Below are 56,469 nucleotides of genomic sequence, written 5' to 3'. Positions count from 1 at the left end.
TCTGCAACTCGGACTTCTCACCGACCGCAATTGGGCAAGTCAGATCAATAAGATCCGGGGAGCCTCGGAGGCCCTCAGAAACGAACAGGGGAGATCGCAACAACAGCAGGTGGCCAATGCACCCGTCAATAGAAGAACGGGAACCACCCGAGTCATTCAGGGAATCGACCATTCGCAGCCTCAGGCCCGAGGCGTCGCCGCCGATGTCAGAGTCCTGCGCGACACCCTGAACCAGCTCATCACCATCCTTGCCTAAGGAGCCCCATGACCCTCGCCTCAGCCGCAGGGCGTGCCTCCGGCTCCCTGCGCAATCTCAAAACCCAGGCCGACACAGCCGCCACCTCCACCCAGAGCGTCGGCCGCGCCGCCACCACCGGAAAGACCGGGCTCGACAAGCTCCGCTCCTCCGCGCAGTCCTCCGCCCGGGAACTCAAAACGCTTCAGCAGAACGCCGACCGTGCCGAGAAGTCCGTCGCCAGGGCCGGCCGGGCCGGGCAGACCGGTGGCACCCAGATCGGGAAGTTCAAGGGCGGCGCCGACAACGCCGCCAAGGGGATGAACGGCCTCAACACCTCCATGAAGGGCAATATCATCGCCCGGCTCCTGGAGCTGTTCGCCCCGCTCATCGAAAAGGTCGTCAGCATGGCGACCCAGTCGAAAACCATGCAGAAGGTGCTTAAAACCGCCTTCGACGCTGTCAAGAAGGTCATCGAGACCGTCATCAAGGCCATCGGCCCGATCATGAAGGGCATCGGCACGCTCTTCAAGAACGTCTGGAACGGCATCAAGAAGGCGGTCTCCACCGTCGTCGACGCCGTCTCCAAGGTCGTCTCGAAGACCTTCAACGGCATCAAGAAGGTCATCTCCGGCGTCATGGACACCGTCAAGTCCGTGATCTCCAAGGTGTGGGGCGGGATCAAGAAGATCATCAACCCGGTCATCGACTGGGTCCGCAAGGACATCCCCAAGGCGTTCACCCACGTCAAGGAGAAGCTCTCCTCCATCTGGAGCGGCCTCAAGACCATCGCATCCAAGGCGTTCGACGCCGTCAAGGGCGCGGTCAGGACCCCGATCAACGGCGTCATCGACCTGATCAACTCCGCGATCGGCAAACTCAACGGCATCAAGGTGAAGATCCCCGGCTGGGTCCCGGGCGTCGGCGGGAAGACCTTCGGGGTCAGCCTCCCCCGGATTCCCCGGCTCGCCGAGGGCGGCGTCGTCACCCCCCGTACCGGCGGTGTCCCGGCGATCATCGCGGAGGCCGGCGAGGCCGAGGCCGTGCTCCCGCTCTCCAAGCTGGACCGGCTGCTGCGGCACACCGCCGCCCGAACCCGGGCTCGGACCGTCGCCACCGGTACCGCCGGATTCCATATCGAGCACTACTACGCCGCCCCCTCCACCGATGTGAAGGACACGGCGAAGGCCCTGATGTTCCTCGCGAAGGCTCGCGGATGAGCGCCCTCGCCCTGCGCCCAGTCGACCCGGTGCGGGATCTGCTCGCCGGGATGGTCCGGCCGCTGAACCAGCTCCGCGACCAGGTGAAACAGGCGACCCAGGGCGCCCGGTCGGCGGTGAACGGCATCCGTACGGCCTCCGGGAGCGTGGAGCGGATCAAGAGCGCGGGCGACTCCGCCCGGGGCGCGGTCAGCGGGCTGCGGGCCGGGGCCACCGCCTCCGTACGCCCGGTCGGTGCCGTCGGCACCAGCGCCACCAGGGCCGCGCCCGGGCTCCGTACCCAGGAGCGCTCGGCCAGGTCGTCCAGCGGCGCGGCGGCGGCGCTGGCCGGCGGGCTGGGCGGTCTCGTCTCCATCACCGAACTGCTCGGCGCGGCGGGCGTCACCACAGGCCCGCTGATGACCGTGCTCGGCGGCGGCCTGATGGTCGGGGCCGTCGCCGTCACCAGCATCAACGTCACCATGCGGGCCAACCCGATCGGCTTTGTCGTCGGGCTGCTGGTGCCGATCACCGCCTATCTCATCGAGTTGGCCGTCAACTCCGAGACCGGGCAGCGGATCATCAAGCAGGTCTTCGACCACGCACTGAGGATCGTCAAGCAGATCGCCTCCCACCTCCTCCCGGTGGTCAGGATCTACGGGACTCTCGTCGCCACGGCGTTCGGCGTCGTCCGCAGCGTTCTGACCGGCGATGTGAGCGGCATCGGCCGGAACATCGGCAAGGCATTCCCCGCCGTCCGCGACGGTGTCCGGAAGGCGACCGACGCGGTGAGCGGGATCATGCGGCGCGCCTGGGACGGGCTGAAGGGCGCGGTCAGGCCGGTGGTCGACTGGATCACCAAGGACATCCCGTCCGCCTTCACTCGGGTGAAGAAGGCCACCACCGACACCCTCGGCGGCATCGGCCAGTTCGTCACGACCGGACTCCAGGCCATCGTCTCGGTGCTCAAGGGCCCGATCGAGGGGCTGGTCTCCTTCGCCAACTGGGTCATCGACGGGCTCAACAGCCTCAGCTTCAACATCCTCGGCAAGAAGTTCGGCATCCACTTCGACAAGATCCCGATGCTCGCCGAGGGCGGTGTGGTGATGCCGCCCAGCGGCTCACGGCCCGGCTCTGTCACCCCGCTGGGCGCCGTCGACGCACTGCGCGCCGCCGAGCGCGGCAGCAGGGTGCCGGAGCCGCGCCGGGTGCGGCTCGAAACCTTCCGGGAGCCGGCCGGAAGCAGCGCGTACGCGGTCGCCGAGGATCTTCTCTTCCTCGCCCGCGCCGCCTGAGCCCGCGCTCCGTGTGCCGTGTGCTCCGCGTGCCGCGTGCCGCGTGCTCCGTGTGCCCGCTCGTGCCCCGCGCCCCGTACACGCGCCGCGCCGTGAGCCCGCGCCCCACGGCTCGTACCGCCCCCGCCCGAGAAAGGCGACCCCATGACCGACACCACCTCACCACCCGGCTCACTGATCGGCCTCGACGGCCAGATCCAGTGGGCCGGACTGCTGCTCGGCCCCGGCACCCCCTTCCAGATCGACCGGGACGGCCTCACCGGCTGGGCCGACCTCCCCTCCCTCGACAGTTCCGACGCCGACCGGCCCACCGCCCACGGCGCCTGGCCCGGCGCCCGCTGGGCCAGGCCCCGGTCCGTCTCCGCCGGAATCTGGCTGCTTCCGGAGGCCGGCGCCGGCGCCGCGCCCGGCGCCCCGGCGGACTTGCTCGACACCTTCATCCGCGCCTTCGGCACCGGCTCCGCCGACGCTGAACAGTGGCTGGCCGTACGGCTGCACGGCCGCACCACCGCCGTCCGCGCCCGGGTCACCCAGCGCACCGTCCCCACCGACCGGCGTTTCGCGACCGGCGGTGCCACCAGGGTCTCCGTCCAGTGGACCGCGACCGACCCGCGCCGCTACGAGCCCGAGGCCCGGACGGTCTCGCTGGGGCTCCCCCGCCGGGGCAACGGCACGACCTATCCGTTCACCTACCCGGTGGACTACGGAACCCCCGGCTCCGGCGGCTCGGGCTCCGCCGTCAACAGCGGGACGACCGAGACCTGCCCGGTCGTCGAGTTCACCGGCCCGGTGCGGCGGCCCCATCTGCTCAACCACACCACCGGGCGCTCCCTGGAGTACGACATCGTCCTCGGCCCCGGTGAACGGCTGACCGTCGACACGCGCGAGGGCACGGTGCTGATCGGGCCGCGCGCCTCCCGGCTCCACACGGCCACGGCCGTCAGCAGCCCGGAGCAGTCCTTCGTCCTCCCGCCCGGTGAGAACCGGCTCGACTTCCGCGCCCTGGACGGCGACCCCACCACATCCGCCCAGCTCACCTGGCGCGCGGCCCACCTCTGACAGCTCTGAGGAGAAGAAGACCATGACCGTACGTGTAGGACGACTCACCAGCGGAATGACCCCCGAGGACCACCGGCTGGCCGCCTCCACCGCCATGGCACCGGCGGGCGCCCTCGCCACCACAGGCGGCTGCCTGCCGGGCGGCCTCGACCTGGCCCCGGTCCCCGGCTCGGCCCTCCAGGCGACGCTGTCGGCGGGCCGGCTGTGGGTGCAGGGCACGAACGGAGCGGCGCAGGGCGGATACTCCGTCACCATCGACGCCCCGGTGTCGCTGACCTTCGGCGCGGGGCACGCGACCTACAGCAGGATCGACTCCGTGGTCGTCAGGGTCGCCGACCCGTCCCACGACAGCACGGTGACCGTCTTCGGCGGCGAGGTCCTCGTCGTCCAGGGCTCCCCGGCCGGCACCCCCACGGCCCCCACTGTCCCTCCCAACAGCCAGAAGCTGTATGACGTCGTGGTGGGGAAGGAGAGCGTCGGACTGGACTGGGTCACGGGGGTCCTGGACCGGCGCCGCTACACCGCCGCGCTCGGCGGCATCGTGCCGCCCGGCTCGGGTGTCGCCTTCAGCGGCAGCCACAACGGGCAGTACCGGGACAACGACGGCGTACTGGAGCGGTGGAACGGCACCGTCTGGGAGCCGATCCTGCGGCTCGGCACCAGTGGGCAGCTCCAGCTCGGGGATGTCCGCGTCTACCGGGACGGCGGGACGGCCGCCGCGACCAACGCCATCGTGCGCGCCTACCGGTCGGCGAACGAGGATGCCATCTCGGTACGGAGCGCGGTGGGCGACACGGCTTCCCGGCTTCTGGTCAAGGGGGACGGCGCCATCCAGTGGGGTGCGGGAGGCTCGACGCCCACCGATGTCCAGCTGTCCCGCACCGCACCCGGCGCCCTGAGGGTCAATGGTGACCTGGTGGTCCGCACCCACAAGGCGCACTACGGCGAGAGCGGAACCGCCTACTTCAACTTCACCGGCGTCCGCGCGCATACGATGGCCATCACCTTCGGCACTCCCTTCCCCACCGCTCCGAGGGTCTACACCAACATCAATTCGGGGCACGCGGCGGCCGAGATGTGGAGCAGCCGCGCCCACAGCGTCACGGCCACCGGCTTCCAGCTCTACGTCTACAACCCGAGCGGGACATGGTCGTGGTCGAACATGCCGATCTACTGGTCGGCCTTCGCCGCATGACCGCGACCGGCCCCTACCGCGCGCTCTTCTGCGATCTGCGCACCGACCGCCCCATCGACATCCTCCCCCTGCGGGATGTGACGATCGACGACTACATCGGCCGCCCCGGCTCCCTCTCCGGAACCCTGCCCGTGCCCAACCCCGAACTCGCCGACCGGGTACGGCAGATCGAGGAGGGCAGGACCGCCGTCTATCTGGAGCGCGACGGCGACCTGTGGTGGGGCGGCATCGTGTGGACCACCACCCTCAGCGCCGACGAGAAGGGCGGGCTCTCGCTCGCCGTCCAGGCCGCGACCTTCGACTCCTACGCCGCCCGGCGCCGTATCCGGGCCGATCTCACCTATGTCCAGCAGGACCAGCTGGAGATCGCCCGGAGGCTCTGGCAGCACATCCAGTCCCGCCAGGGCGGGAACATCGGTGTCAGCTTCGGCACCGAACTGTCGGGTGTGCCGCGCGACATGACATGGCGGGACGGCGACGAGACCCCGCTGGACGAGGCGGTCAAGCAGCTCGCCGAGGCGGAGAACGGCTTCGAGCACCACATCTCCGTCCACCGCGACCCGGTCACCGGCGGCCGGGTGAAGCTGCTGCGGCTCGGCCACCCCAAGGTGCGCAACGGCTCCACCGATCTCGTGCTGGACCGGCCGGGGGCGGTGCTGCGCTACGCCTTCCCCCGGGACGCGACCCGGGGCGGCAGCACCGCCCGGGCTCGGGGCGCCGCCGCCAACAGCGACCAGAGCCAGGAGAGCCGGCCCGCGCTGTCCCGGGAGCACGTCGCCCAGGACCTGATCGACAACGGGTACCCGCGCGTGGACCTCTCGTCGGACCACTCGTCCGTCACCTCCGTGAAGGCGCTGGACTCCCTGGCCACGGCACAGCTCGCCGAGGCCAGGGGGGCCGTGGTCATCCCCGAGGTGACCGTCCGGCTCGACGACCGCGACCTGGTGCCCCCGATGCTCCTGGGCCGCACCGTGCGGCTGCGGATCACCGACGAATGGCACCCGGACGGGCTCGACGCCCGCTTCCGGATCATCGGGATCAAGGTCGCCCCACCGCAGCGCGGACGCCCGGAGACCGCCGAACTGTTTCTGGAGGCCGGCTGATGACCGCTCTGCCCGAGGACCTCATCGATCTGATCCGGGAGCTCCAGCGCAAGGTGCAGCGGCTCTCCACCGCCGTCGCCGCCCGCCCCGCGCTCAACGAGATCACCAACGGGGACGTCACCATCAGCGGCGGCGGCAGTCTGCTGGTGACCAAGCCCGACAAAAGCGTCCTGCTGCACATCGGCGCCATCGGGGCCGCCGGGGAGAACCCCAGGGAACAGGGCGTACGCGTCCTCCGCACGGACGGCTCGGAGGCTCTGACCGTCTCGGGGAAACCCACCCAGGCCGTGAACATCCGGGACCGCTTCAACAGGATCGTCCTCGCCGACGACACCCAGTCGGGCGGCCTCGCCCGTCCCTACATCCCCATCCCCCTCTACCCGTCCCCGATCAGGATCACCTCGACCACCTGGACCCGGGTGCTCCAGGGGGGCATGTACCTCCAGCACCCGAGGATCGCGGTCGGTGTGTGGATCCAGGCCGACGCGAACACCACTGTCGAGGCGAGAGTCCGCTACCTCACCGCGAACGACACGGCCGTGGAGATCGGCGACAGCGTTGGGGTGAGCGGGGGCAGCCACGCACAGGAGGTCTCCGCCCCGCACGGCCAGGCCCCCTACACCTGGAGCAACCTCCAGATCGAGGGCCGGGTGGTGACCGGGACCGGCGGGGGCGCGGTGGGCGTGCTGTACGCCGAGGGCCGCCAGTCCTGACCTCCCGTACCCGAGAAGGAGCCCCCGCGTGTCCAACGATGTGATCGTCTCCCCCGGCGGCGAGCTGCTGCTCCCGCCGGCCCCCGAACCGAACATCCCCCCTCCGGGCCCGCCTTCCGAACCCTCGGCCCAGCCTCCCAACGAGCCCCATGCCGCCCCGCCCCCGCCCGTCTGACGGAAGGACGACCTCCATGGCCACCCCCCTCACCCCCGCCCGGCTGCTCGCCGCGCTCCGGGCCGAGGGTGTGACCGTCGTCGAGCACGGCGGCTGGCGCACCCACCACCGCAACCACGCCGGCGCCTGGGGTCCCGTGAACGGGGTGATGATCCACCACACCGTCACCCGGGGCACCGGCTCCTCCGTACGGCTCTGCTACGACGGGTACGCCGCGCTGCCCGGGCCGCTCTGCCACGGGGTGATCGCCAAGGACGGCACCGTCCATCTCGTCGGCGCCGGACGCGCCAACCACGCCGGCGGGGGCGACCCCGCTGTCCTCGCGGCGGTGATCGCCGAGGAGTACGGCGACCGGCCGCCCGCCCCGGCGGAACACCAGGGCAGCGCGGGAGCCGTCGACGGCAACGCCCGCTTCTACGGCTTCGAGTGCGTCAACCTGGGCGACGGCGCCGACCCCTGGCCCGACGCCCAGCTCGACGCCGTCGAGCGGGCGTCGGCCGCGCTCTGCCGGGCCCACGGCTGGGGCGCCAGGAGCGTCATCGGACACCGGGAGTGGTCCGACCAGAAGGTCGACCCGCGCGGATTCACCATGCCGGAGCTGCGCCGGCGGATAGCCGGGCGGCTCGGCGGGCCGCCCGCGCAGGAGAAGCCCCCCACTCAGGAGAGACCTCCCGCGCAGGAGAGCCCGGAGCCAGGCGTACCGAAGCCGGGCGCACCGGAGCCGGGCGCACCGGAGCCGGGGAAACCAGGGAAGCCCCGTCTCCAGCCCTTCCCCGGGGCGGGCTTCTTCACCGCCCGGACCAGCTCCCCCGTGATCACCGCGATGGGGCGGCGGCTGGTCGCCGAGGGGTGCTCCGCCTACACCTCGGGCCCCGGCCCGCGCTGGAGCGAGGCCGACCGGCGCTCCTACGCGAAATGGCAGCGGAAGCTGGGCTTCCGGGGCGCCGACGCGGACGGGCTGCCGGGCCATGCCTCCTGGACCGCCCTGAGGGTCCCGTACACCGGGAAGCGCTGAGGGACCACCGGAAGGCGCCGGGAACACCCGGGAGCCCCCCGGGACCACTGACGCCACCGGCACCACCACCAAAACCCACCGAAACTCATAGAAACCCGCCAATCCCCGCCGACCAGAGGAGACCGGAGAAGTGTCCGAAGCCGCCAAGCGCACGGCGCGCACCGTCCTCCAGAGCGCCATCGGCATCGCCGTCGCGCTCCCCGCGATCGTGGACGCCTCAGGGCTGCCGGCCGCCCTGCCCTGGGTAGCCGGAGCCCTGGCCGTCGCCGCCGCTGTGACCAGGGTGATGGCCCTGCACGCCGTACAGCGGCTGCTGCCGTCCTGGCTCCGCAGCGAACCGTCCACAGGAGCCGCCGATGGCCGAGTCTGAGCCGAAGAGCGCCCCCTTCACCGTCGCCGTGGAGCTGGAACGGCTGCACGGCACGCTGGAGGCCGGGTTCGCCCGGGTCGACGGCTCGCTCGCGCTGCTGGTGCAGCGGAGCGACCAGACCGACAAACACCTCGCGGACATGGAGTCCCGCATCGACGCGCTGGAGCGCGCCCGCTGGCCGCTGGCCAGTATCGCCGCGCTCACCGCCAGTGTCGGACTGATGCTCGCCGTCTGGGAGCTGGCCGGGCGCTGACTCCCCCGACCCCCGTCCGATACGCCGAAAGGGCGGTCACCCCGATACGGGGTGACCGCCCTTTCGCTGTTCTCGCTACCGCTTACTGGTTGTACGGACCGTAGTCGTAGTCCTCCAGCGGAACGGCCTGGCCGGAGCCGGAGCCGAACGGCGAGTAGTCGATGTCGTCGTAGCCGACGGCCGAGTACATCGCGGCCTTGGCCTCCTCGGTGGGCTCCACCCGGATGTTGCGGTAACGGGCGAGGCCCGTACCGGCCGGGATGAGCTTACCGATGATGACGTTCTCCTTGAGGCCGATCAGGGAGTCCGACTTGGCGTTGATCGCCGCGTCGGTCAGAACCCTGGTCGTCTCCTGGAAGGACGCCGCGGACAGCCACGACTCGGTGGCGAGCGAAGCCTTGGTGATACCCATCAGCTGCGGACGGCCGGAGGCGGGGTGACCGCCCTCGGTGACCACACGACGGTTCTCCGTCTCGAACTTCGAACGCTCGACCAGCTCGCCGGGCAGCAGCTCGGCGTCGCCGGACTCGATGATCGTCACTCGGCGCAGCATCTGCCGGATGATGATCTCGATGTGCTTGTCGTGGATCGACACGCCCTGCGAGTTGTAGACCTTCTGCACTTCGCCGACCAGGTGGACCTGAACGGCCCGCTGACCGAGGATGCGCAGCACGTCGTGCGGGTTGGTGGCACCGAAGGTCAGTGCCTGGCCCACCTCGACGTGGTCGCCCTCGCGCACCAGGACCTTGGCACGCTTCGAGATCGGGAACGCCGTCTCGTCGCTGCCGTCGTCCGGGGTGACGACGATCTTCTTGGTCTTCTCGGTCTCCTCGATGCGGATGCGGCCGGCCGCCTCCGAGATCGGGGCGACACCCTTGGGCGTACGGGCTTCGAAGAGCTCGACGACACGGGGCAGACCCTGGGTGATGTCGTCACCGGCCACACCACCGGTGTGGAAGGTACGCATCGTCAGCTGGGTACCGGGCTCACCGATGGACTGGGCGGCGATGATGCCGACCGCCTCACCGATGTCGACCAGCTTGCCGGTGGCGAGCGAACGGCCGTAGCAGTACGCACATGTGCCGACCGCGGACTCACAGGTCAGGACCGAGCGGGTCTTGACCTCCTCGACGCCAGCGGCGACGAGGGCGTCGATCAGGACATCACCGAGGTCGACGTTGGCAGGCGCGATGACCTTGCCGTCGACGACGACGTCCTCGGCGAGCATCCGCGCGTACACCGACGTCTCGACGTCGTCGGTCTTGCGCAGACGGCCCTCGGTGTCCTTGGTGGCGATCCGCAGCTTGAGGCCGCGGTCGGTGCCGCAGTCCTCCTCGCGGATGATGACGTCCTGCGAGACGTCCACCAGACGACGGGTGAGGTAACCCGAGTCGGCGGTACGCAGGGCGGTGTCGGCCAGACCCTTACGGGCACCGTGGGTGGAGATGAAGTACTCCAGCACGGACAGGCCCTCACGGAAGGACGCCTTGATGGGACGGGGAATCGTCTCGTTCTTGGCGTTCGACACCAGACCACGCATACCGGCGATCTGACGCATCTGCATCATGTTTCCACGAGCACCCGAGTTCACCATCATGAAGATGGGGTTGGTCTTCGGGAAGTTCGCGTTCATGGCCTCGGCAACCTCGTTGGTCGCCAGGGTCCAGATCTTGATGAGCTCGTTGGTGCGCTCTTCCTTGGTGATCAGACCGCGCTCGTACTGCTTCTGGACCTTCTCGTCCTGAGCCTCGTACGACGCGACGATCGCCTTCTTCGCCTCGGGCACGACGACATCGGAGATGGCGACGGTGACACCGGAGCGGGTCGCCCAGAAGAAGCCGGCTGCCTTCAGGTTGTCGAGCGTCGCCGCCACGATGACCTTGGGGTAGCGCTCGGCGAGGTCGTTGACGATCTCGGAGAGCTGCTTCTTGCCGACCGAGTAGTCGACGAAGGGGTAGTCCTCGGGCAGCAGCTCGTTGAACAGCGCACGACCCAGGGTCGTCCGCAGCCGGAAGCTGTCTCCCTGCTGCCAGTCGGGCTCGCCCTCTTCACGGGCCGGCGGGGTCCAGCCGCGCGGCGGGATGGTGCCCACCGGGAAGCGGATGTCGACCTTCGCCTGCAGGGACAGCTCACGGGCGTCGAACGCCATGATCGCCTCTGCGGTGGAGCCGAAGAACCGGCCCTCGCCCTTGACCTCGCGCTCCTCTTCGTCCGTGGTGAGGAAGAAGAGGCCGAGCACCATGTCCTGGGTGGGCATGGTGACCGGACGGCCGTCGGCCGGCTTGAGGATGTTGTTGGAGGACAGCATCAGGATGCGGGCCTCGGCCTGCGCCTCCGCGGAGAGCGGCAGGTGCACGGCCATCTGGTCACCGTCGAAGTCCGCGTTGAACGCGGTGCAGACGAGCGGGTGGATCTGGATGGCCTTGCCCTCGACCAGCTGCGGCTCGAATGCCTGGATGCCGAGGCGGTGCAGCGTGGGCGCACGGTTCAGCAGCACCGGGTGCTCGGCGATGACCTCTTCGAGGACGTCGTACACCACGGTGCGACCGCGCTCGACCATGCGCTTGGCCGACTTGATGTTCTGCGCGTGGTTCAGGTCCACCAGGCGCTTCATCACGAACGGCTTGAAGAGCTCCAGCGCCATGGCCTTGGGCAGACCGCACTGGTGCAGCTTCAGCTGCGGGCCGACGACGATGACGGAACGCGCCGAGTAGTCGACTCGCTTGCCGAGCAGGTTCTGACGGAAACGACCCTGCTTGCCCTTGAGCATGTCGCTCAGGGACTTCAGCGGGCGGTTGCCGGGACCGGTGACCGGGCGACCACGACGACCGTTGTCGAACAGCGCGTCAACGGCCTCCTGGAGCATCCGCTTCTCGTTGTTCACGATGATCTCGGGGGCACCGAGGTCGAGCAGACGCTTCAGACGGTTGTTCCGGTTGATCACCCGGCGGTACAGGTCGTTCAGGTCGGAGGTCGCGAAGCGGCCACCGTCCAGCTGCACCATCGGACGCAGGTCCGGCGGGATGACCGGGACGCAGTCCAGCACCATGCCCTTGGGGCTGTTGCTGGTCTGGAGGAACGCGGAGACGACCTTGAGGCGCTTGAGCGCACGGGTCTTCTTCTGGCCCTTGCCGGTGCGGATGATCTCGCGGAGGCGCTCGGCCTCCTCGTCGAGGTCGAAGGACTCCAGGCGCTTCTGCAGCGCGGCGGCGCCCATCGAACCGTCGAAGTAGGTCCCGAAGCGGTCGCGCAGCTCGCGGTAGAGCAGCTCGTCGCCCTCCAGGTCCTGGACCTTGAGGTTCTTGAAGCGGTTCCACACCTCGTCGAGGCGGTCGATCTCGCGCTGGGCGCGGTCGCGGAGCTGCTTCATCTCACGCTCGGCGCCTTCGCGCACCTTGCGGCGCACGTCGGCCTTGGCGCCCTCGGCCTCAAGCTCGGCCAGGTCGGTCTCAAGCTTCTTGGCGCGGGCTTCGAGGTCGGCGTCGCGACGGTTCTCGACCTGCTGGCGCTCGACGGAGACGTGGGCCTCCAACGAGGGCAGGTCGCGGGTACGACGCTCCTCGTCCACGAACGTGATCATGTACGCGGCGAAGTAGATGACCTTTTCCAGGTCCTTCGGCGCGAGGTCCAGCAGGTAGCCCAGGCGTGAGGGAACGCCCTTGAAGTACCAGATGTGGGTTACGGGGGCGGCAAGCTCAATGTGGCCCATCCGCTCGCGGCGCACCTTGGCGCGTGTGACTTCGACGCCACAGCGCTCACAGATGATGCCCTTGAAGCGGACGCGCTTGTACTTACCGCAGTAGCACTCCCAGTCCCGGGTCGGACCGAAGATCTTCTCGCAGAAGAGTCCGTCCTTCTCGGGCTTGAGCGTGCGGTAGTTGATCGTCTCGGGCTTCTTGACCTCGCCGTGCGACCACTGGCGGATGTCGTCAGCGGTGGCCAGGCCGATCCGAAGCTCGTCGAAGAAGTTGACGTCGAGCACTATGCGTCAATCCCTCTCAGGGTTGTGTCTCAAGGTGGTCTGTACGGGTCCGTGGGAATTCCCCCCACGGCAGAGTCCTAGGGGGAGGCGGCCGGGACCTCTCTCACGAGTGGTCCCGGCCGGACCCGTCAGACCTCTTCGACGCTGCTGGGCTCGCGCCGTGACAGGTCGATGCCGAGCTCTTCCGCAGCGCGGAAGACGTCCTCGTCGGTGTCGCGCATCTCGATGGACATGCCGTCCGATGACAGCACCTCCACGTTGAGGCACAGGGACTGCATCTCCTTGATGAGCACCTTGAAGGACTCAGGGATGCCGGGCTCGGGGATGTTCTCGCCCTTGACGATGGCCTCGTAGACCTTCACGCGACCGGTGACGTCGTCGGACTTGATGGTCAGCAGCTCCTGGAGGGCGTACGCGGCGCCATAAGCCTCCAGCGCCCACACCTCCATCTCTCCGAACCGCTGGCCACCGAACTGGGCCTTACCGCCCAGCGGCTGCTGGGTGATCATGGAGTACGGGCCGGTCGACCGGGCGTGAAGCTTGTCGTCGACCAGGTGGTGGAGCTTGAGGATGTACATGTACCCGATGGAGATCGGGTCCGGGAACGGCTCGCCGGAGCGGCCGTCGAACATCCTCGCCTTGCCGGACGGCAGGACCATGCGGTCGCCGTCGCGGTTGGGGATCGTGGACTCGAAGAGACCGGAGATCTCGTCTTCCCGGGCACCGTCGAAGACCGGAGTCGCGACGTTGGTGCCGGCAGCGACGTCGTCGGCGCCGATCGCCTTGAGCCGCTCCATCCACTCCTCGTTGCCCTCGACCTTCCAGCCCTGACTGGCGAGCCAGCCGAGGTGGATTTCGAGGACCTGTCCCGGGTTCATTCGGGACGGCACGCCGAGGGGGTTGAGGATGATGTCGACCGGGGTGCCGTCCTCCAGGAACGGCATGTCCTCGATCGGCAGGATCTTGGAGATGACGCCCTTGTTGCCGTGACGGCCGGCGAGCTTGTCACCATCGGTGATCTTGCGCTTCTGGGCGACATAGACGCGGACCAGCTGGTTCACGCCCGGAGGAAGCTCGTCGCCCTCCTCGCGGTCGAAGACGCGTACGCCGATGACCTTGCCGATTTCGCCGTGCGGCACCTTCAGCGAGGTGTCACGGACCTCACGGGCCTTCTCACCGAAGATCGCGCGCAGCAGGCGCTCCTCCGGGGTCAGCTCGGTCTCGCCCTTGGGCGTGACCTTGCCGACCAGGATGTCTCCCGCGACGACCTCGGCACCGATGCGGATGATGCCGCGCTCGTCGAGGTCGGCGAGGACCTCTTCGGAGACGTTCGGGATGTCCCGGGTGATCTCCTCGGGGCCCAGCTTGGTGTCACGGGCGTCGACCTCGTGCTCCTCGATGTGGATCGAGGAGAGGACGTCGTCCTGGACGAGGCGCTGCGACAGGATGATCGCGTCCTCGTAGTTGTGGCCTTCCCACGGCATGAACGCCACGAGGAGGTTCTTGCCGAGGGCCATCTCGCCCTGCTCGGTGGCCGGGCCGTCAGCGAGGACCTGGGCCTCGATGACCCGGTCGCCCTCGGAGACGATGACCTTCTGGTTGACCGAGGTTCCCTGGTTGGAGCGGGAGAACTTGGCCACCCGGTAGGTGGTGTAGGTGCCGTCGTCGTTGGCGACGGTGATGTAGTCCGCGGAGACCTCCTGGACCACACCGTCCTTCTCCGCCTTGATGACGTCACCGGCGTCGACCGCACAGCGGTACTCCATGCCGGTTCCGACCAGCGGCGCCTCGGCCGTGATCAGCGGAACGGCCTGACGCATCATGTTCGCGCCCATGAGGGCACGGTTGGCGTCGTCGTGCTCCAGGAAGGGGATCATGGCCGTCGCGACCGACACCATCTGGCGCGGCGAGACGTCCATGTAGTCGACCTCGGCCGGCGGCACGTAGTCGACCTCGCCACCACGGCGGCGGACCAGTACGCGCGGCTCGGTGAAGCGCATCTCGTCGGAGATGGTCGCGTTCGCCTGGGCGATGACGAAGCGGTCCTCTTCGTCAGCGGTCAGGTAGTCGACATCGTCGGTGACCTGGCCGTCGACGACCTTGCGGTACGGGGTCTCGACGAAACCGAACGCGTTGACCCGGCCGTAGGAGGCGAGCGAGCCGATCAGACCGATGTTCGGGCCTTCGGGCGTCTCGATCGGACACATGCGGCCGTAGTGCGAGGGGTGCACGTCACGGACTTCGAAGCCGGCCCGCTCACGCGAGAGACCACCCGGGCCGAGCGCCGACAGACGGCGCTTGTGGGTGAGACCCGAGAGCGGGTTGTTCTGGTCCATGAACTGCGACAGCTGGCTGGTGCCGAAGAACTCCTTGATGGAGGCGACGACAGGCCGGATGTTGATCAGCGTCTGCGGGGTGATCGCTTCGACGTCCTGGGTCGTCATGCGCTCACGCACGACGCGCTCCATACGCGCCAGGCCCGTACGGACCTGGTTCTGGATCAGCTCGCCGACGTTCCGCAGACGGCGGTTGCCGAAGTGGTCGATGTCGTCGGTCTCGACGACGATCTGCGTGCCGGACTCGCCGACCGTCTCGGTCTCACCGGCGTGCAGCTTGACCAGGTACTTGATGGTCGCGATGACGTCGTCGGTGGTGAGCACGCCGGCGTCCAGCGGCTCGTCGGCCCCGAGCTTCTTGTTGACCTTGTAACGGCCGACCTTGGCCAGGTCGTAGCGCTTCGGGTTGAAGTAGAGGTTCTCCAGCAGGGTCTGGGCAGCCTCACGGGTCGGCGGCTCGCCCGGACGGAGCTTGCGGTAGATGTCGAGCAGTGCGTCGTCCTGGCCCTGGGTGTGGTCCTTCTCCAGGGTGGCGCGCATCGACTCGTACTCGCCGAACTCCTGGAGGATCTGCTCGGTCGTCCAACCGAGAGCCTTGAGGAGGACGGTCACGGACTGCTTGCGCTTGCGGTCGATGCGGACACCGACCATGTCGCGCTTGTCGATCTCCATCTCCAGCCAGGCACCCCGGGACGGGATGATCTTGGCGGTGAAGATGTCCTTGTCGGACGTCTTGTCGATGGAGGAGTCGAAGTAGACACCCGGCGAGCGCACCAGCTGGGACACCACGACACGCTCGGTGCCGTTGATGACGAAGGTGCCCTTGCCCGTCATGAGCGGGAAGTCGCCCATGAAGACCGTCTGGGACTTGATCTCGCCGGTCTCGTTGTTGGTGAACTCGGCGGTGACGAAGAGCGGCGCGGCAAAGGTGAAGTCGCGCTCCTTGCACTCGTCGATCGAGTTCTTGGGAGGCTCGAAGCGGTGATCCCGGAAGGTCAGGGACATCGACCCACTGAAGTCCTCGATCGGAGAGATCTCCTCGAAGATCTCCTCCAGACCGGACTTGGTGGGGACGTCCTGTCCACTCTCAAGAGCAGCCTCGACCCGAGCCTTCCAGGCGGCGTTGCCGAGCAGCCAGTCGAAACTCTCGGTCTGGAGCGCGAGAAGGTTCGGAACCTCAAGAGGCTCCTTGATCTTTGCAAAGGAGATGCGCAGCGGGGCAGTGCTGGCGCCATTGTTCGTATTCGCGGTCGAGGCGTTGCGCGAGGCGGCCAAGAGGGGGTCCTTCCGAGGGCTCGGACTCACTACGCGCGTACCGGTCCCAAGCGAGGCACAGAGATGGAAGTCCCAGGTCAGGGATGGATCAATCCGTTGTGCTGATGCGAGGGGATGCCCCTGGTGACGGGCAGGGGGCAGTTAACAGGCAGCGCAAAGGGTCAGTGTAGCCACTTGGCACACTGATGTCCAGTCCGGATATTCAGGACCCTCGTTGTTCTCAACTCCGCGCTACTTCGCGCCGTACGGCGCACATCGATACTGCCCACTCGGCCGCCGATCCATGCCTCGGATACGGATCGTTGTGGCGGCGCGTCCTGAGAATTGCGCGCTGCGTGCGGTTCGTCAAGGCCCCCTCCCCCCGGCTGGCTGCTGGGATCGTCACTGACCAGGGGCTGACCTGGGCCTGAGGCGCACGGTGAAGATCACCATACTCGGCGGTGCCAGAAGTGCAACGCAGCCCCCGCGGTACGCCGAAGGGCGACCACCCGGTTGGGTGATCGCCCTTGGCTGAGCCCTTCACGCCCCTCCGGGGTCCTGGAAGGACCGGGAGGAACCCGTGCGCCACGGACGGATCAGCAGAACTGCTGGCACCGTGGCGCAGAACTCACAGAGTCACTGAGTGACGCTGAGGTGGTTCGGGGTCACTTGACCTCGACGGAGGCGCCAGCGCCCTTGAGGGACTCGGCAGCCTTCTCAGCGGCCTCCTTGGCGACCTTCTCCAGGACGGGCTTCGGGGCGCCGTCCACGAGGTCCTTGGCCTCCTTCAGACCCAGGGAGGTCAGCTCACGCACGACCTTGATGACCTGGATCTTCTTCTCGCCGGCACCGGTGAGGATGACGTCGAACTCGTCCTGCTCCTCGACGGCCTCGGCGGCGGCAGCAGCGCCACCGGCGGCGGCAACGGCGACCGGGGCAGCGGCGGTGACGTCGAACTTGTCCTCGAACGCCTTCACGAAGCCGGCGAGCTCAAGGAGGGTCATGTCCTCGAACTGGGCAAGCAGGTCGTCCTGGCTGAGCTTCGCCATGATGGGCGATCCCTTCACTAAATCGGCGTGTGCCGGATGTATATGACGGCGGGCGTTCGGCCCGCTGCGATCAGCGCATGGGAACAGCGCTGATCAATGCGCGAGCCGAATTACTCGGCACCGCCCTGCTCGGCCTGCTTGGCACGAAGCGCCTCCGCGGTGCGGACGAACTTCGAGGGAAGCGCCTGGAAGAGCGCGGCAGCCTGGGACTGCTTGCCCTTCATGGCGCCCGCCAGCTTGGCGAGCAGAACCTCGCGGGACTCGAGGTCCGCAAGCTTCTTGATCTCATCGGCGGACATCGCCTTGCCATCAAGGACACCGCCCTTGATGATCAGGTTGGGGTTGTCCTTGGCGAAGTCACGAAGACCCTTCGCCGACTCCACCGGGTCACCGGTGACGAAGGCAACCGCCGTCGGACCGTTGAACAGGTCGTCGAGCGTGTTGATCCCGGCCTCGTTGGCCGCAATCTTGGTCAGCGTGTTCTTCACCACGGCGTACTGGGCGTTCTCACCGAGTGAGCGGCGCAGCTGCTTGAGCTGTGCCACGGTGAGACCCCGGTACTCGGTCAGCACGGCGGCGTTCGAGCTGCGGAACTGGTCCGCCAGCTCGGCTACCGCGGCAGCCTTGTCGGGCCTTGCCATGAGCATCGGCCTCCTTCCGGGTGATGAGGACCGCGCGGACCCGAAGGAGGAAACTGTGCAAAACGAAACGCCCCGGCGCAGGCGCACGGGGCTGAGCTCGACCGAATGGAACTCGGGAGCTTGACACTGTGTCACCTGCGCAGGCCGTCCGCAGCTAGCGGATTCCTTCGGTCGCCGCACTCTCAGAAGAGCACGCGGCAACGACCAGCGGTCTTTGGCTTCTGGGGAAGACTACGTGAGCGGTTCCGTTAGAAGCAAATCGCCCTGTACGGCCTGGTCAGGGTGGGTGTGCCCAACCGAGGAAGACATTGCGCGGGCATCGATCGGGCCCGTGCCACCGCCGGGAACCCACTCGCTCCGCCGGACGGCGATTCTCGGCCATCGAACATGACCGTGGCCCTCCCCCGAAGCGCTCTCCATGTCGGCCCGGCAGCAAGCCCGCCACAGAAGCACCACCAGCCCCACTGAGAACACCGGAGCCGACCGATGGGGCGACGCGAGCCGAGCAACGTGGACAGGCCCGCCAGCGGGCTGCCAGGGGCGCGCGGCCCGGCACCCCACGACCCCACGAGTACGGCGAGCCGCACTGGATTCGGTCGTCCCGGAAGTCACCGCACCACCCGTCCTCGGGATCCCCGGGTTCTACTTCCGCCGGGCGCGACCCTCAGAACCCGTCAGGATGCCCGACAAGCGCCCTCAGACTCGGGGCTAGCTCTGGGTGGAACCCTCGTCGAGCTTCTCCAGCTCCTTCATCTCCTTGCCGAGGTCTCCGAGCTGCTTGAAGAGCTCCATCAGGTCTGCGGTCTCACCGGCCGGCGGAGCCTTCACCGACGCCTTGGTGCCGTAGTCGGAGTAGTCGGCGCTGGTGACGAGCTTGCCCTTGCCCTCGGGGAAGTTCATGGTCACGTTCATCCGGACCGGATAGTCGTCCTTGTTGACCCAGACCTCGGTCTCGAAGCCCTTCATCTTGGACTTCTTCATCTTCGCCAGCAGGTCGTCGCGCTCCTTCTTCTCCAGAAGGTCGAGCTTCGACTTCATCATCTCTTCGAAGGTCAACGTGCCCTTGTAGTGCTGGGTCTGGACGCCGTCGATCTTCTCCTCGCCGACCTTCTTCACATTCGGCGAGTCCAGCAGGAGCGCGAGCTGCTGAGCCGGGTCCTGGTTCATGTCCTCCATGCCCCCGGTCATCTGCTTCTGCAGCTCGGGGTCGCCCGACATCTCGGCGATCGCCCCGAAGTCCATCTTCATCCAGCGCTTGCCGTCCATCTCCTTGGCGGACTTGGCGCCCATGTCCACGTAGATGACGTTGTCGACCATGACCATGCGCGACTTCCCGGGCGCATCGGCGATGTCCTCCATGCCGGTCACGGTCATGTCCATCAGCACGGGGTCCCAGCCGACGACACCGGACATCTGCATGTCGAGCTTCTCGCCGCCGGCCGTGCCGTCGGAGCCCTTCATGCTGATGTCGACCTTCGCCGACTTCGCATCGGCGGTCTTCTTGTGCGCGGCCGTGAGGACCTGCGCGACGGAACGATCCTTCGTGCCCGACTCACTGCCACAACCGGCCACGCCGGCGATGACGGCGACCGCCGTCAGCGACATGCCCGCGCGCTTCCATGCGGTCTTGCTCATGCCCCACCCCTTGAAGATCTCTTTACGAACGTTTGAACGGTATCCGACGCCTATGACACCGGCGCAACAGAAAAACCGGCCCCCTCACCTCGTAAGAGGCTTGGGGACCGGCTTTCGTTGTACGGAAACCCGCGACTGCTGTGTGGATCACACAGCGGCCGGGTCCTCCTCGACGAGGAGGTTGCGGGTGCGGTTGGCGTCCAGCGGGATACCGGGGCCCATCGTGGTGGCCAGGGTCGCCTTCTTGATGTAGCGGCCCTTCGCAGCGGACGGCTTCAGACGGAGGATCTCCTCCAGCGCCGCGGCGTAGTTCTCGACCAGCTTCGTCTCGTCGAAGGAAACCTTGCCGATGATGAAGTGGAGGTTCGAGTGCTTGTCGACGCGGAACTCGATCTTGCCGCCCTTGATGTCCGTCACAGCCTTGACGACATCGGGGGTGACGGTGCCGGTCTTCGGGTTCGGCATCAGACCACGCGGACCGAGCACGCGGCCGAGACGACCGACCTTGCCCATGAGGTCCGGGGTGGCGACGACGGCGTCGAAGTCCAGACGGCCCTTCGCCACCTCGTCGATCAGTTCGTCGGCGCCGACGATGTCGGCGCCCGCGGCACGCGCGGCCTCGGCACGGTCACCGGTCGCGAAGACCAGGACCCGGGCGGTCTTGCCGGTGCCGTGCGGAAGGTTCACGGTGCCACGGACCATCTGGTCCGCCTTGCGCGGGTCGACACCCAGACGCATGGCGACCTCGACGGTCGCGTCGAACTTGATGGACGTGGTGTCCTTGGCCAGACGGACGGCCTCAAGCGGGGCGTACACGCGCTCCCGGCTGATCTTGGCGTCCGCAGCGCGGAGAGACTTGCTGCGCTTCACTTCAGCTCCTGTATTTCAGGTATGGAGTTGTGGTGCGGACCAGCGCTGGCCCTACCACGGAGGTCAGACGGGGGGCTGTCAGCCCTCGACCGTGATGCCCATGGAACGGGCGGTGCCGGCGATGATCTTCTCGGCGGCGTCCAGGTCGTTGGCGTTCAGGTCGGGCATCTTGGTGGTGGCGATGTCGCGGACCTGGTCGCGCGTCAGCTTGGCGACCTTGGTCTTGTGCGGCTCGCCGGAGCCCTTGTCCACACCCGCGGCCTTGAGGATCAGCTTGGCGGCCGGCGGAGTCTTGGTCACGAAGGTGAAGGAACGGTCGTCGTAGACCGTGATCTCCACCGGCACGACCATGCCACGCTGCGACTCGGTCGCGGCGTTGTAAGCCTTGCAGAACTCCATGATGTTGACGCCGTGCTGACCCAGGGCGGGGCCGACCGGCGGAGCCGGGTTGGCCGCGCCGGCCTGGATCTGGAGCTTGATAAGCCCCGTGACCTTCTTCTTCTTGGGAGGCATTGCTCTCTCCGGGTCCTAGTGAGAGTTTCCAGCACTCCACCCGATCATCCGGATGGAGGCATACCGCACAACGATAACGGGTATAGGTGCGCGGATAAAAACCGACAGGTCAGAACGGCCGCGAGGGCCGTTCTGACCTGGTCGGAAGCTGTTGCGTGCGCAGTGAACTGCGTACGGCTAGTTCTTCTGGATCTGGTCGAAGCTCAGCTCGACCGGCGTCTCACGGCCGAAGATCTCGACCAGGCCCTTGACCTTCTTTGAGTCAGCGTTGATCTCGTTGATGGTCGCCTGGAGCGTGGCGAACGGACCGTCGGTGACGGTGACCGAGTCGCCGACCTCGAAGTCCAGCACCTGAACCTCGACGCGACGGGCAGGAGCGGCCTTGCCCTCGGCCTCGGCGGCCTCGCGCGCCGCCTTCTCCTCCGCCTCGGGGGCGAGCATCTTGACGATCTCGTCCAGCGTCAGCGGGTACGGGTCATAGGCGTTGCCCACGAAGCCGGTGACTCCGGGGGTGTTGCGGACGACGCCCCAGGACTCGTTGGTGAGGTCCATGCGGACCAGGACGTAACCGGGAAGCTTGTTCTGGCGGACGTTCTTACGCTCGCCGTTCTTGATCTGGACGATCTCTTCCTCGGGCACTTCGGCCTGGTAGATGAACTCCTCGACGTTCAGCGAGACGGCACGCTGCTCCAGGTTCGCCTTCACGCGCTTCTCGTAGCCCGCGTAGGTGTGGATGACGTACCACTCGCCGGGGAGCAGACGCAGTTCATCGCGGAGTGCGGCGATCGGGTCGACCGGAGCCTCGGGCTCGGCCTCGGCGCTCGCGGCGTCTTCGGCCTCAACGGCGTCGTCGGCATCAGCGTCGGCCTCGTCGGCGTCCGCCTCTTCGGAGTCAGTGTGCACAGCAGCCTCTTCGGCCGGCTCACCGGCCGCTGCGTCCGCAGCCTCGGCCTGGTCCTCGTCGGCCGCCTCAACGATGTCGAGCTCGTCCTCTGAGGACTCGGCGGATTCGAAGCTCTCGCCCGGCTCGACGGCCTCGTTCAGGTTCGGGTCAGACACGGTGGCTGCTTCTTTCTGGATACAGATGGGTGGAACGTACGAAAGGCTGCCGCCATGCCGACGCCGACGCCCTCCGTGGGATCAGCCGAAGACGTACTTGACGGCTTCCTGGAATCCATAGTCCATCACGGTCACCAGACCGATCATGATGACAACGAAGACAATCACCACTGTGGTGTATGTCGTCAGCTGATTGCGCGTAGGCCAGACGACCTTGCGCAGCTCGGCGACGATCTGCCGGTAGAAGAGCGCGAGACGGCCCAGAGGGCCCTTCTTTCCACGCTTACCGCCCTTGCGGGACTTCTTCTGAGGCGCTTCGTCCTCGGCATCAGGCGTGTCGATGGAGCCCACGGCGTCCGTCACTTTCTTTCACCTGATTCCGGGTCGTGGCCGTGCCGCACCCGGTGGAGCCGCACGGCGGTTCATCTACTGCACGTACATGCGCACACAGCCTGGCGAAGGCTTGTGTAGCAGGGCCGGAGGGACTTGAACCCCCAACCGCTGGTTTTGGAGACCAGTGCTCTACCAATTGAGCTACGACCCTTTGTGGCTTCCCCAACCTACCGTATCCAAGGATGTGGTCGGTGCGGGCCAACGACGAGTGAGTGTACGTGGTCGTCGGCCCGACGTCGAACAGATAGCCCCCCAGCGCTTCTTGCGTCCCTCTTGTACCGACCTGGCACCCACTCCGCACCGACCCGGTGCGCTCCCGGCGGGTCGAGCGACTGCCGACCTGGGGAGCGCCGGATGTCCGCGGGGCGAAACACTTGTGCCGGCCATGATTGCCGTCTGGGACGATGGATCGTATGAGCGCTGCAACCTCTCCCACCGAGCGCCGGGTCTCCGCGCGCATCGCCGCGATCTCCGAGTCCGCGACCCTCGCCGTCGACGCCAAGGCGAAGGCCCTCAAGGCCGCCGGACGTCCGGTGATCGGCTTCGGTGCCGGTGAGCCCGACTTCCCGACGCCCGACTACATCGTCGAGGCCGCGATCGAAGGCTGCCGAAACCCGAAGTTCCACCGCTACACCCCGGCGGGCGGTCTGCCGGAGCTGAAGAAGGCCATCGCCGAGAAGACCCTGCGGGACTCCGGCTATGAGGTCGACCCGGCGCAGATCCTGGTGACCAACGGCGGGAAGCAGGCGATCTACGAGGCATTCGCCGCGATCCTGGACCCGGGTGACGAGGTCATCGTGCCCGCTCCCTACTGGACCACCTACCCCGAGTCGATCCGGCTCGCCGGCGGTGTGCCGGTGGACGTCATCGCCGACGAGACCACCGGCTACCGGGTCTCGATCGAGCAGTTGGAGGCCGCGCGCACCGAGCGCACGAAGGTGGTCCTCTTCGTCTCCCCGTCCAACCCGACCGGCGCCGTCTACAGCCGGGAGGACACCGAGGCGATCGGCCGTTGGGCCGTCGAGCACGGGCTGTGGGTCCTCACGGACGAGATCTACGAGCACCTGGTGTACGGGGACGCGACCTTCACCTCGCTGCCCGCCGTGGTGCCCGAGCTGCGCGACAAGTGCATCGTCGTCAACGGCGTCGCCAAGACGTACGCCATGACCGGCTGGCGCGTGGGGTGGGTCGTGGGCCCCAAGGACGTGGTGAAGGCCGCGACCAACCTCCAGTCGCACGCCACGTCGAACGTCTCCAACGTGGCGCAGGCCGCGGCCCTGGCCGCCGTGTCCGGGAACCTGGACGCGGTCGCCGAGATGCGTGAGGCGTTCGACCGCCGCCGACAGACCATCGTCCGGATGCTCAATGAGATCGACGGCGTCGTCTGCCCCGAGCCCGAGGGCGCCTTCTATGTGTATCCCTCGGTGAAGGCCCTGCTCGGCAAGGAGATCCGCGGCAAGCGCCCGCAGTCCTCGGTGGAGCTGGCCGCGTTGATCCTGGATGAGGTCGAGGTCGCGGTGGTCCCGGGCGAAGCCTTCGGCACCCCCGGCTATCTGCGCCTTTCCTACGCCCTGGGTGACGAGGATCTCGCCGAGGGCGTCTCGCGCATCCAGAAGCTGCTGGCCGAGGCCACTGACTGACGGTTCAGGCCACGGGTCCTTTTTCGAATCGGCTCCTGTTCACGGGCGACGCTCATGGACAGGAGCCGATTCTTCGTTCGGGCAAGGACCCGATCAGGGAATCCGGTTACCTCTCGGCGTGGCGGTGCGGCAAGATCCTGGAATGGACCATGTACGTGACGTCAGCCGGCTCCCCAAAGCCCATCTCCATCTGCACTTCACCGGCTCGATGCGGCCCTCCACCATGCTCGAACTGGCTGATAAGTACGGCGTCCACCTGCCTGACGCCCTGACCGGGGGCGAGCCTCCGAAGCTGCGCGCCACGGATGAGCGCGGCTGGTTCCGCTTCCAGCGCCTCTACGACATCGCCCGCTCCTGCCTTCGGAGTCCCGAAGACATTCAGCGACTGGTGCGGGAGGCCGCCGAGGAAGACGTCAGGGATGGTTCCGGTTGGCTGGAAATACAGGTCGATCCGACGTCGTACGCACCTCTTCTCGGCGGGTTGATCCCCGCCCTGGAGATCATTCTGGACGCGGTGGACCGTGCGGCGCGTGCGACCGGTCTGGGGATGCGGGTGCTGGTCGCAGCGAACCGTATGAAGCACCCGCTGGAGGCCCGTACGCTCGCTCGTCTCGCCGTGCGGTACGCCGACCAGGGCATCGTCGGGTTCGGGTTGTCCAATGACGAGCGCCGGGGCATGGCCAGGGACTTCGACCGCGCGTTCGCCATCGCCAGGACGGGCGGCCTGTTGGCCGCGCCGCACGGCGGGGAGCTGAGCGGCCCGTCCTCGGTGCGGGACTGTCTGGATGACCTCCACGCGGCCCGGGTCGGTCACGGGGTGCGGGCGGCGGAGGATCCCCGGCTGCTGCGGCAGCTCGCCGATCGCGGTGTGACCTGCGAGGTCTGCCCTTCGTCGAATGTGGCCCTTGGCGTGTACGAGAAGCCCGAGGACGTGCCGCTGCGGACGTTGTACGACGCCGGTGTGCCGATGGCGCTGGGGGCGGACGACCCGCTGCTGTTCGGTTCCCGGCTGGCTGCCCAGTACGACTTCGCGCGCAGGCACCATGCCTTCACGGACGAGGAGCTGGCGGAGCTGGCCCGGCAGTCGGTGCGGGGTTCGGCGGCGCCCGCGGACGTACAGGGCAAGCTGCTGGCCGGGATCGACGGCTGGCTGGCCGACTGACCGACTGACCGACGGCTCGTCACGCGGGCGGGCGGATACCGCCGAGCAGGGTGCGGGCGAGATCGGCGGCGAACGCGTCGAGCGGGGGCGCGGCCACTCCGCCCTCCGCGCTGTCGTAGGCGAAGGCCCGGTGGGCGCATGCGCCGAGCAGCAGGGAAGCGGCGGCGTAGGTGTCGGCGTCCGCTGCGATGCGGCCCATCTCCTGCTCGGCCCGCAGATACCGGTCGAGGCCGTGGATGGGCTTGTGTGGCCCGGTGCCCAGGGCGCGCAGCGCGGCTTCGTGTCGGGCCTTGAGTCGGGGGTCGGCGTACAGCGATGCCGCGATCGGGACCGTCTGGGCGTAGAACCGGGCAGCCTGTCGCGCCACTTCGACGAGATTGCCTTCGATGCTTCCGGTGCCGGGGCTCGCCGTGAGATCGCTCAGCAGCGGACCCAGCTTCGGCAGCCGTTCGTCGAGGACCGCGATGAACAGTTCCTCCTTGCTGGCGAAGCTCTTGTAGAGCGCGGCCTCCGAGCAGGCCGCCGCCCTGGCGATCTCCTTCGTGGTGGTGCGGGCCAGCCCCAGGCTGAGCATCAGGTCGTACGCGGCGTCGAGGATGCGGGCACGTGCCGGCGGTTTCTGCATGGTCCTCTTTGTGTCCTCTGACAGAAATCGATCTCTGGACTTGACGGGTGAGTGAGTACTTACCCACCCTAGGGGTGAGTGAACACTTACCCCCTTGGAGGCGTGACCGATGAGGTACACCGTTTTCGGAGCGACCGGCGGAGTCGGTCGGGAAATCGTCACCCAGGCACTGGCCGCCGGCCATGAGGTGACAGCAGTCGTCCGCGATCCGTCGCGCTACACCGTCAGGAGCCCCGGCCTCACGGTGTTCCAGGCCGACCTGGCGAAGCCGGAGACCCTACGGCCGGCCGTGGAGGGCCGGGACGCCGTGCTCTCCGGTCTGGGTGCGCGCACCCGGGCTGACGCGGGGATCGCCACGACCCTGACGCGCGCGGTGTTGACCGCCATGGAGGCGGAGGGCACCCGTCGGCTGGTCGTGGTGAGCGCGACACCCATCGGCGGATCCCCACAGGGGGAGAGCCTGCTCGACCGGATATCCATGAGCGTGGTCTCCGCCGTGTTCAAGGACCTGTACCGGGATCTGCGCGCCATGGAGGCGGCGCTGGCCAACAGCGATACCGACTGGACCGCCGTACGTCCGCCCCGGCTCCTGAACAAGCCGCTGACCGGCGTCTACCGCACGGAGATCGGGGGCAACCCCCGGGCCGCCCGGACCATCGGACGGGCGGACGTGGCCCATGCGATGCTCGCGCAGGTGGCCCGGAGAGAGACGGTGGGACAGGCCGTGGGAGTCGCTTACTAGGCGCACCGGCCCGACGGTCGCCCCGGCCGGGATCGCGGGCCCAGAGCGCCAGAGTGGATGCAGACCCGAGCTAGTCGGATCCGAGGCTCACACCGATGGTCACCGGCTCGTTGACCAGGGTGATCCCGAAGGCGTCCTCGACTCCGGCGACGACCTCCCGGGCGAGGGCGAGCAGATCGTCCGTGGTCGCCGCCCCCCTGTTGGTGAGCGCGAGGGTGTGCTTGGTCGAGATGCGGGCGGGGCCGCTGCCGTATCCCTTGGTGAAACCGGCTCGGTCGATCAGCCAGGCCGCTGAGGTCTTGGTGCGCCCCTCCCCCGCGGGGTAGGCGGGCGGGGCAACCTCGTCACCGAGGCGTTCCCGGACTCGATCGAGGAAGGTCGTGTACTGCGCGGCGCTCAGGATCGGGTTGGTGAAGAAGGACCCGGCGGACCAGGTGTCGTGGTCCTCGGGGTCGAGGACCATGCCCTTGCCCGCACGCAGCCTCAGCACGGCGCGGCGCACCTCGGCGAGATCGGCCCGGTCGCCCGGCTCCACACCGAGGAGTCGGGCGGTCTCCGCGTACCGAATGGGTGCGGAGAGCCCATCGGCCTCTTCCAGCCGGAAGCGGACCCTCAGGACGACATGGCGGTCGGGGTGTTCCTTGAAGCGGCTGTGTCGGTAGGAGAAGTCGCACTCGGCGTTGGCGAGGGTGACCGTCCGGTCCTGGTGGCGGTCGTAGGCGACGACCTCGGTGATCGTCGAGGAGACTTCCTGGCCGTACGCTCCGACGTTCTGGATCGGGGTGGCTCCGGCCGAACCGGGGATCCCGGCCAGGCATTCGATGCCCGCCAGTCCCTCGGCCACGGAGAGGGCCACGGCGTCCGTCCAGGTCTCGCCCGCGGCGAGTTCCAGTTCGGGGCCGTTCACCCGGCATCCCTGGGTGGCGATGCGCAGGGCCGTTCCCTCGAACCCCTTGTCGCCGATGACCAGATTGCTCCCGCCGCCGATGATCAGCAGCGGGGTGCCGGTGGTGTCCGCTTCCCTCACGGCCGCGATCACCTCATCGTCCGTGGTGGCCGTCAGGAGCCGGGTGGCGGGACCGCCGAGCCGGAAAGTGGTCAGGGGGGCGAGGGGGGCATCGTGGAGTTCCTGCACGGGACAAGGGTACGGGCCCGGAGCACGCCGCCCCGGGGTACGGCTCTCGACGTTCGCCGTGGAGAGCCGCACCGCGGTATCGGCACCCGTGGCCCGACGACCGCTTGCCCATGGACGGACGCCCGCAGACGGGGGTCGACGTTAGACGGTTGCCGAGGAACGGGCAGGAGTACGGGCCGGGGGGAGTTCATCCCGGCCCGTACTCCTGCCCGTCCGTCCCTCCATCAGGAGAGCGGCGACCGCGCCGACAGCCACCGCCCCGGCGCCGATCCACAGGGCGGGCACTATGCCGTCCGTGAACGTCCACGGAGTGCCGTATCCCCCCTGGGCGGCGAACACCGCCGCCAGCGCGGCGACGCCCAGTGCCCCGCCGACCTCCCGGAGGGCGTTGTTGGCACCTGACGCCATGCCCTGCTCGGCAGGTTGCACGCTGGACATGACCAGACTGGCTGCGGGCGCGAAGAAGAGCGCCATACCGAGCCCACCCGCGATCTGCGCCGGCAGCATCGCGGCGTAGGACATCCCCGGCTCCAGGACGAGTGCGAAGAGTCCTAGGCCGATCGCCTGGAGGGTGAGGCTCGCGATGATGATCGGCCGGCCGCCGATCCGGTCGGAGAGGTACCCGGCGAGCGGGGAGACGAGGAGCGGCATTCCGGTCCACGGCAGCATCCGCAGCCCGGCCTCGGTGGGCGAGTATCCGAGGACGCTCTGCATGAACTGGCTGAGGAGGAAGATCGATCCGAACATGCCCAGGTACATCAGCATGCTCGCGGCGTTGATGCCGGCGAAGGTCCGGTCGCGGAACAGCCGCATGGGCAGCATGGGACGCCGGCTGACCGCGCCATGGCGGACGAACGCCAGGAGCAGCGCGACGCCCACGGTCGCGCTGGTGACCACGCCGACGCTGGTCCAGCCGTCCACATGCCCGTTGACCAGGGCGTAGACGACTCCGAACAGACCACCGCTCACCAACAGGGTGCCGGGGACGTCGAGCCGGGGGTTCGGTGCGTGGGACTCCTCAAGCCGCATCCGGGCGAGGGGGAGCAGGGCGAGACCGATCGGCACATTGAGCCAGAAGATCCACTGCCAGGAGATGTGTTCGGTGAGACTGCCGCCGATGAGGGGGCCGCTGGCCACCGCCACTCCGGTCACCGCGCCCAGGATGCCCAGGGCCGCGCCCCGGCGTGCGGGCGGAACGGCGACCGTCAGCAGGGTGAGGGCCAGCGGCATCATGATCGCGGCGCCGACGCCCTGCACCGCGCGGGCGGCGATCAGGGAGTCGATGCTGGGGGCGAGGGCAGCGCCGGCGGAAGCGGCGGTGAAGATCGACAATCCGATGGTGAAGAGTCGACGACGGCCGAAGCGGTCGCCGAGTGCGGCACCGAACAGCAGCAGCACGGCGAAGGTCAGGGTGTAGGCGCTGACCGTCCATTCCAGGTCCGCCAGCGCCCCGCCGAGGTCATCGCGGATGGCGGGTAGTGCGGTGGTGACGACGAGATTGTCCAGAGCGGCCATGAAGCCTGCGGCGCTCGTGATGACGATGGCCCAGGCGGTGCCGCCTCGACGTGCCGATGGTGGCTGGGTCACTGCTCCCCCATTTGATTAGTAATTGATCACTAACTTTCATGGACAGAAAACTCCCCGGTTCAGCTGGAAGGGGAGAAGGTCAGCCCTCCCCACTCAGGGAAGGGCGAGGACCAGAAGGCCAGAAGGCCAGAAGGCCAAGAGGTCAGGAGGTCAGGAGCTCGGGAGGGCGGGGGGTCGGGAGGTCTGATCGACATGGGCATCAGCTCGTCGGGGGCAAGCGGCCGACAATCACGTACCGTCACCATCGCGCGCCTCATGGACGGCGGGGTCGACGTCCGGGATGAGTCCTTCCACCACGGACACCTCAGAGTTCTCAGGCACCCTGGAGGCTCCAGGCGCCTCGGGCGCCACCGGTGGGAACTCGCCGCCGAATCCGGCCCACACCCGGTGCTCACTGGGAAATCCCAGGGTCGCCAGGGTGTTGATCAGCATGCCGGCGCTCATGAATTCCGTGGTGGCCTTGAGGTCCCCCCCGAACGCGAGGGACGCCCGGTCCCAGATCTCGGCCCACTCGGTGCGGATCAACTCGCCGAACTCATGGTCGCCGACCGCTTCGGCCGAGGCCACGGCGACATACATCTGCATCTGCATCAGCAGCCGCTCATGATCGTCGAGAAGCTGCTGATATGCCTCGGCCATCACATCCTTCGGCGGGGCCTCGGGCTGCTCGGCCAGGGCGTCCGAGAACGCCATGACGGTCTCTTCGAGGCAGCGCACACTCGCGGCGAGGAACAATTCCCGCTTGTTCTTGAAGAGGCGGAAGAGGTACGGCTGCGAGACGCCGACCCGTTTGGCGATGGCCTCGGTCGAGGTGCCGACGTAGCCGCCCATCGCGAACTCGCTGATCGCCGCGCGGATGACGCTCTCGCGTCGCTCCTGTGCACTCATCCTGACCATGCAAGTAAGTTAGTGACCAATCACTAAGTATGTCAACCGTCGCGCGGACCGCGGATTTGAGCGCCACATGCATCAGGGGTGCCCCTCCTCGGAAGGGCACCCCTGATGAAACGCACACCGATCAGCCGAGCTGCACCACGGCACGGGACATGGTCAGAACCTTCTCGCCAGCACTCGTCGCCACCAGGTCGACGCGTACCCGACGGTCTTCCAGCAGGGCCGCGACCTTGCCACTGACCTCGATCACGGCGCCCTTCTCGTCGTTCGGCACGACGACGGGCTTGGAGAAACGGACGCTGTACTCCACCAGCGCGCCCGGATCCCCGGTCCAGTCGGTCACCACACGGGCCGCCTCGGCCATGGTGAACATGCCGTGGGCGATCACATCAGGAAGCCCAACCCCCACTGCGAACTTCTCGTTCCAGTGGATCGGGTTGAAGTCCCCGGAGGCACCGGCGTACCGAACCAATGTGGCGCGGTCGACGGGGAAACTCCGCACGGGCAGCTCGGTACCGACCTCGACGTCAGCGTAGGAGATCTTCCCCGTCATCACGCCTCCTCGGCGGCACGCGCCACCAGCTTGGTCCACGCGGTCACCACGTGCTCACCGGCTTCGTCGCTCACCTCGCCGCGAATGTCCACGACGTCATTGCCCGCCAGCGTCTTGATGCTCTCAATGGTGGAGACGACGGTCAGCCTGTCCCCCGCCCGTACTGGTCTGGCATAGGCGAACCGCTGGTCACGGTGGACCACACGGGCGTAGTCGAGACCCAGGAGCGGGTCCTGGACCACGGCTTCGGCAGCCCGGAAACTGATCGCGAAGACAAAAGTCGGCGGAGCGATCACATCGGGGTACCCGAGCGCCTTCGCGGCCTCTTGATCGACGTATACGGGATTGTCGTCCCCCACCGCCTCGGCGAACTCGCGGATCTTTTCCCGGCCGACCTCATAGGGCGAGGTGGGCGGATAGGTCCGCCCTACGAAGGACTGGTCGAGCGCCATGAACTGGCTCCCTCCTGACAGATTTGACCATTCTGATCAACGGCCCGAGTTATCGGGACGCCGGGCCGTCGCAACAAATGCCACGAGGCCGCCCCCGAAAAAGGGGGCGGCCTCGTGGGACGAACCTGATCAGCGCGTCTCGCGATGCGCAGTGTGCGCCTTGCAGCGCGGGCAGTGCTTCTTGAGTTCAAGACGGTCCGGGTTGTTACGCCGGTTCTTCTTGGTGATGTAGTTCCGCTCCTTGCACTCCACGCAGGCCAGCGTGATCTTCGGGCGGACGTCGGTGGCAGCCACGTGAGTGCTCCTTGGACGGACTTAAACGACAGATGTTGAACGCATAAAAGAGTAGCCGATCGGAGGACCGACCCCGCAATCGGCTACTGTGTGTAGCGGTGACCGGACTTGAACCGGTGACACAGCGATTATGAGCCGCTTGCTCTACCGACTGAGCTACACCGCTGCGATATCAGTTCACCTCGCCCGAAGGCGAGGATCACCGACATCAGAGCCCCAATACGGAATCGAACCGTAGACCTTCTCCTTACCATGGAGACGCTCTACCGACTGAGCTATTGGGGCGAGCGATGAAGACATTACACGGTCGCCCACCGATCGCCCAAATCCGTTTCGTCGCCTGATGGCTGCGGCGACCGCTTTGCTCTCACAAGCCCTCTGCGGACCCGGCGGCAGCCCCCTGCACGGCGGCTCGAAACCGGCTGCCGTCCCGTCGCGGAACGCTGCGCCGACCAGCACTGCCACCCCGTGAACCCTGCGCACGGCCACACCGGTACGACTATTCCGCTCTTCCCCGAAGCCCACCCCTAGCGCCCCTAGGCTCGTCTCACGCTGTGTGATCTTCCCCCTCGCTCACACGCCCGAGCCCCGACCTCCCCCGCAGGAGCGCGATGCCCGACAGCCAGCCGCAGTCACCCGGCGGCGCCACCGCCGACACCACCGCGCTGCTGCTGTGCGGCGCCCGGCTGACGGACGGCCGCACCGTCGACGTACGACTCGGCGGCGGGCGGATCGAGGCGGTCGGCACCACGGGCAGCCTGAGCCCGCACTGCGCGCGCGTGGACCTCAGCGGCTATCTGCTGCTCCCCGCCCCCGCCGAACCGCACTCCCACGGCGACACGGCCCTCACCGCCGACTCACCCGGCCCGGTCTCGTACGAGATGCAGGAGGTCCAACGCCGGGCCACCGAAGCCGCCCTGCTCCAACTGGGTCACGGAGCGACGGCACTGCGCTCCCACGTACGGATCGGCGATGTGCAGGGGCTCGGCCCGCTGGAAGCGGTCTTGCAGGCCCGGCGCTCCCTGCGCGGACTGGTCGACCTGACCACCGTGGCCGTGCCCAGGCTGCTGACCGGAGTTGCCGGTTCGGACGGTCTGGCGATGCTGCGCGACGCCGTGAAGATGGGTGCCGCCGTCGTGGGCGGCTGCCCCGACGCCGACCCCGACCCGACCGGATATGTGGAATCGGTGCTGGAAGTGGCCGCCGAGCACGGCTGTCCGGTCGACCTCCACACCCACGGCGACGATCCCGCGCGGCTCGCCCGGCTCGCGGCGATGGCCGGCGGTCTGCGCACGGGCGTGGCGATCGGACCGTGTGCGGGCCTGGCCCGACTGCCACGCGCCGTGGCCGCCCGGGCGGCCGACCAACTCGCGGCGTCCGGGGTCACCGTGGTCTGCCTCCCCCAGGGCGGCTGCGGAGCGATGGAGCAGCGCGGCACCGCGCCCGTACGACTGCTGCGAGCGGCCGGAGTAAGGGTCGCGGCCGGCAGTGGCGCCCTGCGGGACGTGGGGAACCCGGTGGGGCGCGGCGATCCGTTGGAGGCGGCCTATCTCCTGGCCTCCCAGGCCGGATTGCGGGCCCAGGACGCCTATGCGGCGGTCGCGTCGGGGGCACGTGAGGTGATGGGGCTGCCGGAGGTACGGGTGGAGGCCGGCTTCCCGGCCGAGTTGCTCGCCGTGCGCGGGGAACAGCTCTCCGCCGTGCTGTCCCTCGCGTACAGCAGGATCGTGATCCATCGCGGTCGTGTGGTGGCCCGTACGAGCGCCGTACGGGAGTACTGCGACTCGGCGGTGGCCGTGGCGCTCGAACTACCGCGGCAGGGACGGCCTTGACCTCCTCGGTGCGACGGCAGGCGCCGGCCGCCGTTCACGCCGCGGCCACGGTGCTGTCAGGCGCAGGACGGGCTTCGGACGTACGGTCGTAGACATGCGCATTGTGATTGCTGGAGGACACGGTCAGATCGCGCTCCGACTGGAGCGGCTGCTCTCGGCAGGCGGGCATGAGGTCGCGGGCATCATCCGCAACCCCGACCACGGCGCGGACCTGCGTGACGCGGGGGCGGAACCCATCGTGCTGGACCTTGAGTCGGCCTCCCTCGCCGAGGTCACCGAGGTGTTGAAGGGCGCGGACGCCGCGGTCTTCGCGGCGGGCGCCGGCCCGGGCAGCGGGGTCGCCCGCAAGGACACGGTGGACCGGGCCGCCGCGGTCCTGTTCGCGGACGCCGCCGAGCAGGCCGGTGTGCGCCGCTACCTCATCGTCTCGTCGATGGGCGCGGACTCCGCCCACCAGGGCAACGAGGTCTTCGACGCCTATCTGCGGGCCAAGGGCGCCGCTGACGACGACGTACGGGCACGGCCGCGGCTCGCCTGGACGATCCTGCGTCCGGGCATGCTGACCAATGACGCCGGTACGGGACTGGTGGCGCTGAAGGCTTCCACCGGCCGGGGGCCCGTGCCGCGCGACGACGTGGCCGCCGTGCTCGCGGAACTGGTCGAGACGCCGGCCGCTGCCGGGCTGACACTGGAGTTGATCAGCGGATCGGTTCCGGTGGTGGTGGCCGTGAAGGACATCGCAGGCAACTGATCCGGTCCGGCCGATGAGTCGACGGCCGGCAACCGGTCTCACTCCGGGGGAGCCTTCGTCGGCGCCCCCTGCCGCCCTGCTCCTACTGCTTGAGGTATCGCCATGTCAGATGTGACGCCCGTGGTCGTCGAACGGACCGAGCAGCCGTACGCCTTCATCCGCGGCTCGGTCCGAATGGACTCCTTTGACCAGATCGCCGACCGACTGGGGGAGCTGATCGGGTGGCTGATGGCCCATGAGGCAGAGTTCGCGGGAGCACCGTTCTTCCGCTACAACACCGTCGACCTGGAGGGTGAGTCGGAGGTCGAGGCGGGCATGCCCGTCGTGTCCCGGCCGGAGCCGGAGGGTGACATTCGCGTCGGCACACTGCCCGCGGGTCGCTATGCCACGCTCACCCACGTCGGCCACCCGGACGAACTCTTCGACGTGGCCGACGCACTGCGTTCCTGGGCCACCCGCGAGGGCCTGGAGTGGGACATGACGGAGGTGGCGGGGGTGGAGCGCTGGGGCTGCCGGCTGGAGTCGCATCTGACCGACCCCCGGGTGCAGCCGGATCTGAACAAGTGGGTGTCCGAGTTGGCCTTTCGGCTCGCGGACCAGTAGACGAACGTCGACCGCCTCCGACCGGCTTCCACGCCGGTCAGAGGCGGTCGGGGAACCCCTTGCCGCCGCCTTGCCCAGCGAGGACAGGCGAGCCGACACGGCCGATGGACCTCACTCGGACCCGATCGCCGCCTCCATGAGCTTCTTCCACCCCGTATCGCCGAAACCGCTGATCATCAACACATCCCGGTAGTCCCAGTAGGCTTCTTCGAGGATCTCCAGGTACCGGTCCACATCACCGGCCGCGAAGAGCACGATCGCCGTCTGCACGCGATCCACTTCCCAGGCGACGGAGGATCGGCCCCACTCCTCCAGCAACTCGATCACCACCGCCGCGATTTCCGGGTCCGGGAAGTCCCGGTGCACTCGGGCTCGCACCCTTGGGCTCACCTCGGCCGACTCCTCCACGACACCCCTCCCAGGATCCGCCTGCACGGGCCGACACCCTTGCTGCATCCGGGCGTCCGTGCTCGGGCCCACCCTCCCACTCGGCGCCCCACCAGCTCCCATCGCATCCGAAGCGCGGGCGTTCGGGTTCTTCCCGGGGTCCGCTGGCGCGGCCGATCGCCTCCGTACGCACATCGGCGTTGTCATCGGTGCATTCCGTCGGCTCGACGTCTGAGGAGGCATCGATGAACGAACCGATCCTCGCCCGTCACTCCCTCGCCCTCGCCCTGCCCAAGGCCGCCCCGGCCATCGCCACCTCCAGCGTGCTCGTCCTCGGCCGGATCTGGAACGCCAACGGGGCCGAACACTCCATCGGCAATGCGACCCTCATGGCGCTGCTCGCCTTCGGAGCGGCCACGGCCGGCGTTTTCGCCGCAGCCGGTCGCGGCGGCAACGAGGTCATCGCGGGAACGGCGTTCGCCCTGTCCGGCGGGCTCACCCTCGCGGGCGTCGCCGGATACGCCGACGGCCTTTCCCTTCCCGTCCTGTTGTGGGCGCTGGCCACCGCCACGGCGTACGCCCTCGCCGCCCGGCACTGGCGCACGGACCGCCGCATCGCCGTGGCGCACGAACACAGCACGGTCGAACGCCGGGAGGTGCACGCACACGTGGAACGCGTCGAGGCACTACGGGCCGGAGCCAGGATCGAGACCGCTCGGGTGGGTGCCGCCTACGCTGAGCAACTCGCCGCTGCCCTCCTCACCCGTGCCACGCTCCCCGGCTTCGACCCCGCCGCGGTCCATGAGGCGGGCCTGCCCAGACTCCCCGCCGCGGTCCATGAGGCGGGCCTGCCCGGACTCCCCGTCGGCGGTGGCGTCGGTGACTCCTCACGCCTGGCCCAGGCGGATCCGCACAGCACTTGAGCTGACGCCGCCTCAGAAGCACAGCGTACGGACGTGTTGTGTTCCCGGCGCCGCCGACTGAACCTGTGGGAAGTGGGGCCTCAGGAAGTGGAGCCGTCCGGGCCGTCCGGCACGGAAGGAGAGGGGGCCACGGGGCGGCACGGTGCAGGAGAGCGGCTACGGAGAGGTCTGGGCCCGCGCCTGCGCGGAAGCCCTCTCCCCGCAGGCGTCGAAGCTGGCCAAGCGTCCCTATGATCTTCGCCACGCGACCGTTTCCCCCTGGCCAGCTCGGGTGTGGAGCCCCAACTCGTGGCGGAGCGTGCGGGACACAGCGTGGCGGTGCTGTTCCGCGTCTACGCGAAGCCCTTGAAGGGAGTCGACGAAGCGGCGAACTCCAAGATTTCGGCGCGGCTCCGGGAACGGACCGAACCCCTCTCGTAGCGGTACCGACCGTCATCGCAGGTGAAGCCGCTGCTTCCCGTCCACGTCTCATCCACAACAGCTGGTAGAGAGCGGGAGCGAACGAGACAGAGCGAGACGGTAGACGTCGCTTGCCACACGTACACAGATGGCCCCTGATCGGCGTTTCCGCTGATCAGGGGCCATCGTCATCACGTGGCGGCGCCAGGATTCGAACCTGGGTAGGCTAAGCCGACGGATTTACAGTCCGCTCCCATTGGCCACTCGGGCACACCGCCATGGGATATCGCCTCGAACGTACCGCTGTAGTGCGGGTTCCTTGGCGACGACGTAAACGATACCCGATGTCCGGGGGTGCTTCGCCACTGGATTGATCAGCCCTTGGGGCGGGTGCGGGTGGCTAGGCTTGGCCGAGCGGTTCGGGGACTCCGGCCGCCCTCCACACACCCGATTCAAGGAGCCACAGGACATGGCCGACTCCAGTTTCGACATCGTCTCGAAGGTCGAGCGGCAGGAGGTCGACAACGCCCTCAATCAGACGGCAAAGGAGATCTCCCAGCGCTACGACTTCAAGAACGTCGGGGCGTCGATCGCCTGGTCCGGCGAGAAGATCCTGATGCAGGCGAACTCTGAGGACCGGGTCGCCGCGATCCTCGATGTGTTCCAGACCAAGTTGATCAAGCGGGGCATCTCGCTGAAGTCGCTGGACGCGGGCGAGCCCCAACTGTCCGGCAAGGAGTACAAGATCTTCGCCTCCATCGAGGAGGGCATTTCACAGGACAACGCCAAGAAGGTCGCGAAGATCATCCGTGATGAGGGACCCAAGGGCGTCAAGGCCCAGGTCCAGGGCGATGAACTCCGGGTGAGTTCGAAGAGTCGCGATGACCTCCAGGCGGTGCAGGCGCTGCTGAAGGGTCAGGACTTCGAGTTCGCCATCCAGTTCGTGAACTACCGCTGATCGATCACCGGGGAGCGGGCGGATCTCTGGTCCGCCCGCCCTGGTGCGGAGCAGGTGCCATGTCGGATTCCTGCCAGCCCAGAGCGGGGTGAGTGGAGCAGACTCGTGGTGTGCGGTGCGGACGGCACTGCAAGCGTCACTGCGGGCGCCACTGCGAGGGAAGGAGCGCCGATGACCGCGGCGAGGGTCTACACGACCATGGAGAGTCCGTTGGGCGATGTGTTGCTGACGGGCGAGGAATCCGCTTCGGCCCCGGGCGGCACGGCGCTGGCCTCGGTGTCGCTGCCCGAGCAGAAGGGCGGCGTACTCGTAGCGGACGGGTGGCTGCGCTCCGCGACCGCTTTCGGTGAGATCGAGCGGCAGTTGGAACGCTACTTCGCCGGCGAGCTCACGGACTTCGCCCTCCACTACGCCCGCGGCGGTACGGAGTTCCAACAGCGGGTGTGGCAGGAACTGGACCGGATCCCCTATGGGACGACGGTCACCTACGGGGAGATCGCCCGGCGGATGGGGGCGTCCAGGATCGCGGTCCGGGCAGTGGGCAGTGCGATCGGACGCAATCCGCTTCTGGTGGTGCGACCGTGTCACCGGGTGATCGGTTCGGATGGAGCACTGCACGGGTACGCGGCGGGCCTGGAGCGCAAGGAGCACCTGCTGCGGCTGGAAGGTGCGCTGGTGGCATGAACGGCGGCTCCCGATGAGCGGGGACGCCCTGTTTCCGCGCGATCCGGTCACCCTGGGCCCCGGCGCCGTACATCTACCGGGGTGGCTGTCGATCGAGCAGCAGCGAGCGTTGGTGGATGCGTGCCGGGCGTGGGCCCGTGGACCGGTGCCGCTCAGGCACACGGCGCTTCCCGGTGGTGGTGTGATGTCGGTGCGGACGGTGTGTCTGGGGTGGCACTGGTTGCCCTATCGCTACAGCCGAACCGCGGACGATGTGAACGGCGCCGAGGTCGCGGCCGTCCCCCACTGGCTGGTGGAGTTGGGTCGGTCCGCGCTGGTAGCGGCGTACGGCGAGCAGTACGAAGCCTCGGACTACACGCCCGATGCGGCGCTGGTGAACTTCTACGACGGCGCCGCGCGGATGGGGATGCACCAGGACAAGGAGGAGCGTTCCGATGCTCCGGTCGTGTCGCTGAGCATCGGGGACAGTTGCGTCTTCCGGTTCGGCAACGCCGAGAACCGGGGGCGTCCCCACACCGATGTGGAGTTGCAGTCCGGAGACCTCTTCGTCTTCGGCGGGCCTTCCCGGTTCGTCTACCACGGGGTGCCGAAGGTCTACCCGGGGACGGGTGACCCGGCGACGGGCATGAACGGCGGACGGTTGAACATCACCCTGCGTGAGACCGGGCTGGCCGGCTGAGAGCAGCCCGGTCCAGGGGTCAGCGTGAGCGCGAGTGGCCGAAGAATATGCGGTAGACGACGAGCAGCACCAAGGAGCCTCCGATGGCTGCGGCCCAGGTGGCGCCGTCGTAGAACTCATTGGTGATCGGCCGGTCGAGGAAGCGGGCGGAGATCCAGCCGCCGACGAAGGCTCCGATGACGCCGATGATCGTGGTGCCGATGAGTCCGCCCGGGTCGCGCCCGGGGAGCAGGATCTTGGCGATGATCCCGGCCAACAGCCCGAGAACGATCCAGCTGATGATGCTCATGCCCTGAACCTGCCTTCCCTGCGGAATTCGTCGCTCACGCGATCCATAGGTCGTTTTGAGTGGTTCACCATGAGACGCGAATCTTGTACCCGATGGTTGCGATCTCGGCGGATGAGCCGATGTGATCTTCGCTGGGCCATCGTGGATCACTCGCACTCCGGTCTTTCGATGGACGTCTGCCCAGCTCAGGACCGATCATCCAGGGAGTCACCAGGTTGCAAGGCAGGCACCCGCGGCTGTTCCGGGTGGGCGACGCGCTGTGGTCAGCGAGTGGCGAAGGGCTGGTCCGTCGGCACGATCTCCTTGCCCAGGGGCAGGAGGGATACCGGGATCAACTTGAAGTTGGCGATGCCCAGTGGGATGCCGATGATCGTCAGGCAGAGGGCTATGCCGGTCACGATGTGCCCCAGGGCGAGCCACCAGCCGGCGAGGACCAGCCAGAGCACGTTGCCGACGCACGAGGGTGCCCCGGCGTCACGTCGGTCCACGACCGTGTAGCCGAACGGCCAGAGGGCGTAGATCCCGATGCGGAAGGCGGCCATACCGAACGGGATGCCGATGATCGTGATGCACAGCAGCGCACCGGCGAGGAGGTAGCCGAGGAACATCCAGAAGCCGCACAGGATGAGCCAGATCACATTCAGGATTGTCTTCATGGTCAGCGACCTGCCATCTGTTCTAGTCGGGCGATCCGCTCCGCCATGGGCGGGTGGGTCGAGAACATCTTGGTCAGGCTCCTGCCCGGCCGGAACGGGTTCGCAATCATCATGTGGCTCGCCGTCTCCAGACGCGGCTCCGGAGGCAGCGGAAGCTGTTTGGTGCCGGCGTCGAGCTTGCGCAGTGCGCTCGCCAGGGCCAGCGGGTCACCGGTCAGCTGAGCGCCGGAGGCATCCGCCTCGTACTCGCGGGAGCGGCTGACGGCGAGCTGGATGATGGAGGCGGCGATCGGCCCCAGGATCATGATCAACAGCATTCCCGCGAGCCCTGGGCCGTCGTCGTCGGAGCGGCCCACCGGGATCAGCCAGGCGAAGTTCGCCAGGAACATCACGACGGAGGCGAGCGCACCGGCGACCGAGGAGATCAGGATGTCCCGGTTGTAGACATGGCTCAGCTCATGGCCGATGACTCCGCGCAGCTCCCGCTCGTCCAGGATGTGCAGGATGCCTTCCGTACAGCAGACCGCCGCGTTGCGCGGGTTGCGGCCGGTGGCGAAGGCATTCGGGGCCTGGGTGGGCGAGATGTAGAGCCGTGGCATGGGCTGGCGGGCGGCGGTCGAGAGCTCACGGACGATGCGGTAGAGCGCAGGCGCCTCGAACTCGCTCACGGGGCGTGCCCGCATGGCCCGCAGGGCTAGCTTGTCGCTGTTCCAGTAGGCATAGGCGTTGGTGCCGAGCGCCACGGCGAGCGCGACGAGCAGTCCCGTACGTCCGAAGAAGCTACCGAAGGCGATGATGAGTGCGGACAGTCCCCCGAGGAGTACGGCGGTTTTCAGCCCGTTGTGCCGGCGGTGCACGGTAGGCCCTCCAGGTGGTGCGGCAGGGGAACCCTTGTGATGGTGCTGTGGTGGTGCTCCACTCTCCAGTGGACCCTTCTGTACTGGTCAACGCCAGGCGAAGGGCCCTAGTTCCCTGGTGGGGCTAGGCCGCGGGCTGAGCCGTACGGGTGAAGGTCAGAACAGGCTGGTGGCCGCGAACCGCAGGACGAGCTGGGGGTAGCCGGAGAGGGCCACGCCCACGGCGGCCGTCAGGGCGATCGCCAGGGTGACCGCCCTGGGCGTGCGTCGCAGTGCGAGACGTCCGCGGCCCGTGTCCATCGCGGATGCCGAATCGGATGCCGACTCAGGCGCTGCCTCAGGCGCTGCCTCGGGGGTGCGGAAGAGGATCGCCGTCCACCGAAGGTAGTAGTAGAGGGCGATCACCACATTGATGGCCATGACCACGGCGAGCCAGCCGAGCCCCGCGTCGACGGCCGAGGAGAAGACGGTCACCTTGGCGAAGAGGCCGATGATGCCCGGAGGCAGGCCGGCGAGGCAGAGCAGGAAGAAGCCCATCGCGAGGGCGGCGAGCGGGCGGGTGGAGTAGAGGCCGCGGTAATCGGAGATCCGGTTCAGCGGATGGGTGCGCGAGACCAGCGCGGCCACCGCGAACGCACCGAGGTTGACCGCCGCGTACATCAGGGCGTACGCCACGGTGGCGCCGATCTGGTCGTCACTGGAGTACGCGGCTGCCGCGATCGGGACCAGGATGTAGCCGGCCTGACCGACGGATGACCAGGCCAGCAGGCGTACGGCACTCCAGGGGCGGTCCGCGGACTGGCGCAGTGCGGCCACATTGCCCGCGGTCATGGTGAGTGCGGCCAGTACGGCGATGGCGGGGCCCCAGACGTCGGCGTATCCGGGGAACGCGATGACGGTCACGAGGATGAGGCCGGAGAATCCGACCGCCTTGCCGACGACGGACAGATAGGCCGCGATGGGCAGCGGTGCGCCCACATAGGTGTCCGGGACCCAGAAGTGGAACGGGACGGCCGCCGTCTTGAAGGCGAAACCGATCAGGGTGAGGGCGACGCCGGTCTTCGCGAGGGTGTCCAGCTGTCCGGAGACCTCGCCGATCCGGGTGGCGATCTCGGTGAGGTGGAGGCTGCCGGTGGTGCCGTAGACGAAGCTCACGCCGAGGAGGGAGACGGCCGTGGCGGTGACCGACGAGAGGAAGAACTTCAGTGCCGCCTCGCTGGAGCGACGGTCTCCCCGCTTGAGGCCGACGAGCGCGAAGGCGGGCAGGGAGGCCACTTCCAGGGCCACGATGAGCGTGGCCAGGTCCCGGGAGGCGGGCAGCAGCGCGGCTCCGGCAGCGGAGGCGAGCAGGAGGAACCAGAACTCGCCGGCGGGGAGATCTCGGCGGGTGTCGCTGAGGGCCAGGAGCGCGGTCAGCAGGGCGCCGCCGAGGACGAGGAGTTGGATCGCGAGCGTGAAGTGGTCCGCGACGTAGCTACAGGTGTCGGGAGCGGTGGTCAGACAGAACGTCTGCCGGTCACCGTCGCTCAGCGGCACCAGGGCGATGAGGGCCGCGATCAGGCCACCGATGGCACCGAGACCGAGCCAGCGCTTGTGGGCGGCCGGTACGAACAGGTCGGCGACCAGGACGGCCAGCGCCACCACGGCGGTGATGGTGGGCGGAGCGATGGCGACCCAGTCGACCGACTGGACGAGGTTCGGGACGTCCGCCGCGAGGGCGGTGACGTCGGGGAGCGACGCGCCGGACGCCGGGGTGCCGGAGTCCGCGGCCGGGCCGATCGCGCCCTGCGCTGCGGGTCCGGTGACCGGTGCTGTGAGCTCCTGGGCACCGGCGGGGCTGCTCGTGTCCATGGCGGCTGTGGAAGGGGCGATGGCCATGATCACGAGTTGCCTCCTGCGAGGAGCTTCTGCACGGCCGGGTCGGTGAGACCGAGGAGGACAGCGGGCCACAGTCCGGCCAGGACGGTGAGGGCGACCAGCGGGGACCAGGTGGCGAACTCGTAGCGCTGCACATCGGCGAAGGGCTCGGTCGCGTGCTTCTGCTGGATCGCCCCCATGCAGACGCGGCGCACCACGATCAGGAGGTAGGCGGCGGTCAGCAGGGTGCCGAACCCGCCGATCGCCATGAAGGTGAGGAAGGCGGGCCGGTTGAGGCCGTCCGCGGGGTCGAAGGCGCCGAACAGCGCGAGCATCTCGCCCCAGAACCCGGCGAGGCCGGGCAGGCCGAGCGAGGCGATGGCGGCGAAGGCGAGCAGTCCGCCGAGCCGGGGGGCGCGACCGTAGAGGGCGGCGCCGGTGGCTCCTGCGAGCGTGTCGAGGTCGGCCGTTCCGTAGCGGTCCTTGAGCGCTCCGACCAGGAAGAACAGCAGGCCGGTGATGAGTCCGTGGGCGATGTTCGCGAAGAGGGCCCCATTGACTCCGGTGGGGGTCATGGTCGCGATGCCGAGCAGGACGAAGCCCATGTGGCCGACGGAGGAGTACGCGATCAGTCGCTTGAGGTCGCCGCCCGCGCCTTCTTTGGCCAGCGCGAGACAGGCCAGGGAGCCGTAGATGATGCCGACGACCGCGAAGGCCGCGAGGTAGGGCGCGAAGGTCTGCATGCCGTCGGGTGCGATCGGCAGCACGATGCGGACGAACCCGTACGTGCCCATCTTCAGCAGGACGCCCGCCAGCAGGACCGAGCCGACGGTGGGGGCTGCGGTGTGGGCGTCGGGGAGCCAGCTGTGCAGGGGCCACATCGGGGTCTTCACTGCGAGCCCGATGCCGATCGCAAGAACGGCGATGAGCTGCGTGGACGCGGTGAGGCCCCGGCCGTTGTCAGTGGCGAGTGCCACCATGTCAAAGGTGCCGGCCTTCAGCCCGATCAGCAGCAGGCCGAGCAGCATGACCACGGAGCCGAGCAGGGTGTAAAGGATGAACTTCCAGGCGGCGGCTCGCCGTTCGCCACCGCCCCAGCGGGCGATGAGGAAGTACATCGGGATGAGGACCATCTCGAAGGCGAGGAAGAAGAGCACCAGGTCGAGGACGGCGAAGGTCGCCAGCGTCCCCGATTCAAGGACGAGCAGCAGGGCGACGAACGCCTTCGGCGAGGGGCCCGAGGGCATCTTGAAGTAGCTGTAGAGCGCGCAGAGGAAGGTCAGGAGCGCGGTGAGGACGACCAGGGGGAGGGAAATGCCGTCGACACCGAGGTGGATGCGCACGTCGAGTGCGGCGATCCAGCTGATGTCCGTCGTGGCCTGCATCCTCGACGGCTGGTCGTGGTCGAACCCGATGGTGAGGATGACGGCCGCGATCAGGACCGCACCGGTAACGGTGACGCCGTGGCGCAGGACCGCCTGGTCGGGGCTGGTTCCGCGCAGCCCGGGCGGGGCCGGCAGCAGCGCGGCGACGGCACCCAGGAGCGGCACGACGATGATGAACGCGAGAAGGAACTGCATCACGGACTCGCTGATATCGATCACGGCTCACGATCCCGCGTTGGCATGGGAGAGGACTACGGCGGCGATCACCAGGACGACGGAGCCCGCCAGCAGTGCGCTGAGGTAGGTCTGTACGTTGCCGGTCTGGGCGCGCCGGACGAGTTGGCCGAGCCAGTTGCTGCCCGTTGCGGCACCGCGCACATAGGTGTCGACGACCTCGCGGTCGAGGAAGCGGACCAGGTCGGCGCCTGCTTGGACGGGGCGCACGAACAGCACGTGGTAGACGGCGTCGAGGTGGAAGCCGGTGACCGCGTGGCGGTGTAGCGGGCCGAGCAGGATCCGACCGGGGTCGGTGGGGTCGGCGGCGCCCGCGATGTCCCCGAAGACGGGTGCGTGCGTGGCGATCGCCTCTGCTTCGGTGACCGCCGGGGACGCCTCCGGGTCCGCTGCCACCGCGCCCATGGGCGTGCGGGCGGCGAGAGGACGACGGCTGCGCCAGGCTGCGTAGGTGATCAGTCCGCCGATCAGGGAGACCCCGACGCCGAGGACTGCGGTGACGAGGGTGGGCGCCAGGCTGTGTCCGTCGAACCAGTCGTCGAAGTAGCCGTAGGTCAGCCCGAAGCCGAGGGAGGGGACTGCCAGGACCCAGAGCACCGCGGTCATGGAGAGGGGCTCGCGGCCGTGGTCAGGGACGTCGGCCCCCTTGCCGCGGAAGGCCAGCAGCCAGAGGCGGGCGGCGTAGGCGGCGGTGAGGAGGGCGGTGACCAGACCGGCGACCAGGACGGTCCAACCGGCGACGCCCGGTGCGGTGGTGGATTCGCGCAACGCCGTGTGCTCCGCGGCAACGAGGACGGCTTCCTTGGAGAAGAAGCCGGCGAAGGGCGGGATCGCGGCGAGGGCGAGGAGGGCGATGGTCATCGTCCAGTAGGTGTCCGGGATGCGCTTGGCGAGACCGCCCATCCGGGACATCGCTGCGAGCGAGTTGGTGCCGGCGGCGTGGATGACGACGCCTGCGGCGAGGAACAGCAGCGCCTTGAAGGCGCCGTGGGACAGGAGGTGGAACACGGCGGCCCCACGGTCGGCGACGGCGAGAGCGCCGGCCATGTAACCGAGTTGTCCGATGGTCGAGTAGGCGAGGACGCGCTTGATGTCGTCCTGGGCCAAGGCGGCGAGGGCCGAGCCGACCATGGTGATGGCGGCCATGACCGCGAGCACGGTGAGCGCGGCGGCGGAGGCTGCGAAGAGGGGTAGCAGTCGGGCCACGAAGTAGATGCCGGCCGCGACCATCGTCGCGGCATGGATCAGCGCGGAGACGGGGGTGGGGCCGGCCATGGCGTCCGGCAGCCAGGTGTGCAGCGGGAACTGGGCGGACTTGCCCGCGACGCCCGCCAGCAGCAGGAGGGCGATCAGCGTGGGGTGGTCGATGTTGCCCGCCGCGACCGCATCGAGGATTCCGGTGATCCGGAAGGTGCCGGCGTCGGTGGCCAGCGCGAACAGACCGATGAGGAAGGGGACGTCACCGAGCTTGGTGACCAGGAACGCCTTCAGGGAGGCGGCTCGCGCCTCGGGCGTCTCCCAGTAGTGGCCGACGAGGAAGTACGAGCAGATGCCCATGATCTCCCAGCCGACCAGGAGCACCATCAGATCGCCCGAGTAGACCACCAGGAGCATCGCGGCGGTGAACAGCGAGACCAGGGCCGCGTACGACGAGTAGCGCGGATCGTCACGGAGGTAGGCCGTGGAGTAGATCTGGACGCAGGAGGCGACGAGCCCGACGAGCACGGCGACCAGTGCGGCGAACCCGTCGATGTGCAGGGCCAGATCGATGGGGACCGAGCCGGTCGGCGTGAGCTGGGTGGCTGCGTCGAGCGTTTTGTCGCCGCCCTGGCGGACGGCGACGACGACGGCGAGTGCGGTCGCGACCAGCGGCGGCAGGACCGCCAGGGGGCGGATGAACCCGGGGGCGATCCGGCCGAGGAGCAGTCCGGCCACCGCGCCCAGGAAGGGGAGGAGGGGGACGAGGACGGCAAGGGTCGTGGTGGTCACGCGGTGGCCTCAGCCTTCTGCGCCGGGGAGGCCGTGTCAGGGGCGGCGGTCTCGTCGAGGTCGCCTTCGTGGCCCTCGGCGGTGTCGCGGAGGCGGTCGATGTCCGATGTGCCGCGGTTGCGGTAGACCATCAGGACGATCGACAGTCCGATGCCGATCTCGGCGGCGGCGATGGCGATGGTGAAGAGGGTGAGGGCCTGGCCGGCGTGGAGGGCATCGCGCAGCCAGACGTCGAAGGCGACCAGGTTCAGATTGACGGAGTTGAGCATCAGCTCAACGGACATCAGCACCAGGATCGCGTTGCGTCGGGCCAGTACGCCGTACAGGCCGACGCAGAAGAGGAGGGCCGCGAGGACGGCGGGATAGGCGAGGTGCATCAGCTCTCTCCCTCGGGTGCCTTCGCGGGTGCGCCGTCGGGCTGCGCGGAGGGGCCGGTGGCGTGCGAGGCGGGGCCTGCACCAGGGTTCGCGGCGGTGCCCTGACCCATGGCATCGGCCGACGGGCCCGGAGCGGTGGCTGACTGTGCGGTGGCTGACTGTGCGGCGGAGGCGGGACCTGCGGGCCGGGCGGCTGCCGTGGTGGTCCCGGGGGCGCCGGAGGCGTTTGAGCCGGCGGTCGGTGTGGCCGCCTTGGCCCTGCCGGCCGACCTGGCTGGGGTGCCCGCGGGGCCCGTACGGGGCCGCGCGGGGCTCTTCGGGGTGGGCTCCTGGTCCCGCTTGCGCGAGAGGACGATCGCACCGATGAGCGCGGCGAGGAGGAGCACCGAGAGCGCTTCGAAGGGCAGTACCCAGTGGCGGAAGAGGATTGAGCCGGTCACGGCAGTGGTCCCCTGTGGGGGCCCGTCCAGATCGATCCAGGTGGCGCGGAACGCATCGACGACGACCCAGACCAGCGCGACCGCCGCGGTCAGGGCGACACCCAGGGCGACAAGGCGGTTGCCGGAGTCGGCGTCCGGGGACCGGCCGATGGGCGCCTTGGTGAGCATCAGACCGAAGAGGAGGAGGACGACGACGGAACCGAGGTAGATCAGGACCTGCACCCAGGCGATGAACTCGGCCGTGAGGAGCAGGTACTCGACGGCGAGCCCGCCGAGCGTCACCACCAGCCACAGTGCGGCATGCACCAGTTGCTTCGTGGTGACGGTCATGACGGCCGCGCCGAGCGTGACCAGTCCGACGAGGAGGAAGGCGATCTCCACACCGGTCGGGGACAGGAAGCCTTGGGCTTCGGTCGCCTGGGCCGCTGTCAGGGCCTTGGCGGTCGCCGTGGTGGCGGTGAGCATCATCGCGGGCCTCCTGCGCCCTCGGGCGGGGTGGCGGGCCCGGGTCGCCCGTGATCGTTCGGGCCTTCGGAGTCGGGGTCACCAGACGAAGGACCGGAGGACGAAGGACCGGGAGCCGAAGGGTCAGGAGTCGAAGGACCGGAGGATGAAGGACCGGGAGTCGAAGTGCCGGAGGACGAGGGCCCGCGAGAGGAAGAATCGGCAGAGGCGCCGGAGGAGGAAGCGCCGTCGTCCTGGGTCTCGCCGGCTGCCGGGGCTGCCGGGGGCGCCGGCTTCTTCGGAGCTTCCGGAGTTGCCGGGGCTCCATCGGTGGCAGCCTTCTGTGCGCCCTTCGCCCCCGGACCCGGCTGCGCCGCCGAGTCCTGCGGTGCCGCTGCTGAATCCTGCTGTGCCGAGTCCTGCGGTGTCTCGGGGGCTGACTGGGCCGGCTGGGCTGGCTGGGCTGGCTGGGCTTCTTCTGCCCGGGCGGCCTCCTGGGCAGCGGCGAGCTTCTCAGCCGCCTTGCGGGCCGCCGCGATCTCCTTCGGCTCCTCGGCCCCGGGGTCGAGCGCGGGCGGTGCGGGGACCGTCCACATCCACTCGCGGAGCTTGTCCCGCTCATGCGTCAGTTCGCGGATGTCGGTCTCCGCGTACTCGAACTCCGGCGACCAGAACAGCGCGTCGAAGGGGCAGACCTCGATGCAGATCCCGCAGTACATGCAGAGCGAGAAGTCGATGGCGAACCGGTCGAGGACGTTGCGGCTGCGCTCGCGACCACCGGGCGTGGTGGCCGGAACCGTCTCCTTGTGGGAGTCGATGTAGATGCACCAGTCGGGGCATTCACGGGCGCAGAGCATGCAGACCGTGCAGTTCTCCTCGAACAGTCCGATCACACCGCGCGTACGCGGTGGGAGGTCGGGCTGAACCTCGGGGTACTGCGCGGTGACGGTCTTCTTCGTCATCGTGCGGAGGGTGACGGCAAGGCCCTTGGCGAGGCCGGAGCCGGGAATCGGCGCCATGACTAGATCACCACCTTCACGATGCCGGTGAGAGCGATCTGGGCGAGGGCGAGCGGGACGAGGGTGGTCCAGGCGAGGCGCTGGAGCTGGTCCTCCCGCATCCGGGGATAGCTCACCCTCAGCCAGATGACGATGAATGCGAGGACGGCGGTCTTGAGCAGGGTCCACACCCAGCCGAGTCCGTCCGCCCCCATCGGCCCGTGCCAGCCGCCGAGGAAGAGGACCGTGGTCAGACCGCAGAGGACGACGATGCCCGCGTACTCGGCCAGCAGGAAGAGCGCGAAACGCAGACCGGTGTACTCGGTGTAGGCGCCGAAGATGATCTCCGAGTCGGCGACGGGCATGTCGAAGGGCGGCCGTTGCAGTTCGGCGAGCCCCGCGACGAAGAAGACGATGGCGCCCACGATCTGCCAGGGCAGCCACCACCACTCGAAGGCGTCGAGGATGCCGGTCAGCGAGACGGTGCCCGCGGCCATGGCGACAGAGGCGGCGGTCAGCAGCATCGGCAGTTCGTAGGCCAGGAGCTGTGCCGCCGTACGCAATCCGCCGAGCAGGGAGAACTTGTTGGCTGAAGCCCAGCCGGCCATCAGGGAGCCGAGGACTCCGACACCCATGACCGCCATGACGAAGAAGATGCCCGCGTCGATGACCTGGCCGACGGCCCCTTCGCCCGGGCCGATCGGAATGGCCAGCAGGACGAGGAGGTACGGCAGCAGGGCGACGGCGGGGGCGAGCTGGAAGATCCGTCGATCGGCACCGGCCGGAACGATGTCTTCCTTCTGGGCGAACTTCACCCCGTCCGCAACGAGCTGGGCCCAGCCGTGGAAACCACCCGCGTACATGGGACCGAGACGGCCCTGCATGTGCGCCATCACCTTGTGTTCGGTCTGCCCGATGACGAGCGGGAACACCATGAACACGGCGAAGACGATGAGCAGTCGGACGGCGACGTCGAGAGCGTCGTTCACTCGGGGTCGCCTCCGGGATCTGTGGTGTCGTCGGGCTGCTGAGGGCGGGGCTCGTCGTTCTGGCCGGGTTTCTCAGTCGGGCCCGCTGTGCTTCCGGTGGCGCTGTCCGGGCCGGCCCCTTCCTGCGGTGGGCCGGACTTCGTGGCGGCCTCGTCCGTACCCGGGGCCGCGCCGGTGCCTTGGGCCCTGTCTGCCGAGCCGGTGCCTTGGGCCCTGTCTGCCGAGCCGGTCGCGCTGGTGGCCTGGGAAGAGTCGAACGCCGGACGGGCGTGGTGCCAGGGTGCGTCCGCGTTTCGAGCGGCCGGGGTGCTCCCCCGCTCCGGCGTGGAGCCTGCCGCAGCCTCGGCGGTGCCGGCCGACGGGGCGGGCGCGTCGGTGGCGGGTCCATGGGTGGCGGGCGCGTCAGTGGCGGGCGCGTCGGTGGACGGTGCTGCCGGCGCGGACCTACCCGCGCAGGCTGCCGCGTCCCCCGCCGGCGCAGACCTAGCAGCGCCAGTCGCCGCGTCCCTCGCTGGCCTGGTCCGGCTTGTGCCGGCTGTCGCGTCGGGCCGTTGAGCGGCCTGGCTCGCAGACCCCTCGCCGACACTCCTGGAGCGTCGGGCCGGAGCTGCCGTGCCCTCCGCGCCGGCTGCTTGGCTCGTCGAGCCCTCCCCCACCGTGCGAGCGCGACGGGCCGGGCGTTCCCCGGCCGCGGCGCCCGCAGCTCGTGGCGCCCGCGCCGGCCGGGCCGGTGCGGGCGGCAGCTGGCCCTTGAGCGGGCCCCACTCATTGGGGTCGGGCACGCCGGGCGGAAGCATCTGCCGCCGCTTGGGCCCCCCGTGCTCGGACTCGCCCGGTTCCTTGGCCCCGGGCCATGCCTTGGCGACCCGGGCGGCGAGGACGAAGTCCTTGCGCAGCGGATGGCCTTCGAACCCTTCGGGCAGCAACAACGGCACCAGGTGAGGGTGGTCGGTGAACTCCACGCCGAACATCTCGTGGGTCTCGCGCTCGTGCCAGTCCGCCCCCGCGTACACCTCACGGGCGGTGGGAAGGACCGGTGCGTCATGCGGAACGGTCGTGCGGAGCATCAGCCTGCGCACCTGGATCCCACCCGGGGATCCATGCGCGGGCGGAGCCTTCACCTCGGCCCCGGGTGCGCCGGATTCGTCCGCCGCCGGCGGCGGGCCGCCGAGCGCCACCACGTGTGCGCAGACGCGGAAGCCGGTACCGGGTTCGTCCACCGCACTCAACCAGTCGAAGTAGCTACAGCCGAGTTGGTCGCGGGCGATCTCCAGGGCCGCGATCCACGAGGCCGGAGGTACGTCGACGGTCAGGAGGTCGTAGGCGGATTCGGCGGTGGCGTTCGGGCCGAAGAGTTCCGCGACATCGTCCGGCAGGCGGTCGTACCCGGTCACTGGGCACCCCCGGTCGAGCCCGTGGCCCCGTCCGTTCCGGTCGTACCTGTGGTGCCGGGAGTCTCGGTTCCGGCCGTACCAGTGGTGCCGGTGCCAGTATCGGTATCAGTGCCGGGGCCGGTGCCGGTATCAGTGCCAGCGTCGGTTCCGGCTGCGGGCACCGGGGGCGCGGGCACGAGCCCGCTGCGCAGTGCGGCGGTCGAAGCCTGAGCGCCCGACCCCGTGCCGTAGCGCTCGCCCAGCGACTCCCGGGCGATCTTCTCCTGGAGTTTGAGGATTCCCTGGAGCAGCGCTTCCGGCCGCGGCGGGCAGCCGGGCACATAGACGTCGACCGGGATGATCTGGTCGACGCCCTTGGTCACCGAGTACGAGTCCCAGTAGGGGCCGCCGCAGTTGGAGCAGGCGCCGAAGGAGATGACGTACTTGGGTTCGGGCATCTGCTCGTAGAGCCGCTTGACCGCGGGTGCCATCTTGTCGGTGACCGTGCCGGAGACGATCATCAGATCCGCCTGGCGCGGACCCGGTGCGAACGGGATGACCCCGAGCCGGATGAAGTCATGGCGGGCCATCGAAGCCGCGATGAACTCGATGGCGCAGCAGGCGAGCCCGAAGTTGAAGACCCACAGGCTGTAGCGGCGCCCCCAGTTGAGGACGACCTTCATGGGCTCGGGGGCCAGCCGGGAGAGGATGCCGAGCCGGCGCGGCTCGGGAAGCGACTCCGGGATCACGTCCATGTCAGGACGCCCTTCTTCCATGCGTAGAGCAGTCCCACGGCCAGGAAGCCGAGGAAGATGAACATCTCCACGAGCGTCGTCGCGCCGTACCCCGGGGCGGCGAAGATCGTGGCCCAGGGGAAGAGGAAGATCGAGTCGACGGCGAAGATGACGTACAGGAACGCATAGACGTAGTAGCGGACCTGGGTGTGCGCCCAACCTTCGCCGACGGGGTCGACGCCGCACTCGTACGTCATGAGTTTCTCGGGGGTGGGCACGACCGGTCGCAGCAGCCGTCCGGCACCGAAGGCCACCGCCACGAACAGCACGCCGACGAGGGCGAGCAGCCCGACGACCGAGTAGCTCTCGTAGTAACTGGCTGCGAGCGTGGTCACGGTCGGTTCCGTCACGTCCGCTCCTCGCTCCCTGGCCTCATGGGCCTCGTCCGCCTAGTCGACCTTCGAAGGCCGCGTGTACTGCCGCGACGCCTTGGAATCGTCGACGAGCCGTGTGGTGTACGCACGGGAGTCTAGGCCCTGCCAAACGGACCCCAAGCAGTCACGCCCCGTGGTAGGTGGGGTTATCCCCACCTACGTCCCACCCGGGCAACCCCATGGCGCCGGCCCATCCGGCCAGGCAGGCTGACACGTATGACCGTGAGCAGCACCGCTTCCTCCATCGCCCCGCGCACGCAGACCGACGATCAGTTGCCGCCCGTGGGCTTCGCCTTCCCTCTCCACACGTGGAAGGAGATCGCCCATCTCCTGCTCAACCTACCGGCGGCGATCATCGGATTTGTTTATGTGTCGTTCACAATCTTTCTGGGTGCGGGATTGTCGGTGACGGTGGTCGGACTGCCGTTCCTCGCCCTTGCGCTGGCCGGGGCCCGGTTGATCGGCAAGTTCGAGCGCGCCCGGGCCCGGATGTTCCTCGGGGTGCAGGTCGAGGAGCCGAGTTCACTGAGCGGGGCGCATCGCGGGGAGGGGATGTTGGCATGGCTGTGGATCAGTTTGAAGGACCCGGTCGCCTGGCGGACGGTGCTGTTCTCCTCGATCCGGCTGCCTTGGGGCGTGGTCACCTTCACGGTCGCCCTCGTCGGTCTCTTCGTCCTCTGGCCGGTGCTGCCCTATATAGCGCGGGGGCTGACCCTCGCTGACCGGGCCATGGTCCGCGGTCTGTTGTCGCCGTCCGATGAGCTGGAGCGCCGGATCGCGGAGTTGGAGTCGGACCGGGGGGTGGTCGTGGACACCGCCGCAGCCGATCTGCGACGCATCGAACGCGACCTCCACGACGGCGCCCAAGCCCGCCTCGTCGCCCTCGCCATGGACCTCGGACTCGCCAAGGAGAAACTCCTCGAAGACCCCGACGCAGCCGCCGCCATGGTCGACGAAGCCCACGGCGAAGTGAAAATCGCCCTCCAAGAACTCCGCGACCTCGCCCGAGGCATCCACCCCGCCGTCCTCACCGACCGCGGACTCGACGCCGCACTCTCCTCCGTCGCCTCCCGCTGCACGGCCCCGGTGAAGGTGTCCGTGGAACTCGTCGACCGTCCTGCGGCGGCGATCGAGGGCATCGCCTACTTCACCGTCTCCGAACTCCTCCAGAACATCAGCAAGCACGCCCAGGCCCGCCAGGCGGCGGTGGACGTCTGGCAGTCGGCCGACCGACTGCTGATCCAGGTCAGCGACGACGGCCGGGGCGGGGCCCGCTTGGACGGCGGTACGGGGTTGGCCGGGCTGGCCGAACGGCTGAACGCGGTGGACGGGTTGTTCATCGTGGACTCGCCGGCCGGTGGGGGAACGAACGTGACGGTGGAGATCCCCTGGCGCGTCCGTACGACACCACAGCGGTGATCGCCCGCACCCGTGCTCGCCGTCGCACCGGCACTCGCACCCGCACCCGCACCCGCACCCGCTAGGCATGTCATCACGAGGCCGAGGGGGTGGCCCACCAGTCCAGCGGGCCGGCGTCCGGGGCGGATGCACCACTTCCGCACTGACTCGCACCGACCCATACCGACTCACAGCGGCTCACAGCGAGCTTGGTACGGGACAGGGCAGCGTCGACCAACGGCGCGCAGGCCACGCCCGTACCGCCGCCGGCCGCCCGGCGCACTCCGGCGAGTTCCACGGCGCACTCCGGGAGGGTCTTCGGGCACGGAGGCAAAACCGCACCACACCGCATGGTGGGGAAAACCCCCGGGTCAAGAGGGCAACCGTCCTCATGGTCTGCGGCCCCCGGCCCCAGCACCCTTGATGTCATGACAGCCCGCAGCGCAGAACGGATGACGCCCATGGCCACCGACTTCCGACCGGAACGACGGGACCGGCACGAGCACGACCGGAACTCCATCGTCCCCTCGGCCCTGCGGGCCCCGTTCGAGCGCCGCACCTGGCGCGAGTACGGCTACCACCTGCTGAGCCTGCCGATCAGCGCCCTCCTCTTCGTCTTCGCGATCACCACCCTCTCGCTGGGCGCGGGACTGCTGGTGACGTTCATCGGGATTCCGGTGCTGGCCGCCGCGCTGGCCGGCTGCCGCGGCTTCGGGGCGCTGGAGCGCAGCCGGGCTCGGGCACTGCTGCACCATGACGTGGCCGCCCCCGAACCGCTGCGCCCCCGGTCCAACGGAATGCTGGCCTGGGTCGGCGCGGTCCTCAAGAGCGGCGCATCCTGGCGGAACCTGCTCTACGCGGTGCTGCACTTCCCGTGGGCCCTGATCTCGTTCATCGTGCTCACCACGTTCTGGATCACCGGCTGGACACTGCTGCTGTACCCGCTGTGGCAGTGGACCCTGCCCACGTTCGGGGACCAGCCCGGAATCCAGCTCTACGGTGATGGCTCAGGCTCCGAGGAGCGGAGTCTGTTCCTCGACACCCCGCTGGAGATCGCCATGGCCTCGGGGACGGGGCTTGCGGTCGTCCTGGTCTCGGCGTGGATGATCCGCGGCTTCTCCTATGTGGACCGGGTGATGGTCAGCGGGTTGCTGGGCCCCTCATCGCTGGCGACCAGGGTGGTGGAGTTGGAGTCGGACCGGGGGGTGGTCGTGGACACCGCCGCAGCCGATCTGCGACGCATCGAACGCGACCTCCACGACGGCGCCCAAGCCCGCCTCGTCGCCCTCGCCATGGACCTCGGACTCGCCAAGGAAAAACTCCTCGAAGACCCCGACGCAGCCGCCGCCATGGTCGACGAAGCCCACGGCGAAGTGAAAATCGCCCTCCAAGAACTCCGCGACCTCGCCCGAGGCATCCACCCCGCAGTCCTCACCGACCGCGGACTCGACGCCGCACTCTCCTCCGTCGCCTCCCGCTGCACGGTGCCCGTGGCCGTGGATGTGGATCTTGCGGAGCGCCCCGCGGCTGCGATCGAGGGCATCGCCTACTTCACCGTCTCCGAACTCCTCCAGAACATCAGCAAGCACGCCCAGGCCAGTCGGGCCTCGGTGGATGTCTGGCAGTCACAGGGGCGCCTCATGCTCCAGGTCAGCGACGACGGCAGGGGCGGTGCGAACGCCTCCACGGGCAGCGGCCTGGCCGGGCTGGCCGAACGACTGGATGCCGTCGACGGCATCCTGGCCGTCGACTCGCCCGTGGGCGGGCCGACCAGGGTGACGGCGGAGCTGCCCTGGCGCCGCTGATCCGATCGACCCACCGGCCTGCCCCTCGTCCCGACTCCGGGTCGCGGGGCATTCCGACGGCCCTCGTCAGCCCCGTCCGCCCCACCCGCGCTGCCCTTGCGGCACGGTCCAGCCCGCACCGCTTCTGCTGGACGCGTCACCGACCGGGAATCGTCGCAACCGTCCAGGTCACCCATTCGCGCCGCTGCTGGCGTGTCCGGTGGAATCCCCGGTCGCCCGGGGCCGGCGCATCGAATGCGCTGGCGTCGAGACAGGAGGCCACTACACCTCCCTGAGCCCCCGAATCCCCTCGATCCCCCGTCATCACCGCTGTCCAGGACCGCACTGAGGTCCGGATACTGGGATGCTGATGCATACAGGGCGGGATACGGATCGACATGGGGGATACAGGGACGTGAGTGACAGAGTGCGTGTCGTCATCGCCGAGGACTCGGTGCTGTTGCGCGAGGGGCTCACCCGGCTGCTGACCGATCGCGGGCACGATGTGGTCGCCGGGGTCGGTGACGGGGAGGCGCTGGTCAAGACGATCGGCGAGCTGGCCGCACAGAACGCACTGCCCGATGTGGTGGTCGCCGACGTCCGGATGCCGCCGACGCACACGGACGAAGGCGTACGGGCCGCGGTACGGCTGCGCAAGGTCCACCCCGACCTCGGGGTGCTGGTGCTGTCCCAGTATGTGGAGGAGCAGTACGCCACCGAGTTGCTGGCGGGCAGCAGTCGCGGGGTGGGCTATCTCCTCAAGGACCGGGTGGCCGAGGTCCGGGAGTTCGTGGACGCCGTGGTGCGGGTGGCGCGCGGTGGTACCGCCCTGGACCCGGAGGTCGTCGCCCAGCTACTGGGCCGCAGCCGCAAGCAGGACGTACTGGCCAACCTCACCCCGCGCGAGCGGGAGGTCCTCAGCCTGATGGCCGAGGGGCGGACGAACTCGGCGGTCGCCCGGCAGCTCGTGGTGAGTGACGGGGCCGTCGAGAAGCACGTCAGCAACATCTTCCTGAAGCTGGGGCTCTCGCCGAGTGACGGGGATCACCGACGGGTGCTGGCCGTCCTGACCTATTTGAGGTCCTAGTGCCCGGTTTGAGGTCCTAGTGCTCGGGTCGGAGATGCGCCGAGAGCAGGCGCTGACGCCATACCAGATGGCCGAACGGGCGTCGGTCCTAGAACCAAAGGATGAGCAGGGAGCGTCTCGGCTGTACTGCCGGAACGGCCCGGCAATATATACCAAACTATGACATTAGGGCGTCTCAATTTGACGTCCAGCATATGAGCGGTAAGGGGAAGGGCACCCTTACCCACGTAGGGTGGCACGGGACGGCCGGTGGGACGGTCGGACCGAACAGCCGCCTCAAAGGGAGGTCCAGTTCAGTGACCAGCCAGGTCAGTAGCCCAGCCGAGCACGCCGACGAGGCCGATAACACGGCCGAGGCGCTCGTGGGCGGACAACGATCGTCCGCAGCCCCCACCGGAGAGGTCACCAAGGAGGTTCGCCGGTTGGATCGGGTGGTGATCCGGTTTGCTGGTGACTCGGGTGATGGGATGCAGCTTACGGGTGACCGGTTTACGTCGGAG

The 56,469-nt window shown here is 68.5% G+C and carries 52 protein-coding genes, 4 tRNA genes and 4 pseudogenes (1 of these 60 only partly in view); 26 read left to right on the top strand and 34 right to left on the bottom strand.

Annotated features, from left to right (window positions below):
- From ACFXJL_RS27955 to ACFXJL_RS27905, 11 genes are all read left to right on the top strand, one after another.
- Window positions 1-256, top strand: partial view of a hypothetical protein gene (locus ACFXJL_RS27955; RefSeq protein ID WP_384696909.1) — the final stretch only. The gene continues 674 nt to the left of window position 1, outside the view; 256 of the gene's 930 nt are visible here — the last part of the coding sequence; its start codon lies off the left edge, out of view; its stop codon occupies window positions 254-256.
- Between the two features lie 8 nt (window positions 257-264).
- Window positions 265-1,455: a phage tail protein gene (locus ACFXJL_RS27950; protein WP_358880955.1), complete on the top strand. Its 1,191-nt coding sequence runs from the start codon at window positions 265-267 to the stop codon at window positions 1,453-1,455.
- The gene (locus ACFXJL_RS27945) at window positions 1,452-2,729 is read left to right on the top strand and encodes a tape-measure protein (protein WP_384696906.1); all 1,278 of its coding nucleotides are present in this window, start codon (window positions 1,452-1,454) and stop codon (window positions 2,727-2,729) included. The genes ACFXJL_RS27950 and ACFXJL_RS27945 overlap by 4 nt, the downstream gene beginning before the upstream one ends.
- 144 nt (window positions 2,730-2,873) lie before the next feature.
- Window positions 2,874-3,788 carry a phage distal tail protein gene (locus ACFXJL_RS27940; protein WP_384696903.1) on the top strand — a complete coding sequence of 305 codons (915 nt, stop codon included), beginning with the start codon at window positions 2,874-2,876 and terminating at the stop codon, window positions 3,786-3,788.
- 22 nt (window positions 3,789-3,810) lie between these two features.
- Window positions 3,811-4,983 carry an H-type lectin domain-containing protein gene (locus ACFXJL_RS27935; RefSeq protein ID WP_358880952.1) on the top strand — a complete coding sequence of 391 codons (1,173 nt, stop codon included), beginning with the start codon at window positions 3,811-3,813 and terminating at the stop codon, window positions 4,981-4,983.
- Window positions 4,980-6,086, top strand: a complete 1,107-nt coding sequence (locus tag ACFXJL_RS27930; RefSeq protein WP_384696901.1) for a hypothetical protein — start codon at window positions 4,980-4,982, stop codon at window positions 6,084-6,086. Before ACFXJL_RS27935 ends, ACFXJL_RS27930 begins: the two co-directional genes overlap by 4 nt.
- Complete coding sequence (locus ACFXJL_RS27925; protein ID WP_384696898.1) at window positions 6,086-6,799, top strand: hypothetical protein; 714 nt, start codon at window positions 6,086-6,088, stop codon at window positions 6,797-6,799. Before ACFXJL_RS27930 ends, ACFXJL_RS27925 begins: the two co-directional genes overlap by 1 nt.
- A gap of 28 nt (window positions 6,800-6,827) precedes the next feature.
- Window positions 6,828-6,974, top strand: coding sequence for a hypothetical protein (locus ACFXJL_RS27920; protein ID WP_358880949.1), 147 nt, complete (start codon window positions 6,828-6,830; stop codon window positions 6,972-6,974).
- A 16-nt stretch (window positions 6,975-6,990) separates the two neighbouring features.
- The gene (locus ACFXJL_RS27915) at window positions 6,991-7,989 is read left to right on the top strand and encodes a peptidoglycan-binding protein (RefSeq protein ID WP_384696895.1); all 999 of its coding nucleotides are present in this window, start codon (window positions 6,991-6,993) and stop codon (window positions 7,987-7,989) included.
- Between the two features lie 130 nt (window positions 7,990-8,119).
- Window positions 8,120-8,359, top strand: coding sequence for a hypothetical protein (locus tag ACFXJL_RS27910; protein ID WP_358880947.1), 240 nt, complete (start codon window positions 8,120-8,122; stop codon window positions 8,357-8,359).
- Complete coding sequence (locus tag ACFXJL_RS27905; protein WP_358880946.1) at window positions 8,346-8,612, top strand: hypothetical protein; 267 nt, start codon at window positions 8,346-8,348, stop codon at window positions 8,610-8,612. Before ACFXJL_RS27910 ends, ACFXJL_RS27905 begins: the two co-directional genes overlap by 14 nt.
- A gap of 82 nt (window positions 8,613-8,694) precedes the next feature.
- Here the strand turns inward: ACFXJL_RS27905 and ACFXJL_RS27900 are convergent, their stop codons facing one another.
- The 10 genes from ACFXJL_RS27900 to ACFXJL_RS27855 form a co-directional block, all read right to left on the bottom strand.
- Entirely contained in the window at window positions 8,695-12,594 is a 3,900-nt protein-coding gene (locus ACFXJL_RS27900; RefSeq protein WP_358880945.1) for a DNA-directed RNA polymerase subunit beta', read from the bottom strand.
- A 128-nt stretch (window positions 12,595-12,722) separates the two neighbouring features.
- Window positions 12,723-16,205 carry a DNA-directed RNA polymerase subunit beta gene (rpoB, locus tag ACFXJL_RS27895; protein WP_358880944.1) on the bottom strand — a complete coding sequence of 1,161 codons (3,483 nt, stop codon included), beginning with the start codon at window positions 16,203-16,205 and terminating at the stop codon, window positions 12,723-12,725.
- A gap of 644 nt (window positions 16,206-16,849) precedes the next feature.
- On the bottom strand, window positions 16,850-17,233 hold the full coding sequence (gene rplL, locus ACFXJL_RS27890; RefSeq protein WP_329022150.1) for a 50S ribosomal protein L7/L12: 384 nt from the start codon (window positions 17,231-17,233) through the stop codon (window positions 16,850-16,852).
- Between the two features lie 110 nt (window positions 17,234-17,343).
- Window positions 17,344-17,874, bottom strand: a complete 531-nt coding sequence (gene rplJ, locus ACFXJL_RS27885) for a 50S ribosomal protein L10 (RefSeq protein ID WP_329022148.1) — start codon at window positions 17,872-17,874, stop codon at window positions 17,344-17,346.
- Window positions 17,875-18,582: 708 nt separating this feature from the next.
- Window positions 18,583-19,509 (bottom strand): DUF6612 family protein, encoded by a 927-nt coding sequence (locus tag ACFXJL_RS27880; protein WP_358880943.1) that lies wholly within the window; start codon window positions 19,507-19,509, stop codon window positions 18,583-18,585.
- A 147-nt stretch (window positions 19,510-19,656) separates the two neighbouring features.
- Window positions 19,657-20,379: a 50S ribosomal protein L1 gene (gene rplA, locus ACFXJL_RS27875; protein WP_329022143.1), complete on the bottom strand. Its 723-nt coding sequence runs from the start codon at window positions 20,377-20,379 to the stop codon at window positions 19,657-19,659.
- Between the two features lie 78 nt (window positions 20,380-20,457).
- Window positions 20,458-20,892 carry a 50S ribosomal protein L11 gene (gene rplK / locus ACFXJL_RS27870; RefSeq protein ID WP_351498679.1) on the bottom strand — a complete coding sequence of 145 codons (435 nt, stop codon included), beginning with the start codon at window positions 20,890-20,892 and terminating at the stop codon, window positions 20,458-20,460.
- A 177-nt stretch (window positions 20,893-21,069) separates the two neighbouring features.
- Window positions 21,070-21,951 carry a transcription termination/antitermination protein NusG gene (gene nusG / locus ACFXJL_RS27865; protein ID WP_358880942.1) on the bottom strand — a complete coding sequence of 294 codons (882 nt, stop codon included), beginning with the start codon at window positions 21,949-21,951 and terminating at the stop codon, window positions 21,070-21,072.
- Between the two features lie 81 nt (window positions 21,952-22,032).
- Window positions 22,033-22,314, bottom strand: a complete 282-nt coding sequence (secE, locus tag ACFXJL_RS27860; protein ID WP_329022136.1) for a preprotein translocase subunit SecE — start codon at window positions 22,312-22,314, stop codon at window positions 22,033-22,035.
- A gap of 108 nt (window positions 22,315-22,422) precedes the next feature.
- A tRNA-Trp gene (locus ACFXJL_RS27855) sits at window positions 22,423-22,495 on the bottom strand.
- A gap of 262 nt (window positions 22,496-22,757) precedes the next feature.
- Between ACFXJL_RS27855 and ACFXJL_RS27850 the strand changes: the two genes are divergently transcribed.
- Together ACFXJL_RS27850 and ACFXJL_RS27845 are read left to right on the top strand one after the other, a co-directional pair.
- A complete protein-coding gene (locus ACFXJL_RS27850; RefSeq protein WP_358880941.1) occupies window positions 22,758-23,984 on the top strand; it encodes a pyridoxal phosphate-dependent aminotransferase in 1,227 nt (408 codons plus the stop codon).
- Between the two features lie 142 nt (window positions 23,985-24,126).
- On the top strand, window positions 24,127-25,146 hold the full coding sequence (locus tag ACFXJL_RS27845) for an adenosine deaminase (RefSeq protein WP_358880940.1): 1,020 nt from the start codon (window positions 24,127-24,129) through the stop codon (window positions 25,144-25,146).
- Window positions 25,147-25,165: 19 nt separating this feature from the next.
- Here the strand turns inward: ACFXJL_RS27845 and ACFXJL_RS27840 are convergent, their stop codons facing one another.
- Window positions 25,166-25,771 (bottom strand): TetR/AcrR family transcriptional regulator, encoded by a 606-nt coding sequence (locus ACFXJL_RS27840; RefSeq protein WP_384696885.1) that lies wholly within the window; start codon window positions 25,769-25,771, stop codon window positions 25,166-25,168.
- Window positions 25,772-25,880: 109 nt separating this feature from the next.
- On the opposite strand from ACFXJL_RS27840, the gene ACFXJL_RS27835 reads away from it, so the two are divergent.
- Window positions 25,881-26,513 carry an NAD(P)H-binding protein gene (locus ACFXJL_RS27835; protein ID WP_358880938.1) on the top strand — a complete coding sequence of 211 codons (633 nt, stop codon included), beginning with the start codon at window positions 25,881-25,883 and terminating at the stop codon, window positions 26,511-26,513.
- Between the two features lie 70 nt (window positions 26,514-26,583).
- Here ACFXJL_RS27835 and ACFXJL_RS27830 read toward each other — a convergent pair whose 3' ends face one another.
- From ACFXJL_RS27830 to ACFXJL_RS27795, 8 genes and pseudogenes are all read right to left on the bottom strand, one after another.
- Window positions 26,584-27,648, bottom strand: coding sequence for a UDP-N-acetylmuramate dehydrogenase (locus ACFXJL_RS27830; protein ID WP_384696882.1), 1,065 nt, complete (start codon window positions 27,646-27,648; stop codon window positions 26,584-26,586).
- Window positions 27,649-27,789: 141 nt separating this feature from the next.
- Window positions 27,790-29,235 carry a DHA2 family efflux MFS transporter permease subunit gene (locus tag ACFXJL_RS27825; protein ID WP_384696879.1) on the bottom strand — a complete coding sequence of 482 codons (1,446 nt, stop codon included), beginning with the start codon at window positions 29,233-29,235 and terminating at the stop codon, window positions 27,790-27,792.
- A 369-nt stretch (window positions 29,236-29,604) separates the two neighbouring features.
- Window positions 29,605-30,132, bottom strand: a pseudogene (locus ACFXJL_RS27820) (TetR/AcrR family transcriptional regulator); the annotation flags it as partial.
- Between the two features lie 121 nt (window positions 30,133-30,253).
- Window positions 30,254-30,682 (bottom strand): MaoC family dehydratase, encoded by a 429-nt coding sequence (locus ACFXJL_RS27815; RefSeq protein ID WP_384631827.1) that lies wholly within the window; start codon window positions 30,680-30,682, stop codon window positions 30,254-30,256.
- Window positions 30,682-31,134 (bottom strand): MaoC family dehydratase N-terminal domain-containing protein, encoded by a 453-nt coding sequence (locus ACFXJL_RS27810; RefSeq protein ID WP_358880934.1) that lies wholly within the window; start codon window positions 31,132-31,134, stop codon window positions 30,682-30,684. The genes ACFXJL_RS27815 and ACFXJL_RS27810 overlap by 1 nt, the downstream gene beginning before the upstream one ends.
- Window positions 31,135-31,263: 129 nt before the next feature.
- On the bottom strand, window positions 31,264-31,428 hold the full coding sequence (gene rpmG, locus ACFXJL_RS27805; RefSeq protein ID WP_018385553.1) for a 50S ribosomal protein L33: 165 nt from the start codon (window positions 31,426-31,428) through the stop codon (window positions 31,264-31,266).
- A gap of 93 nt (window positions 31,429-31,521) precedes the next feature.
- Window positions 31,522-31,594, bottom strand: a tRNA-Met gene (locus ACFXJL_RS27800).
- Window positions 31,595-31,640: 46 nt separating this feature from the next.
- Window positions 31,641-31,713 (bottom strand) — tRNA-Thr (locus ACFXJL_RS27795).
- A 326-nt stretch (window positions 31,714-32,039) separates the two neighbouring features.
- On the opposite strand from ACFXJL_RS27795, the gene ACFXJL_RS27790 reads away from it, so the two are divergent.
- The 3 genes from ACFXJL_RS27790 (at window position 32,040) to ACFXJL_RS27780 (ending at window position 34,614) form a co-directional block, all read left to right on the top strand.
- Window positions 32,040-33,260 carry an amidohydrolase family protein gene (locus tag ACFXJL_RS27790; protein ID WP_384631831.1) on the top strand — a complete coding sequence of 407 codons (1,221 nt, stop codon included), beginning with the start codon at window positions 32,040-32,042 and terminating at the stop codon, window positions 33,258-33,260.
- 94 nt (window positions 33,261-33,354) lie between these two features.
- Entirely contained in the window at window positions 33,355-34,011 is a 657-nt protein-coding gene (locus ACFXJL_RS27785) for an NAD(P)H-binding protein (protein WP_358880932.1), read from the top strand.
- A gap of 102 nt (window positions 34,012-34,113) precedes the next feature.
- Complete coding sequence (locus ACFXJL_RS27780; protein WP_358880931.1) at window positions 34,114-34,614, top strand: GyrI-like domain-containing protein; 501 nt, start codon at window positions 34,114-34,116, stop codon at window positions 34,612-34,614.
- Window positions 34,615-34,725: 111 nt separating this feature from the next.
- Here the strand turns inward: ACFXJL_RS27780 and ACFXJL_RS27775 are convergent, their stop codons facing one another.
- Entirely contained in the window at window positions 34,726-35,004 is a 279-nt protein-coding gene (locus ACFXJL_RS27775) for a hypothetical protein (RefSeq protein ID WP_384696873.1), read from the bottom strand.
- Window positions 35,005-35,246: 242 nt separating this feature from the next.
- Between ACFXJL_RS27775 and ACFXJL_RS27770 the strand changes: the two genes are divergently transcribed.
- Window positions 35,247-35,924: a hypothetical protein gene (locus tag ACFXJL_RS27770; protein ID WP_384696870.1), complete on the top strand. Its 678-nt coding sequence runs from the start codon at window positions 35,247-35,249 to the stop codon at window positions 35,922-35,924.
- A gap of 121 nt (window positions 35,925-36,045) precedes the next feature.
- Window positions 36,046-36,344 (top strand): annotated as a pseudogene (locus ACFXJL_RS27765) (site-specific integrase); the annotation flags it as partial.
- 175 nt (window positions 36,345-36,519) lie between these two features.
- Here ACFXJL_RS27765 and ACFXJL_RS27760 read toward each other — a convergent pair.
- Window positions 36,520-36,601, bottom strand: a tRNA-Tyr gene (locus tag ACFXJL_RS27760).
- Window positions 36,602-36,792: 191 nt separating this feature from the next.
- On the opposite strand from ACFXJL_RS27760, the gene ACFXJL_RS27755 reads away from it, so the two are divergent.
- The 3 genes from ACFXJL_RS27755 to ACFXJL_RS27745 all read left to right on the top strand — a co-directional run bounded on the left by ACFXJL_RS27755 (window position 36,793) and on the right by ACFXJL_RS27745 (window position 38,644).
- Window positions 36,793-37,281: a YajQ family cyclic di-GMP-binding protein gene (locus tag ACFXJL_RS27755; protein WP_329022106.1), complete on the top strand. Its 489-nt coding sequence runs from the start codon at window positions 36,793-36,795 to the stop codon at window positions 37,279-37,281.
- Window positions 37,282-37,452: 171 nt separating this feature from the next.
- A complete protein-coding gene (locus ACFXJL_RS27750) occupies window positions 37,453-37,965 on the top strand; it encodes a methylated-DNA--[protein]-cysteine S-methyltransferase (protein ID WP_384696867.1) in 513 nt (170 codons plus the stop codon).
- Window positions 37,966-37,978: 13 nt separating this feature from the next.
- Window positions 37,979-38,644, top strand: a complete 666-nt coding sequence (locus ACFXJL_RS27745; RefSeq protein WP_384631841.1) for an alpha-ketoglutarate-dependent dioxygenase AlkB family protein — start codon at window positions 37,979-37,981, stop codon at window positions 38,642-38,644.
- A gap of 19 nt (window positions 38,645-38,663) precedes the next feature.
- Here ACFXJL_RS27745 and ACFXJL_RS27740 read toward each other — a convergent pair whose 3' ends face one another.
- The 13 genes and pseudogenes from ACFXJL_RS27740 to ACFXJL_RS27680 all read right to left on the bottom strand — a co-directional run bounded on the left by ACFXJL_RS27740 (window position 38,664) and on the right by ACFXJL_RS27680 (window position 51,676).
- Entirely contained in the window at window positions 38,664-38,933 is a 270-nt protein-coding gene (locus ACFXJL_RS27740) for a GlsB/YeaQ/YmgE family stress response membrane protein (RefSeq protein ID WP_358880926.1), read from the bottom strand.
- Window positions 38,934-39,196: 263 nt separating this feature from the next.
- A complete protein-coding gene (locus ACFXJL_RS27735) occupies window positions 39,197-39,589 on the bottom strand; it encodes a YccF domain-containing protein (protein ID WP_384631844.1) in 393 nt (130 codons plus the stop codon).
- A gap of 2 nt (window positions 39,590-39,591) precedes the next feature.
- Window positions 39,592-40,446 (bottom strand): zinc metalloprotease HtpX, encoded by an 855-nt coding sequence (gene htpX, locus ACFXJL_RS27730; protein WP_329022094.1) that lies wholly within the window; start codon window positions 40,444-40,446, stop codon window positions 39,592-39,594.
- A gap of 156 nt (window positions 40,447-40,602) precedes the next feature.
- A complete protein-coding gene (locus ACFXJL_RS27725; RefSeq protein WP_384696861.1) occupies window positions 40,603-42,396 on the bottom strand; it encodes an NADH-quinone oxidoreductase subunit N in 1,794 nt (597 codons plus the stop codon).
- Complete coding sequence (locus ACFXJL_RS27720) at window positions 42,327-43,907, bottom strand: NADH-quinone oxidoreductase subunit M (protein WP_358880923.1); 1,581 nt, start codon at window positions 43,905-43,907, stop codon at window positions 42,327-42,329. Before ACFXJL_RS27720 ends, ACFXJL_RS27725 begins: the two co-directional genes overlap by 70 nt.
- A 3-nt stretch (window positions 43,908-43,910) precedes the next feature.
- Complete coding sequence (locus ACFXJL_RS27715) at window positions 43,911-45,911, bottom strand: NADH-quinone oxidoreductase subunit L (RefSeq protein ID WP_384696858.1); 2,001 nt, start codon at window positions 45,909-45,911, stop codon at window positions 43,911-43,913.
- Window positions 45,908-46,288 carry an NADH-quinone oxidoreductase subunit NuoK gene (gene nuoK, locus ACFXJL_RS27710; RefSeq protein WP_329022084.1) on the bottom strand — a complete coding sequence of 127 codons (381 nt, stop codon included), beginning with the start codon at window positions 46,286-46,288 and terminating at the stop codon, window positions 45,908-45,910. Before nuoK ends, ACFXJL_RS27715 begins: the two co-directional genes overlap by 4 nt.
- A complete protein-coding gene (locus tag ACFXJL_RS27705) occupies window positions 46,288-47,196 on the bottom strand; it encodes an NADH-quinone oxidoreductase subunit J (RefSeq protein WP_384696855.1) in 909 nt (302 codons plus the stop codon). The genes nuoK and ACFXJL_RS27705 overlap by 1 nt, the downstream gene beginning before the upstream one ends.
- Before the next feature lie 460 nt (window positions 47,197-47,656).
- Window positions 47,657-48,191: pseudogene (locus ACFXJL_RS27700) on the bottom strand (NuoI/complex I 23 kDa subunit family protein); the annotation flags it as partial.
- Between the two features lie 2 nt (window positions 48,192-48,193).
- Window positions 48,194-49,159: a complex I subunit 1 family protein gene (locus ACFXJL_RS27695; protein WP_358880921.1), complete on the bottom strand. Its 966-nt coding sequence runs from the start codon at window positions 49,157-49,159 to the stop codon at window positions 48,194-48,196.
- Window positions 49,156-50,553, bottom strand: a complete 1,398-nt coding sequence (locus ACFXJL_RS27690) for an NADH-quinone oxidoreductase subunit C (protein WP_384696851.1) — start codon at window positions 50,551-50,553, stop codon at window positions 49,156-49,158. Before ACFXJL_RS27690 ends, ACFXJL_RS27695 begins: the two co-directional genes overlap by 4 nt.
- A complete protein-coding gene (locus tag ACFXJL_RS27685) occupies window positions 50,550-51,308 on the bottom strand; it encodes an NADH-quinone oxidoreductase subunit B (RefSeq protein ID WP_384696848.1) in 759 nt (252 codons plus the stop codon). The genes ACFXJL_RS27690 and ACFXJL_RS27685 overlap by 4 nt, the downstream gene beginning before the upstream one ends.
- A complete protein-coding gene (locus tag ACFXJL_RS27680) occupies window positions 51,278-51,676 on the bottom strand; it encodes an NADH-quinone oxidoreductase subunit A (RefSeq protein WP_358880918.1) in 399 nt (132 codons plus the stop codon). The genes ACFXJL_RS27685 and ACFXJL_RS27680 overlap by 31 nt, the downstream gene beginning before the upstream one ends.
- Window positions 51,677-51,916: 240 nt before the next feature.
- On the opposite strand from ACFXJL_RS27680, the gene ACFXJL_RS27675 reads away from it, so the two are divergent.
- From ACFXJL_RS27675 to ACFXJL_RS27660, 4 genes and pseudogenes are all read left to right on the top strand, one after another.
- Entirely contained in the window at window positions 51,917-53,119 is a 1,203-nt protein-coding gene (locus ACFXJL_RS27675; protein ID WP_358880917.1) for a sensor domain-containing protein, read from the top strand.
- Window positions 53,120-53,559: 440 nt separating this feature from the next.
- Entirely contained in the window at window positions 53,560-54,903 is a 1,344-nt protein-coding gene (locus tag ACFXJL_RS27670) for a sensor histidine kinase (RefSeq protein ID WP_384696982.1), read from the top strand.
- A gap of 406 nt (window positions 54,904-55,309) precedes the next feature.
- Window positions 55,310-55,969 carry a response regulator transcription factor gene (locus ACFXJL_RS27665; protein WP_329027715.1) on the top strand — a complete coding sequence of 220 codons (660 nt, stop codon included), beginning with the start codon at window positions 55,310-55,312 and terminating at the stop codon, window positions 55,967-55,969.
- 296 nt (window positions 55,970-56,265) lie between these two features.
- Window positions 56,266-56,469 (top strand): annotated as a pseudogene (locus ACFXJL_RS27660) (2-oxoglutarate ferredoxin oxidoreductase subunit alpha); the annotation flags it as partial.

The organism is Streptomyces sp. NPDC059256 (assembly GCF_042753785.1).
Classification (GTDB): Bacteria; Actinomycetota; Actinomycetes; order Streptomycetales; family Streptomycetaceae; genus Streptomyces.
Note: the sequence above shows the minus strand (reverse complement) of the source record. Positions and strands in the feature narration are given on the sequence as shown.

Excerpts from the sequence above, each read along its gene's own strand:
- ACFXJL_RS27940 (WP_384696903.1), top strand. The coding sequence starts at position 2,874 with ATGACCGACACCACCTCACCACCCGGCTCACTGATCGGCCTCGACGGC.
- ACFXJL_RS27945 (WP_384696906.1), top strand. The coding sequence starts at position 1,452 with ATGAGCGCCCTCGCCCTGCGCCCAGTCGACCCGGTGCGGGATCTGCTC.
- ACFXJL_RS27740 (WP_358880926.1), bottom strand. The coding sequence starts at position 38,933 with ATGAGCATCATCAGCTGGATCGTTCTCGGGCTGTTGGCCGGGATCATC.
- ACFXJL_RS27935 (WP_358880952.1), top strand. The coding sequence starts at position 3,811 with ATGACCGTACGTGTAGGACGACTCACCAGCGGAATGACCCCCGAGGAC.
- ACFXJL_RS27915 (WP_384696895.1), top strand. The coding sequence starts at position 6,991 with ATGGCCACCCCCCTCACCCCCGCCCGGCTGCTCGCCGCGCTCCGGGCC.
- ACFXJL_RS27755 (WP_329022106.1), top strand. The coding sequence starts at position 36,793 with ATGGCCGACTCCAGTTTCGACATCGTCTCGAAGGTCGAGCGGCAGGAG.
- ACFXJL_RS27850 (WP_358880941.1), top strand. The coding sequence starts at position 22,758 with ATGAGCGCTGCAACCTCTCCCACCGAGCGCCGGGTCTCCGCGCGCATC.
- ACFXJL_RS27770 (WP_384696870.1), top strand. The coding sequence starts at position 35,247 with ATGAACGAACCGATCCTCGCCCGTCACTCCCTCGCCCTCGCCCTGCCC.
- nuoK (WP_329022084.1), bottom strand. The coding sequence starts at position 46,288 with ATGCACCTCGCCTATCCCGCCGTCCTCGCGGCCCTCCTCTTCTGCGTC.
- ACFXJL_RS27780 (WP_358880931.1), top strand. The coding sequence starts at position 34,114 with ATGTCAGATGTGACGCCCGTGGTCGTCGAACGGACCGAGCAGCCGTAC.
- ACFXJL_RS27905 (WP_358880946.1), top strand. The coding sequence starts at position 8,346 with ATGGCCGAGTCTGAGCCGAAGAGCGCCCCCTTCACCGTCGCCGTGGAG.
- ACFXJL_RS27675 (WP_358880917.1), top strand. The coding sequence starts at position 51,917 with ATGACCGTGAGCAGCACCGCTTCCTCCATCGCCCCGCGCACGCAGACC.
- ACFXJL_RS27790 (WP_384631831.1), top strand. The coding sequence starts at position 32,040 with ATGCCCGACAGCCAGCCGCAGTCACCCGGCGGCGCCACCGCCGACACC.
- ACFXJL_RS27835 (WP_358880938.1), top strand. The coding sequence starts at position 25,881 with ATGAGGTACACCGTTTTCGGAGCGACCGGCGGAGTCGGTCGGGAAATC.
- ACFXJL_RS27840 (WP_384696885.1), bottom strand. The coding sequence starts at position 25,771 with ATGCAGAAACCGCCGGCACGTGCCCGCATCCTCGACGCCGCGTACGAC.
- ACFXJL_RS27735 (WP_384631844.1), bottom strand. The coding sequence starts at position 39,589 with ATGAAGACAATCCTGAATGTGATCTGGCTCATCCTGTGCGGCTTCTGG.
- ACFXJL_RS27670 (WP_384696982.1), top strand. The coding sequence starts at position 53,560 with ATGGCCACCGACTTCCGACCGGAACGACGGGACCGGCACGAGCACGAC.
- rplJ (WP_329022148.1), bottom strand. The coding sequence starts at position 17,874 with ATGGCAAGGCCCGACAAGGCTGCCGCGGTAGCCGAGCTGGCGGACCAG.
- ACFXJL_RS27745 (WP_384631841.1), top strand. The coding sequence starts at position 37,979 with ATGAGCGGGGACGCCCTGTTTCCGCGCGATCCGGTCACCCTGGGCCCC.
- ACFXJL_RS27950 (WP_358880955.1), top strand. The coding sequence starts at position 265 with ATGACCCTCGCCTCAGCCGCAGGGCGTGCCTCCGGCTCCCTGCGCAAT.
- ACFXJL_RS27750 (WP_384696867.1), top strand. The coding sequence starts at position 37,453 with ATGACCGCGGCGAGGGTCTACACGACCATGGAGAGTCCGTTGGGCGAT.
- ACFXJL_RS27925 (WP_384696898.1), top strand. The coding sequence starts at position 6,086 with ATGACCGCTCTGCCCGAGGACCTCATCGATCTGATCCGGGAGCTCCAG.
- rplL (WP_329022150.1), bottom strand. The coding sequence starts at position 17,233 with ATGGCGAAGCTCAGCCAGGACGACCTGCTTGCCCAGTTCGAGGACATG.
- ACFXJL_RS27930 (WP_384696901.1), top strand. The coding sequence starts at position 4,980 with ATGACCGCGACCGGCCCCTACCGCGCGCTCTTCTGCGATCTGCGCACC.
- ACFXJL_RS27880 (WP_358880943.1), bottom strand. The coding sequence starts at position 19,509 with ATGAGCAAGACCGCATGGAAGCGCGCGGGCATGTCGCTGACGGCGGTC.
- ACFXJL_RS27810 (WP_358880934.1), bottom strand. The coding sequence starts at position 31,134 with ATGGCGCTCGACCAGTCCTTCGTAGGGCGGACCTATCCGCCCACCTCG.
- ACFXJL_RS27685 (WP_384696848.1), bottom strand. The coding sequence starts at position 51,308 with ATGGAAGAAGGGCGTCCTGACATGGACGTGATCCCGGAGTCGCTTCCC.
- ACFXJL_RS27705 (WP_384696855.1), bottom strand. The coding sequence starts at position 47,196 with ATGATGCTCACCGCCACCACGGCGACCGCCAAGGCCCTGACAGCGGCC.
- ACFXJL_RS27785 (WP_358880932.1), top strand. The coding sequence starts at position 33,355 with ATGCGCATTGTGATTGCTGGAGGACACGGTCAGATCGCGCTCCGACTG.
- ACFXJL_RS27815 (WP_384631827.1), bottom strand. The coding sequence starts at position 30,682 with ATGACGGGGAAGATCTCCTACGCTGACGTCGAGGTCGGTACCGAGCTG.
- ACFXJL_RS27845 (WP_358880940.1), top strand. The coding sequence starts at position 24,127 with ATGGACCATGTACGTGACGTCAGCCGGCTCCCCAAAGCCCATCTCCAT.
- rplK (WP_351498679.1), bottom strand. The coding sequence starts at position 20,892 with ATGCCTCCCAAGAAGAAGAAGGTCACGGGGCTTATCAAGCTCCAGATC.